The 57,671-nt window shown below is 54.7% G+C and carries 50 protein-coding genes and 1 pseudogene (1 of these 51 running past the window's edge); 15 read left to right on the forward strand and 36 right to left on the reverse strand.

Annotated features, from left to right (window positions below):
- The 7 genes from VV869_RS10075 to trmJ all read right to left on the reverse strand — a co-directional run.
- Positions 1-892, reverse strand: an 892-nt coding sequence (locus tag VV869_RS10075) for an Hsp70 family protein (protein WP_337734823.1), incomplete at its 3' end; no start/stop codon positions are given.
- 35 nt (positions 893-927) lie between these two features.
- Complete coding sequence (gene hscB / locus VV869_RS10080) at positions 928-1,443, reverse strand: co-chaperone HscB (protein WP_337734824.1); 516 nt, start codon at positions 1,441-1,443, stop codon at positions 928-930.
- Positions 1,444-1,520: 77 nt separating this feature from the next.
- Positions 1,521-1,844 carry an iron-sulfur cluster assembly protein IscA gene (gene iscA / locus VV869_RS10085; protein WP_261600767.1) on the reverse strand — a complete coding sequence of 108 codons (324 nt, stop codon included), beginning with the start codon at positions 1,842-1,844 and terminating at the stop codon, positions 1,521-1,523.
- A gap of 15 nt (positions 1,845-1,859) precedes the next feature.
- The gene (iscU, locus tag VV869_RS10090) at positions 1,860-2,246 is read right to left on the reverse strand and encodes a Fe-S cluster assembly scaffold IscU (RefSeq protein WP_261600768.1); all 387 of its coding nucleotides are present in this window, start codon (positions 2,244-2,246) and stop codon (positions 1,860-1,862) included.
- Between the two features lie 34 nt (positions 2,247-2,280).
- Positions 2,281-3,495, reverse strand: coding sequence for an IscS subfamily cysteine desulfurase (locus tag VV869_RS10095; protein WP_337734825.1), 1,215 nt, complete (start codon positions 3,493-3,495; stop codon positions 2,281-2,283).
- A 31-nt stretch (positions 3,496-3,526) separates the two neighbouring features.
- Positions 3,527-4,033, reverse strand: a complete 507-nt coding sequence (gene iscR / locus VV869_RS10100) for a Fe-S cluster assembly transcriptional regulator IscR (protein WP_261600770.1) — start codon at positions 4,031-4,033, stop codon at positions 3,527-3,529.
- Between the two features lie 113 nt (positions 4,034-4,146).
- Positions 4,147-4,878 (reverse strand): tRNA (cytosine(32)/uridine(32)-2'-O)-methyltransferase TrmJ, encoded by a 732-nt coding sequence (gene trmJ, locus VV869_RS10105; protein WP_337734826.1) that lies wholly within the window; start codon positions 4,876-4,878, stop codon positions 4,147-4,149.
- A 202-nt stretch (positions 4,879-5,080) separates the two neighbouring features.
- Between trmJ and suhB the strand changes: the two genes are divergently transcribed.
- Positions 5,081-5,881: an inositol-1-monophosphatase gene (suhB, locus tag VV869_RS10110; protein ID WP_337734827.1), complete on the forward strand. Its 801-nt coding sequence runs from the start codon at positions 5,081-5,083 to the stop codon at positions 5,879-5,881.
- A gap of 207 nt (positions 5,882-6,088) precedes the next feature.
- Positions 6,089-8,479, forward strand: a complete 2,391-nt coding sequence (locus VV869_RS10115; RefSeq protein WP_337734828.1) for a mechanosensitive ion channel domain-containing protein — start codon at positions 6,089-6,091, stop codon at positions 8,477-8,479.
- A gap of 63 nt (positions 8,480-8,542) precedes the next feature.
- Here the strand turns inward: VV869_RS10115 and secF are convergent, their stop codons facing one another.
- The 6 genes from secF to VV869_RS10145 all read right to left on the reverse strand — a co-directional run bounded on the left by secF (position 8,543) and on the right by VV869_RS10145 (position 15,300).
- On the reverse strand, positions 8,543-9,490 hold the full coding sequence (gene secF / locus VV869_RS10120; RefSeq protein WP_337734829.1) for a protein translocase subunit SecF: 948 nt from the start codon (positions 9,488-9,490) through the stop codon (positions 8,543-8,545).
- Between the two features lie 12 nt (positions 9,491-9,502).
- A complete protein-coding gene (gene secD, locus VV869_RS10125; RefSeq protein ID WP_337734830.1) occupies positions 9,503-11,356 on the reverse strand; it encodes a protein translocase subunit SecD in 1,854 nt (617 codons plus the stop codon).
- Between the two features lie 24 nt (positions 11,357-11,380).
- On the reverse strand, positions 11,381-11,716 hold the full coding sequence (gene yajC / locus VV869_RS10130) for a preprotein translocase subunit YajC (RefSeq protein ID WP_337734831.1): 336 nt from the start codon (positions 11,714-11,716) through the stop codon (positions 11,381-11,383).
- Positions 11,717-11,738: 22 nt separating this feature from the next.
- Positions 11,739-12,866 carry a tRNA guanosine(34) transglycosylase Tgt gene (tgt, locus tag VV869_RS10135; protein WP_337734832.1) on the reverse strand — a complete coding sequence of 376 codons (1,128 nt, stop codon included), beginning with the start codon at positions 12,864-12,866 and terminating at the stop codon, positions 11,739-11,741.
- Positions 12,867-13,064: 198 nt separating this feature from the next.
- Positions 13,065-14,117, reverse strand: coding sequence for a tRNA preQ1(34) S-adenosylmethionine ribosyltransferase-isomerase QueA (queA, locus tag VV869_RS10140; RefSeq protein WP_337734833.1), 1,053 nt, complete (start codon positions 14,115-14,117; stop codon positions 13,065-13,067).
- Positions 14,118-14,211: 94 nt separating this feature from the next.
- Positions 14,212-15,300, reverse strand: a complete 1,089-nt coding sequence (locus tag VV869_RS10145; protein ID WP_337734834.1) for a S1 family peptidase — start codon at positions 15,298-15,300, stop codon at positions 14,212-14,214.
- Positions 15,301-15,514: 214 nt separating this feature from the next.
- Between VV869_RS10145 and VV869_RS10150 the strand changes: the two genes are divergently transcribed.
- The gene (locus VV869_RS10150; protein WP_337734835.1) at positions 15,515-15,985 is read left to right on the forward strand and encodes a CBS domain-containing protein; all 471 of its coding nucleotides are present in this window, start codon (positions 15,515-15,517) and stop codon (positions 15,983-15,985) included.
- Between the two features lie 26 nt (positions 15,986-16,011).
- Positions 16,012-16,623: an acyl carrier protein phosphodiesterase gene (locus tag VV869_RS10155; RefSeq protein ID WP_337734836.1), complete on the forward strand. Its 612-nt coding sequence runs from the start codon at positions 16,012-16,014 to the stop codon at positions 16,621-16,623.
- A gap of 260 nt (positions 16,624-16,883) precedes the next feature.
- On the opposite strand, the gene aceA is transcribed toward VV869_RS10155, so the two are convergent.
- From aceA to VV869_RS10170, 3 genes are all read right to left on the reverse strand, one after another.
- Positions 16,884-18,188: an isocitrate lyase gene (aceA, locus tag VV869_RS10160; RefSeq protein ID WP_337734837.1), complete on the reverse strand. Its 1,305-nt coding sequence runs from the start codon at positions 18,186-18,188 to the stop codon at positions 16,884-16,886.
- Between the two features lie 132 nt (positions 18,189-18,320).
- The gene (gene aceB / locus VV869_RS10165; RefSeq protein ID WP_337734838.1) at positions 18,321-19,934 is read right to left on the reverse strand and encodes a malate synthase A; all 1,614 of its coding nucleotides are present in this window, start codon (positions 19,932-19,934) and stop codon (positions 18,321-18,323) included.
- Between the two features lie 603 nt (positions 19,935-20,537).
- Positions 20,538-21,434 (reverse strand): hydrogen peroxide-inducible genes activator, encoded by an 897-nt coding sequence (locus VV869_RS10170; protein ID WP_337734839.1) that lies wholly within the window; start codon positions 21,432-21,434, stop codon positions 20,538-20,540.
- 132 nt (positions 21,435-21,566) lie between these two features.
- Here VV869_RS10170 and VV869_RS10175 point away from each other — a divergent pair, with 132 nt between their 5' ends.
- Both VV869_RS10175 and VV869_RS10180 read left to right on the forward strand, forming a co-directional pair.
- Positions 21,567-22,175, forward strand: coding sequence for a peroxiredoxin (locus VV869_RS10175; RefSeq protein ID WP_261600784.1), 609 nt, complete (start codon positions 21,567-21,569; stop codon positions 22,173-22,175).
- A 251-nt stretch (positions 22,176-22,426) separates the two neighbouring features.
- Positions 22,427-22,528, forward strand: a pseudogene (locus tag VV869_RS10180) (copper homeostasis protein CutC); the annotation flags it as partial.
- Between the two features lie 209 nt (positions 22,529-22,737).
- Here VV869_RS10180 and VV869_RS10185 read toward each other — a convergent pair.
- Positions 22,738-24,288: an alpha/beta hydrolase gene (locus VV869_RS10185; protein WP_337734840.1), complete on the reverse strand. Its 1,551-nt coding sequence runs from the start codon at positions 24,286-24,288 to the stop codon at positions 22,738-22,740.
- Between the two features lie 284 nt (positions 24,289-24,572).
- Here VV869_RS10185 and ppk2 point away from each other — a divergent pair, with 284 nt between their 5' ends.
- Positions 24,573-25,379, forward strand: a complete 807-nt coding sequence (ppk2, locus tag VV869_RS10190) for a polyphosphate kinase 2 (protein ID WP_337734841.1) — start codon at positions 24,573-24,575, stop codon at positions 25,377-25,379.
- Positions 25,380-25,470: 91 nt separating this feature from the next.
- Here the strand turns inward: ppk2 and phoU are convergent, their stop codons facing one another.
- The 4 genes from phoU to VV869_RS10210 are packed head-to-tail and all read right to left on the reverse strand — an operon-like array spanning position 25,471 to position 30,971.
- On the reverse strand, positions 25,471-26,199 hold the full coding sequence (gene phoU, locus VV869_RS10195) for a phosphate signaling complex protein PhoU (RefSeq protein ID WP_337734842.1): 729 nt from the start codon (positions 26,197-26,199) through the stop codon (positions 25,471-25,473).
- Between the two features lie 9 nt (positions 26,200-26,208).
- The gene (pstB, locus tag VV869_RS10200) at positions 26,209-27,027 is read right to left on the reverse strand and encodes a phosphate ABC transporter ATP-binding protein PstB (protein WP_337734843.1); all 819 of its coding nucleotides are present in this window, start codon (positions 27,025-27,027) and stop codon (positions 26,209-26,211) included.
- 18 nt (positions 27,028-27,045) lie between these two features.
- Positions 27,046-28,659 (reverse strand): phosphate ABC transporter permease PstA, encoded by a 1,614-nt coding sequence (gene pstA / locus VV869_RS10205; protein ID WP_337734844.1) that lies wholly within the window; start codon positions 28,657-28,659, stop codon positions 27,046-27,048.
- A gap of 41 nt (positions 28,660-28,700) precedes the next feature.
- Entirely contained in the window at positions 28,701-30,971 is a 2,271-nt protein-coding gene (locus VV869_RS10210; protein ID WP_337734845.1) for an ABC transporter permease subunit, read from the reverse strand.
- Between the two features lie 261 nt (positions 30,972-31,232).
- Here VV869_RS10210 and VV869_RS10215 point away from each other — a divergent pair, with 261 nt between their 5' ends.
- From VV869_RS10215 to ppx, 3 genes are read left to right on the forward strand one after another with little or no spacing between them, the layout of a single operon-like run.
- On the forward strand, positions 31,233-31,736 hold the full coding sequence (locus VV869_RS10215; protein ID WP_337734846.1) for a glycine cleavage system protein R: 504 nt from the start codon (positions 31,233-31,235) through the stop codon (positions 31,734-31,736).
- A gap of 41 nt (positions 31,737-31,777) precedes the next feature.
- Positions 31,778-33,937: a polyphosphate kinase 1 gene (gene ppk1, locus VV869_RS10220; RefSeq protein ID WP_337734847.1), complete on the forward strand. Its 2,160-nt coding sequence runs from the start codon at positions 31,778-31,780 to the stop codon at positions 33,935-33,937.
- The gene (gene ppx, locus VV869_RS10225; protein ID WP_337734848.1) at positions 33,930-35,429 is read left to right on the forward strand and encodes an exopolyphosphatase; all 1,500 of its coding nucleotides are present in this window, start codon (positions 33,930-33,932) and stop codon (positions 35,427-35,429) included. Before ppk1 ends, ppx begins: the two co-directional genes overlap by 8 nt.
- Before the next feature lie 116 nt (positions 35,430-35,545).
- Here the strand turns inward: ppx and VV869_RS10230 are convergent, their stop codons facing one another.
- The 5 genes from VV869_RS10230 to VV869_RS10250 form a co-directional block, all read right to left on the reverse strand.
- Positions 35,546-36,532, reverse strand: coding sequence for a PstS family phosphate ABC transporter substrate-binding protein (locus VV869_RS10230; RefSeq protein WP_337734849.1), 987 nt, complete (start codon positions 36,530-36,532; stop codon positions 35,546-35,548).
- A gap of 128 nt (positions 36,533-36,660) precedes the next feature.
- Positions 36,661-37,965, reverse strand: a complete 1,305-nt coding sequence (gene phoR, locus VV869_RS10235) for a phosphate regulon sensor histidine kinase PhoR (protein ID WP_337734850.1) — start codon at positions 37,963-37,965, stop codon at positions 36,661-36,663.
- Positions 37,966-38,033: 68 nt separating this feature from the next.
- Positions 38,034-38,723 (reverse strand): phosphate regulon transcriptional regulator PhoB, encoded by a 690-nt coding sequence (gene phoB / locus VV869_RS10240; protein WP_261600795.1) that lies wholly within the window; start codon positions 38,721-38,723, stop codon positions 38,034-38,036.
- A gap of 177 nt (positions 38,724-38,900) precedes the next feature.
- Complete coding sequence (locus VV869_RS10245; protein ID WP_337734851.1) at positions 38,901-42,671, reverse strand: AAA family ATPase; 3,771 nt, start codon at positions 42,669-42,671, stop codon at positions 38,901-38,903.
- A 118-nt stretch (positions 42,672-42,789) separates the two neighbouring features.
- Positions 42,790-44,025, reverse strand: coding sequence for an exonuclease SbcCD subunit D C-terminal domain-containing protein (locus VV869_RS10250; RefSeq protein ID WP_337734873.1), 1,236 nt, complete (start codon positions 44,023-44,025; stop codon positions 42,790-42,792).
- A gap of 169 nt (positions 44,026-44,194) precedes the next feature.
- Between VV869_RS10250 and rdgC the strand changes: the two genes are divergently transcribed.
- From rdgC to VV869_RS10265, 3 genes are all read left to right on the forward strand, one after another.
- A complete protein-coding gene (gene rdgC / locus VV869_RS10255; protein ID WP_261602910.1) occupies positions 44,195-45,106 on the forward strand; it encodes a recombination-associated protein RdgC in 912 nt (303 codons plus the stop codon).
- Positions 45,107-45,391: 285 nt separating this feature from the next.
- The gene (gene trhP / locus VV869_RS10260; RefSeq protein WP_337734852.1) at positions 45,392-46,783 is read left to right on the forward strand and encodes a prephenate-dependent tRNA uridine(34) hydroxylase TrhP; all 1,392 of its coding nucleotides are present in this window, start codon (positions 45,392-45,394) and stop codon (positions 46,781-46,783) included.
- Positions 46,784-46,788: 5 nt separating this feature from the next.
- Complete coding sequence (locus tag VV869_RS10265) at positions 46,789-47,043, forward strand: YfhL family 4Fe-4S dicluster ferredoxin (RefSeq protein WP_337734853.1); 255 nt, start codon at positions 46,789-46,791, stop codon at positions 47,041-47,043.
- Positions 47,044-47,113: 70 nt separating this feature from the next.
- On the opposite strand, the gene mepA is transcribed toward VV869_RS10265, so the two are convergent.
- Together mepA and VV869_RS10275 are read right to left on the reverse strand one after the other, a co-directional pair.
- Complete coding sequence (gene mepA, locus VV869_RS10270) at positions 47,114-47,860, reverse strand: penicillin-insensitive murein endopeptidase (RefSeq protein ID WP_337734854.1); 747 nt, start codon at positions 47,858-47,860, stop codon at positions 47,114-47,116.
- Positions 47,861-48,195: 335 nt separating this feature from the next.
- Positions 48,196-49,176, reverse strand: coding sequence for a sugar-binding transcriptional regulator (locus VV869_RS10275; RefSeq protein WP_261600800.1), 981 nt, complete (start codon positions 49,174-49,176; stop codon positions 48,196-48,198).
- 237 nt (positions 49,177-49,413) lie between these two features.
- On the opposite strand from VV869_RS10275, the gene VV869_RS10280 reads away from it, so the two are divergent.
- Positions 49,414-50,232 (forward strand): siderophore-interacting protein, encoded by an 819-nt coding sequence (locus VV869_RS10280; RefSeq protein WP_337734855.1) that lies wholly within the window; start codon positions 49,414-49,416, stop codon positions 50,230-50,232.
- 70 nt (positions 50,233-50,302) lie between these two features.
- Here the strand turns inward: VV869_RS10280 and VV869_RS10285 are convergent, their stop codons facing one another.
- The 6 genes from VV869_RS10285 to VV869_RS10310 form a co-directional block, all read right to left on the reverse strand.
- Complete coding sequence (locus VV869_RS10285) at positions 50,303-51,526, reverse strand: MFS transporter (protein WP_337734856.1); 1,224 nt, start codon at positions 51,524-51,526, stop codon at positions 50,303-50,305.
- A gap of 106 nt (positions 51,527-51,632) precedes the next feature.
- A complete protein-coding gene (locus VV869_RS10290; RefSeq protein WP_337734857.1) occupies positions 51,633-52,334 on the reverse strand; it encodes a 4'-phosphopantetheinyl transferase family protein in 702 nt (233 codons plus the stop codon).
- Between the two features lie 42 nt (positions 52,335-52,376).
- Positions 52,377-52,775 (reverse strand): type IV pilus modification PilV family protein, encoded by a 399-nt coding sequence (locus tag VV869_RS10295; RefSeq protein WP_337734858.1) that lies wholly within the window; start codon positions 52,773-52,775, stop codon positions 52,377-52,379.
- The gene (locus VV869_RS10300; protein ID WP_337734859.1) at positions 52,765-54,186 is read right to left on the reverse strand and encodes a hypothetical protein; all 1,422 of its coding nucleotides are present in this window, start codon (positions 54,184-54,186) and stop codon (positions 52,765-52,767) included. The genes VV869_RS10295 and VV869_RS10300 overlap by 11 nt, the downstream gene beginning before the upstream one ends.
- A 1-nt stretch (position 54,187) precedes the next feature.
- Positions 54,188-54,781 (reverse strand): PilW family protein, encoded by a 594-nt coding sequence (locus VV869_RS10305; RefSeq protein ID WP_337734860.1) that lies wholly within the window; start codon positions 54,779-54,781, stop codon positions 54,188-54,190.
- A complete protein-coding gene (locus VV869_RS10310) occupies positions 54,768-55,292 on the reverse strand; it encodes a GspH/FimT family pseudopilin (protein WP_337734861.1) in 525 nt (174 codons plus the stop codon). The genes VV869_RS10305 and VV869_RS10310 overlap by 14 nt, the downstream gene beginning before the upstream one ends.
- Before the next feature lie 87 nt (positions 55,293-55,379).
- Between VV869_RS10310 and VV869_RS10315 the strand changes: the two genes are divergently transcribed.
- Positions 55,380-55,808 (forward strand): type IV pilin protein, encoded by a 429-nt coding sequence (locus VV869_RS10315; RefSeq protein WP_337734862.1) that lies wholly within the window; start codon positions 55,380-55,382, stop codon positions 55,806-55,808.
- A 147-nt stretch (positions 55,809-55,955) separates the two neighbouring features.
- On the opposite strand, the gene dnaJ is transcribed toward VV869_RS10315, so the two are convergent.
- Both dnaJ and dnaK read right to left on the reverse strand, forming a co-directional pair.
- Complete coding sequence (dnaJ, locus tag VV869_RS10320) at positions 55,956-57,098, reverse strand: molecular chaperone DnaJ (RefSeq protein WP_337734863.1); 1,143 nt, start codon at positions 57,096-57,098, stop codon at positions 55,956-55,958.
- 89 nt (positions 57,099-57,187) lie between these two features.
- Positions 57,188-57,671: the 3' portion of a molecular chaperone DnaK gene (gene dnaK, locus VV869_RS10325; protein WP_337734864.1), read on the reverse strand. It continues 1,436 nt past the right edge of the window; the window shows 484 of its 1,920 coding nt (coding positions 1,437-1,920); the start codon falls outside the window, past its right edge; it ends in the stop codon at positions 57,188-57,190.

Consider the following 57,671-nt stretch of genomic DNA (forward strand, 5'->3'; position numbering starts at 1 on the left):
CGCGGGTAAGCTCCCCTTGCCAGCCCAGCACATCCAGCGTCGTGGTATCGCTATCGGTCAGGGCAATTTTGGCTTCGGTCGCAACATTGTGCAGCGCGCGGGAGTCCTGCGCCGACAGTTTGCCGGACCAACCTGCCTGCTCGGCAATCCAGTCTGCCAGCAAATGGTCGAAGTCGTCCCCGCCAAGAGCGGAATCGCCGCCGGTCGCCAGCACTTCAAACACCCCTTTGGACAGGCGCAGGATCGAGATATCGAAGGTTCCGCCACCCAGATCATAGACAGCAATCACCCCTTCCTGGCCCGAGTCCAGACCATAGGCAATCGCCGCAGCCGTCGGCTCATTGAGCAGTCGCAGGACATTCAGGTTCGCTAGCTTGGCCGCATCTTTGGTTCCGGCGCGCTGGGCGTCGTCAAAGTATGCCGGAACGGTGATCACCACCCCTTCCAGATCGCCACCCAAGGTTTCCTTGGCACGCTCGCTCAGTGATTTCAGGATTTCAGCAGACACTTGCACCGGATTCACCAGCCCCTGACGGGTCACCAGTTGCGGCAGACCGTTGTCGGTCGCTTCGAATTGGTACGGCAACTGCGGATAACGCTGCTGGATATCCGCCAGCGAGCGTCCCATCATGCGCTTCACCGAGTAAATGGTGTTTTCCGGATCCTGTTGGGCCAGCTTCCGGGCAGGTTGCCCAACCCGAAGCGCCGCTTCGCCGTAGTGAACCACTGACGGCAAAATGGACTCACCGTGTTCGTCGTTCAGCGTTTCCGCCACGCCGCTGCGTACTGCAGCCACGAGGGAGTTTGTAGTCCCCAGATCGATGCCGACCGCCAGCTTGTGCTGGTGCGGCGCTGCACTTTGACCTGGTTCAGCAATCTGTAACAGTGCCATTATCGTTCCTGTGAAATTGGTGCTGGGAGCGGGATTCAGTCAAACAAGCTGTCTTCAAGCAGCTCGACTTCGTGGCGCAGCTTATCAATAAACTTCAGCTTACGCACGGCATCCGCAGCCGGCTCCCATTGTTCATCATTCAGTAGCTGCTCAAGTTCCGCCAGTTGGGCTCGGTATAGCCCGGTCGCCTGCTGTTCAAAGTCAGCCAGCGCGCTTTGCGGCTCAGCAGCGTCAGGGATCTCTTCCAGGGCTTCACGCAGCTCCATCTGCTGCATCAAGAACACCGGATCCTGCAAGGTTTGCTGCTCACCGCGAATATCAACCCCACGCTCGGACAACATGTATTCGGCACGTGTCGTCGGTGTTTTCAGCGTTTGGAAGGCATCGTTGATCTGCGCCGCTTTCTGAACCGCCATCAGGCGATCTCGCTCAGAGGCCGTCGCAAAATTGTCAGGATGGAAACGACGTTGCAGTTCCCGGAACCGAGTTGAAAGAAGGCTACCGTCCAACTGAAATTGGAAAGGTAGCCCAAATAATTCGAAATGATTCATATCGCGTCAGTTATCTATAAAGACCGAACCTGACAACCACGCGTATCGGCAGTTGCCAGGCTCAATTGAAACAGCGATTAGACGTTGAAGCTCTCACCGCAACCACATTCGCTCGAAACGTTCGGGTTGTTAAATTTAAAGCCTTCATTCAGCCCTTCTTTGGCGAAATCCAGCTCGGTGCCGTCGAGGTAAACCAGGCTCTTCGGGTCAATGATGATTTTGACGCCGCTTTGTTCAAACACCTGATCTTCTTCGTTCAGTTCATCAACGAATTCAAGGACATAAGCCATTCCCGAGCAGCCTGAAGTCCGCACACCCAAGCGCAGGCCGATGCCTTTACCTCGGTTTTCCAGGAAAGTAGCTACGCGACTTGCCGCCGCTTCAGTGATCGTAATGGCCATACAGCAACCTCGAAATTAGTTTTGTTCGTGTTTCTTCTTATAATCGTTCACGGCAGCTTTGATCGCATCTTCTGCCAGAATCGAGCAGTGAACCTTCACAGGAGGCAGTTCCAGCTCTTCAGCAATCGCAGAGTTTTTGATTGCTGCAGCTTCGTCCAGGCTCTTGCCTTTCACCCACTCGGTGATCAGAGAGCTGGATGCGATAGCAGAACCACAACCGTAGGTTTTGAACTTCGCATCTTCGATGATGCCTTCGTCAGATACTTTGATCTGCAGCTTCATCACGTCGCCACAGGCTGGTGCGCCGACCATACCGCTACCGACGTTCTTGTCGTTTTTGTCAAATGAGCCCACGTTACGCGGATTCTCATAATGATCAATGACCTTTTCACTATATGCCATGATGATTTCCTCAAATATGTGATGACCGCGAGACTTAGTGGTGCGCCCACTCAACCGTGTTCAGGTCAATGCCTTCTTTATACATATCCCACAGTGGAGACATTTCACGCAGTTTCTCTACTGCCCCGCGGATTTGCGAGACGGCGTAATCAACTTCTTCTTCCGTCGTGAAACGACCGAAAGAGAAACGAATCGAGCTGTGCGCCAGTTCGTCATCCAGACCCAGGGCACGCAGAACGTACGATGGCTCCAGGCTTGCAGACGTACAGGCAGAACCGGAAGAGACCGCCAGATCTTTCAGGGCCATCAACAATGACTCACCTTCAACGAAGGCAAAGCTAATATTCAGGTTGTTTGGCAGACGTTGCTCCAGATCACCATTCACGGTCATCGCTTCAATGTCTTTCACGCCTTCCAGCAGTCGGTTACGCAGTGCCAGCGCGTGCTGGTAGTCTTTATCCATCTCTTCTTTGGCAATGCGGCATGCTTCGCCCATACCAACGATCTGGTGCGTCGCCAGCGTGCCCGAGCGGAAACCACGCTCGTGACCACCACCGTGCATCTGCGCTTCCAGACGGATACGCGGTTTACGGCGGACATACAGGGCACCGATACCTTTCGGCCCGTACATCTTATGACCAGACAGGGAAATCAGATCGACTTTCATTGCTTGCACGTCGATTGGCAGCTTGCCGGCAGATTGGGCAGCATCAACGTGGAAAATGATTTTCTTCTCGCGGCACAGCTCACCAATGGCAGCAATGTCCTGAATCACACCGATTTCGTTGTTTACGTGCATGATTGAAACCAGCACGGTATCTTCACGCATCGCATCACGCAGTTTGGCCAGGTCGATCAAACCGTTGGATTCTGGCTCCAGGTACGTCACTTCGTAGCCTTCACGCTCCAGCTGACGGCATGGATCCAAAACTGCCTTGTGTTCTGTTTTACAGGTGATAACGTGCTTGCCTTGCTTACCGTAGAAATGCGCAGCACCTTTGATCGCCAGGTTGTCCGACTCAGTCGCCCCTGAAGTGAATACGATCTCACGCGGATCTGCATTCAGCAGGTCAGCCACTTGCTCACGTGCCGTATCAACTGCTTCCTCTGCCTGCCAGCCGAAGCGGTGAGAACGAGAAGCCGGGTTACCGAAGTTACCGTCCATTGTCAGGCATTGCATCATCTTCTCGGCAACACGGGTGTCGACTGGGCAAGTAGCGGAATAATCAAAATATATTGGCAGTTTCATCTTCATCTCCGAAAATACGGACGTCTAGTCTCTAGGAGCGGACATCGACACCGATTGTGACGCTGTCGTGTGTATTGTTCTTAGCAAATGATGTTTTATGCAGGATTTGATCCTGACGATCAGAGATTTCCTGAACATCATTGTCTTTCATCAGCTCACCAAGCGTGATGTTATTTAAAAAGCCGCTGATACGGGCGCTCAGATCATGCCACAGCGTATGGGTCAGGCAGCGAACACCGCCTTGACAGTCCCCTTTCCCCTGACACTTCGTGGCATCGACCGATTCATCAACAGCCGCAATGACCATGCCGACGGCGATGTCATTGGCGTCTTCGCCCAGGCGGTAACCGCCACCGGGACCACGAACACTGGCCACCAGGCCAGCTTTGCGCAGGCGAGAAAAAAGCTGTTCCAGATAAGACAGCGAAATTCCCTGACGCTCTGAAATATCAGCCAGAGGAACCGGGCCATCTTGAGAATGCAGGGCAACGTCCAGCATGGCCGTTACCGCATATCTTCCTTTTGATGTCAATCTCATAACACACCGCTACCCACTTTCTATGTATGGGTGAAGTGTCGCATACCTGACTAAAACGGTCAAGTATTTACCCGAGCGTTTCAGTCAAGCTTTTAACCATATGGTTTATATGTCTATTTACCTTGATTCTCGAGCGATTTTTCTACCGAGGACAAGATCCCCCGCAGAATATTCAACTCCTGCTGCTCAGGTCGAGCGCGGGTAAACAGGCGGCGCAGCTTGGCCATGACCATGCCCGGGTGGTTTTTATTGATAAACCGGGTCTGGCGGGTCACTTTTTCCAGATGCTCGTAGAACATCTCCAGCTCATCGACTCGCGGATAGTCTTCCACGACCGTGGTGTGACCGTGCTTTTGCTGCTCCAGAAAAGCCATCCGGACTTCATAGCAGACCGTTTGGACCGCCATGGCCAGATTCAACGAACTGTATTCCGGGTTGGCCGGGATATAGACGTGACAGTGGCAGCGTTGCAGTTCTTCATTGGTCAGGCCGGTTCGTTCGCGACCAAACAGAATCGCAACATGATGGCTGCCGGCTTCGGCAATCGACCTGACTCCGCACTCACGCGGATCCAACTGCGGCCATTCGAGAGTCCGTGAGCGGGCACTTGAGCCGACCACCAGGCCACAATCGGCGATGGCTTCATCCAGTGTCGAGACAATGCGGGCATTCTCGACCACATCCGAAGCTCCTGCCGCCAGGGCATAAGTCTTACTGTCGATTTCACAAGCCGGATCCACCAGGACCAGGTTGGTTAATCCCATGACTTTCATCGCCCGGGCTGCCGAGCCGATATTTCCCGGATGCGAGGTCCCGACTAAAACAACACTGATTTTATCTAACATGGTGTCGCACATACCCACTATTTCTTAAAGCGGACGGATTTTACCACAGCCATCCAAAAAATGGAGAAAACATGCAAAAACATTATATCAATTGAAAGCCACCCACCCCGGAGCGGGCAAAAAATAAGCACTTCCTTTTTGTTCCAGCTCTGCTATACTCGCCGCCGCTTTTTAGTTCTTTAACATCCGTTGGGAAGATCCTATGCATCCGATGCTAAACATCGCCATTCGCGCCGTGCGAAAGGCTGGTGACCATGTCATTAAATCTCTAGAAAAACCTCAGTCGATCGAAGTCGCGAACAAGGGCAGTGACATTGTTACCAATATCGATAAAGAAGCTGAAGCTTTCATTATCGACACAATCCTGAAGTCATACCCTGATCACTGCATCATTGGTGCAGAAAGCGGGACTCGGGAAGGCAGAGATAAAGAATGCCAGTGGATCATTGACCCAGTGGATGGCACCAAAAACTTCGTGCGCGGTTACCCGCACTATGCCATTTCAGTTGCGCTGCGTATGCGCGGCCGTACTGAAGTTGCTGCCGTGTACGATCCTTCACGCAACGAACTCTTTACTGCGACCCGTGGCTCCGGCGCTCAACTGAACAGCCAGCGTATCCGCGCTTCTCTGCCACGTGATCTGACCGGCACCACTCTGGCAACCGGCCTGCCGTATGCCGCCAAGCAGCACACTGAAAGCTTCATGAAGATCCAAAACGCCCTGTTCCTCGAGTGTGATGACATGCGTCAGAGCGGTTCTACTGCACTGGATCTGTGTTACCTGGCTGCCGGTCGTGTCGACGGCGTCTTCAAGCTGGGTCAGAAGCCTTGGGAACTGGCCGCAGGTGAACTCATTGCGCGTGAAGCTGGTGCTATCTGTACTGATTTTACCGGCAACACCAACTACCTGACCTCAGGCAACATCGTCGCTGGTAATGCCCGCGTTGTGAAACCAATGCTGGCGAAAATCCGCGAGCACGGCAGCGACGCGCTGACGAAATAAGTTTCAGGTCTCTGAATCTACCAAACGCCCCGGCCACAGCCGGGGCGTTTTTTTACGCGCTTTTTTTCCCCAGTCATCGCCTTCAACATCGCCTGCAACATCGCCAGGCCTGACATATCCTTTCTACAATGTGTTTTCTCTCTGTTCGGGCAAAGTTCGGGAAAATAAATACCGCGCAAGCAGCCCGAGAGCCGCTGGAGTGCCGCCATGCACCATCATGTGATCCCCTCAGGCTTCCCCCGATCAGCAACACCGCGTGTTCTGCTGCTTTCGATCCTATTTTTTGCCCTCTGTTGTCAGGTCGCAAGGGCGCAGCCCATCCCACGCCAGAGTTGGGAAAACACAGCCAAGCAGGCCGAGCAGCTGATCAGCCAGCAAAGCGATGACACCGGCCGACTGGAAAAGGTTCGAAGTCAGCTGGCCAAGCAGCGGGATCAGGCCTACAAGCTGGCCACCTATAAAGATGTCGAAGTCCGGGCGCTGGAAGCCCAGCTGACCGCGCTGGGCACTCCCCCGGCCGAAGGGGGAAGTGAGCCGGAAATGATTGCGTCCCGCCGTGCCAGCCTGGAACAAGCGCTGGCCGTGGCCAATGGTCCCATCTATTATGCAGAAGGTGCCTATGAGCGGGCCAACTTGCTGATCGGCGAAATTGACACCCTGCTCCGGAAGAGCATCATTAAACAACTGATTTCGCAAAGCCCAACGCCGCTGTTGCCTAGCCGCTGGTTGCTGGCTGCGCGTGAATTCCTCGATTACAGCCGCCAGGTCGCCTCTCAATTTGCGGGCTTTCTCGGGGATCGCGATACCAGACGCCCCTGGCTGGCATCCCTGCCGCTGTTTTCCATGCTGATCCTGGCCACGGCAGCCTTTCTGATCAAGCTCCAGCCCCTGGTCTATCAGCGAATTGAAAAAATGGTCGAACAGGCCCAGTCCAAAATCCAGGCGCTGCTCCTCAGTCTGACCAGCTCCCTCCTGAAAATCATCTTTCCGGCCCTCGGAACGTTCGGTTTAATCACGGGTTTTCAGGCCTTCTCCCCCAAACTGGCGTCGATCCAAGCCTTCAACACCGTTCTACCGGCCATTCTGCTGTATATCGTCATTAGTGACTGGCTGGGACTGTTGCTGTTTCGCCCGAACACCCGGACTCAGCGGATCATTGCCGTGCCGGATACCATTGCCAGAAAAGCCAAGCGGACCTGCCTGATGCTCGGGGGCTTTCTTTGCCTGATCTCACTGGTCGGGGCGCTGAAGAAAGACTATTCGTTCAGCACCGAATCCATTGCTGTGTTTACCCTGCTGGCCATCACCTGCGGCAGCCTGCTGCTCTGGCGTCTGGCCACGCTCCTGAGTCAGACCGCTCCCGAAAAAACCGACCGGGAAGCCACCAGCACCGCCAGCCAGGGAGTCGTCACCCCCTTGATCCTGCTGATGAAAATCTCCAGCATTCTGAGTGTTCTCTTTGTCTCCATCGGCTATGACAATCTGGCCCGCCAGGCCATTATTCCGATGGTCATGTCGATGGGTCTGTTGGCTTTCGCCATCCTGGTCTATTATGGCCTGATCAACCTGCTGTCCCACATTTTTGCCGACCGGGAAGAAGCCAAACAGGGGCTGCTCTCGGTGTTTCTGGTGATCATCATCGTGCTGGCGCTCACCCCCCTGCTCGCCCTGACCTGGGGGGCCCGCACCACGGATATCGCTGAAGTCTGGCGCCTGCTCTCGGACGGCATTGCCATCGGGGATGCGCGGTTGTCACTCAATGTGGTGATCACCTTACTCACCGTCCTGTTCGTCGGGATCCTGCTGACCCGCTGGCTACAATATATCCTTCGGCATTCCGTGCTGCCCAAAACCAAAACCGATGCCGGGGCCCGGACTGCCCTGATCACCGGCACCGGCTATGTCGGTTTTACGCTGGCGGTCATTATTGCCGTCTCCGCCGCCGGGCTGAACCTTGCCAGCCTGGCGGTGGTGGCCGGGGCGCTGTCGGTCGGGATCGGTTTCGGCCTGCAAACCATCGTGTCGAACTTTGTCTCCGGGATCATTTTGTTGATTGAGCGGCCCATCAAAGAAGGGGACTGGATTGAGGTCTCGGGCTACTCAGGCTTCGTCAAAAAAATTGCCGTCCGTTCAACTCGGATAGAAACATTCGATCTGCACGACGTCGTGATTCCGAACTCGGATTTGATTGCCGGAACGGTCAAGAACATGACGCTGCGCAGCTTCCACGGCCGCTTAATTGTCAATGTCGGCGTCGCCTACGGCAGCGATCTGAAGCTGGTTAAAACCATTTTGCAACAGGCTGCGGAAGATCATCCGATGGTGCTCTCCTACCCGGAGTCCAGCGTCTTGTTTGTGGAGATGGGTGACAGTGCCCTGCAGTTTGAGCTGCGTTGCTACATTCGCGACGTCCGCCAGATGTTTGCGGTCCGCTCCGATCTGCTCTTTACCCTGTACGATACCCTGACCAACCGGGGGATCACCATTCCGTTCCCGCAACGCGATATCCACATCAAGAGCCTGGCCGAATCGCTGCAACCCGCGCCCCCGCGCGCGCCCCGAGCGGACAACACCAGCGACCCCGATTCATCGGATTAAGCAGATAAAAAAATCCGGGCATCAAGCCCGGATTGCATAGAACAGTGTATCGTTGCCCTTGGTTTAAGGCATGGCGTCGAATTCTTCGCCTTCCTTTTCAACCTGCGGTGGCATCAGGTGCTCACGGGTGATCCCCAGTTTCAGCGCCAGTGCCGAAGCCACATAAATTGAAGAGTAAGTCCCGACGGTAATACCAATCAGCAGCGCTGCGGCAAAGCCGTGGATCATGCTGCCGCCTTTCAGGAACAGCGCAATCACCACAAACAAGGTTGTCGCTGAGGTGATCAGGGTCCGGCTCAGAGTCTGGGTCACCGAGCTGTTCATCACTTCTGCCGACTCACCCTTGCGCATTTTGCGGAAGTTTTCTCGGATCCGGTCGAACACCACGATGGTATCGTTAAGCGAGTAACCAACCACGGTCAGCAGCGCCGCGACAATGGTCAGGTCGATTTCGATCTGAGTGAACGAGAAAATCCCGATCGTGATAATCACATCGTGCGCCAGCGCCAATACCGCACCCGCGGCCAGACGCCACTCAAAGCGCATCGAAACGTACAACAGGATACAGATCAGCGAGACCAGGATCGCCAGGCCACCCGCTTCCGCCAGTTCATCACCCACATTCGGGCCGACAAACTCGATCCGGCGCATTTCGACGTTCATTCCGGTTCCAGCGCGCAACGCATCAATGATCTGGTTACCCAGCTTTTCGCCCTGCGCATCTTCGCGCGGCTGAAGACGTACCATGACATCCCGAGCCGTGCCGAAGTTCTGCACGATGGCATCACCAAAGCCGGCATTTTCCAACGAATCCCGGATCAGCCCCAAATCAGCCGGCTGCTCAAAGCCGACTTCAATCAGGGTACCGCCGGTAAAGTCCAGGCCCCAGTTCAATTTCTGAGTCGTCACGGTACCAATGGCCGCCACGATCATCAGGGCCGATAACAGGAACGCCCCTTTCGACCAGCGCATAAAGTCGATCACTTTATCCGCTTTCATTATTTGAAACATGTCCGCGTCTCCTTAGATCGACAGTTTATCGATGCGCTTACCACCGTACACCAGGTTCACCAGAACACGGGTGCCGATGATGGCCGTAAACATCGAAGTCAAAATACCAATCGACAGGGTCACGGCAAAGCCTTTGACGGCCCCGGTGCCGACCGCAAACAAAATAATCGCGGTGATCAGCGTCGTGATGTTGGCATCGGCAATGGTGCTGAACGCGTTGGCATAGCCTTGGTGGATTGCCTGCTGCGGGCTGCGGCCGTCACGGAGTTCTTCACGGATCCGTTCAAAAATCAGGACGTTCGCATCCACTGCCATCCCGACGGTCAGGACGATCCCGGCAATCCCCGGCAACGTCATGGTCGCGCCCGGGATCATCGACATCACCCCGATAATCATCACCAGGTTCATCAGCAGGGCCAGGTTGGCAAACAGGCCGAAACGGCGGTAGTAAACCAGCGTAAACAGCATGACCGCAACCATGCCCCAGATCATCGCCTGGATGCCCATATCGATGTTCTGCTGACCCATTGACGGGCCAATGGTGCGCTCTTCCACAATCGAGATTGGCGCAATCAGGGCTCCGGCACGCAGCAGCAGCGCCAGGTTATGGGCTTCAGACTGGGTATCAATTCCGGTGATGCGGAAGTTACGGCCCAGTGCGGTCTGGATGGTTGCCTGGTTAATCACTTCTTCGTGTTTTTCCAGGATCACTTTGCCGTTTGGATCACGTTCACCGCTGTCTTTATATTCGGTAAAGACAGTGGCCATCAGCTTGCCGACATTGTTGCGCGAGAATGCAGTCATCTTGCTGCCGCCTTCGCTGTCGAGCGAGATGTTCACCTGCGGGCGACCGTATTCATCGGCACTGGAGCTGGCGTCCGTAATATGGGAGCCTTCCAGGATCACGCGTTTTTTCAGCACCACCGGACGCTGGTCACGGGTGAGCTTCACTTCGCTACCCGGCGGAACCCGGCCAGACGCAGCCGCAGCCAGATCGGCCGTGCTGTCCACTTCGCGGAACTCCAGCGTTGCCGTCGCGCCCAGGATCTCTTTGGCACGCGCGGTGTCCTGCACGCCCGGCAGTTCAACCACGATCCGGTTGGCACCCTGACGCTGAACCAGCGGCTCTGCCACACCCAGCTCATTCACCCGGTTACGCAGGATCGTAATGTTCTGCTCGACCGCATAGTTGCGGATTTCTTTCAGACGCGCCTCGGTAAACTGCGCCGACAGCACAAAGCGGCCATTACGGTCACTGTCGGTAAACAGCATGTCCGGATGCAGTTTCACCAGCGCGGCTTTCGCTTCCGCCAGTTGCGCTGCGTCACGCAGTCGGACTTCAACCGCATCGGCGGTCTTGCTGATGGCACGATAACGAATTTTGGCTTCACGCAGCTCGGTGCGGAACGTTTCTTCCTGCTGACCCAGCAGTTTTTCCATCGCTGCGTCCATATCCACTTCCATCAGGAAGTGCACACCACCGCGCAGGTCAAGGCCCAGTTTCATTGGGGTTGCGCCGATGGATTCAAGCCAGTCCGGCGTAGAAGGGGCAAGGTTGAGCGCAACAACAAAGTTATCGCCGAGCTGTTGATTCAGGATGTCGCGCGCACTAATTTGGGTATCAGTATCATTAAAGCGGACCAGTACAGTACCGTTTTCGAAGGCGACAGATTTATAGGAGATTTGATGTTGTTTTAAATCTTCGGTGACAGCATCCAGCGTGGCCATATCTGCCGAGGCGCCACGCGCCCCGGAGATTTGAATCGCTGGATCTTCACCGTAAACATTGGGAAGTGCATAAAGCAAACCGATGATCAGTGTAAACACCACCATCAGGTTCTTCCACAAGGGATAACGGTTTAACACTGCTAAGATCCTTCAAAGCGAATTTTACAGAGATTTCATTGTACCCTTAGGCAGTACAGCAGAAACGAAATCTTTCTTGATGGTAACTTCAGTGGTGTCGTTCAGCGCAATCACGATGTAGTCATTCTCTTCGGAAACTTTCGTGATTTTACCGACCAGACCGCCGTTGGTCAGCACTTCATCCCCTTTGCCCATGGAGGACATCAGGCTTTTGTGCTCTTTCACACGCTTCGCCTGCGGACGGTAAATCATGAAATAGAAAATAACTGCGAACAGACCCAGCATAATGAAAAGTTGCATGCCGCCACCCTGTGGAGCACCTTCAGCTGCGGCGTGTGCCTGAGAAATGAAAAGACTCATTTAATAACGTCCTCGTTTATTGTTAAGCGTTTTTTAACGGTGGAACTTCACGGTCCCGACGCGCATAGAATTCTTCTACAAAGGCATCGAAACGATCTTCTTCAATCGCCTTGCGGATACTTTCCATCAGTCGCTGGTAGTAACGCAAGTTATGGATTGTGTTCAAGCGCGCACCCAGGATTTCATTACATTTATCCAGGTGATACAGATACGCCTTCGAGTAGTTGTGACAAGTGTAACAGTCACAGTGCGGATCGAGAGGACTTGTATCAGTTTTATGTTTCGCATTGCGGATCTTGATCACACCGCCAGTCACAAACAGGTGACCATTGCGGGCATTTCGGGTCGGCATCACGCAGTCGAACATATCGATCCCACGACGAACACCTTCCACCAGATCTTCCGGCTTGCCCACACCCATCAGGTAACGCGGTTTGTCTTCCGGCAGTTTCGGACAAGTATGCTCCAGCACGCGGTGCATCTCTTCCTTCGGCTCACCCACGGCCAGGCCACCTACAGCGTAGCCGTCAAAGCCGATTTCCGTCAGACCTTTCACGGAAACATCGCGCAAGTCTTCATATACACTACCCTGAACGATACCGAACAGTGCATTTTTGTTACCAAGTTTGTCAAAATGGTTCCGGCTGCGCTGGGCCCAACGCAGGGACATTTCCATCGATTGCTTGGCTTCTTCGTGCGTCGCCGGGTATGGCGTACACTCATCGAAAATCATGACGACGTCAGAACCCAGGTCATACTGGATTTCCATCGACTTCTCAGCATCCATGAAAATCTTGTCGCCGTTGACCGGGTTGCGGAAATGAACACCTTCTTCGGTGATCTTGCGGATATCCCCCAGGCTGAAAACCTGAAAACCGCCTGAGTCGGTCAGGATCGGGCCCTGCCATTGCATGAAGTCGTGCAGATCGCCGTGCAACTTCATCACTTCCTGTCCCGGGCGCAGCCACAGATGGAAGGTGTTGCCCAGCAGAATTTGCGCACCGGTTTCTTTCACTTCTTCCGGTGTCATGCCTTTTACGGTGCCGTACGTGCCCACAGGCATAAATGCCGGTGTTTCGACTGTGCCACGCTCAAACTTCAGGCGTCCGCGACGGGCACGTCCCTGAGTTTTATCCAATTCAAATTTCACAAAACCTCCAAAAGCCAGAGAAACAATCTGACATTTATTCCCTTACGGGATAAAAACACCCCAAGCCATCTGCCTGAGATGAGGTAACCATCCGCTGAGCCTGAAGCCGGCGGATTTCATATTCAGGGCGACAAAGTCGACAAAGGCTGCAATCTTAACAAATGCAGCCTTAAGTGACACTGACTTCCCAGCTTAAGTTCAATCTGTCTGACGGGTGATGAACATTGAATCGCCGTAGCTGAAGAAGCGATATTGATTCGCGACCGCCTGATGATAGGCATTCATGGTGTGTTCATAGCCGGCAAATGCGCTGACCAGCATGATCAGGGTCGACTCCGGCAGGTGGAAGTTGGTGATCAGCACATCCACCAGCTGGAACTGATAGCCCGGGAAGATGAAAATGTCGGTATCGCCGAAAAATGGTTTCAGCCCGGAGCCCTGCTTCAGCGCATCCTGGGCCGCACTTTCCAGCGAACGCACCGAGGTGGTGCCGACCGCGATCACCCGGCCACCATTGGCTTTGGTCGCTTGAATCGTCGCCACCACGTCTTCCGGCACTTCAACGTATTCCGCATGCATGTGGTGATCGTTGATGTTATCCACCCGAACCGGCTGGAAGGTCCCCGCACCAACGTGCAGGGTAACGAATGCAAAGTTGACCCCTTTGGCTTTCAGATCAGCCATCAGCTGGTCATCAAAGTGCAGGCCGGCAGTTGGCGCTGCAACCGCGCCGGGTTTGGCGTTGTAGACTGTCTGATAACGCTCTTTATCTGCGTCTTCATCCGGACGGTCAATGTAAGGCGGCAGCGGCATGTGGCCGACTTCTTCCAGGATCTCCAGCACGGTTTTTTCGCTGTCAAAGCGAATTTCAAACAGTGCGTCATGACGGGCCACCATTTCTGCCCGGTAGTCGTCGTTTTCACCCAACAGTAATTCAGTACCCGGTTTCGGCGATTTCGAGGCGCGCACATGGGCCAAAATGCTTTTGTCATCCAGCATCCGCTCCACCAGCACTTCCAGCTTACCGCCGGAGGCTTTGCGACCAAACAAACGCGCCGGGATCACCCGGGTGTTATTAAAGATCAGCAAATCACCGGGTTGCACCAAATCCAGCACATCTTTGAAGCCTTTATGCTGCAGTTCACCGGAATTACCGTTCAGTTGCAGCAGGCGGCTGGCCGTGCGCTCAGGTTGCGGATAACGAGCGATCAGCTCATCAGGAAGGTCAAAGTGAAAATCTGAAACTTGCATCTATCGGGCCCTAAATTACAGCAGGCAGCTAGTATAGGCTGCCCCACTGCAAGATCAAGCAAAGATGCGCAGATGCCGGTGGCGAAAACACCGGCTACGGATCACGCCGCCAAAGCGCTATCAGGAGCAGCCATCCCAGCAGAGCAGCCCCGAGGCCACCAGCGCTCTCGTCACTGTCCGGCGTCGTCACCGCAATCCCGCTGCCGGCATTCCCGATATCGCCGCTCAGAAGATTGACGGTAAATTCCGGGGTCGGCTGACTGCTCAGGGTTCTGCCTGCCTGGGTATCAATCCAGCTTTGATATTCGGCCACTTCGGTATAGACCCCGGGTACGGTCACCGCACAGCCGTTGCCGAAGCTCACCAGCCCGACCAGACGCAGGCCGAAGTCCGGATCCGCCGCGGCTTGCGGGTCCTGCCACACCAGCGGCCCGCCGGAGTCACCAAAGCAGCTGTCCCGGGCCAGATCCGGTGCCACTGATCCGGCACAGAGAAAAATCGAATAATCGCCGGTATTCACATTCGAACCCCACTGGGCATCGCAGGTCCGATCCGGTACCCCGGACAACAAGGTATAGCGGAGGGTCGAAGAGCCGGAATTCATGTCTTGCGGATCGGTACTGCCCCAGCCGGAGACCAACAGGTTCGGCGGACGGGCACCATTGGCGACCCAACTGTTGGCAAACACAGTATTCGCACGCTCCTGTGTTGCGCGATCGGCCATGCGGATCGGAATCGCCCCATCCGGCAAGGGGGCAGCCAGCTTCAGCAGCGCAATGTCGTTGGCAAAACGGGCCGAATTATAGGACGGGTGGATGGTCAGCTCAGTCACTGCCACAGCATTACGGTTGTTGGCTGAGAACAAGCTAGTGATCCCGCCCCACACCCTAATGTTGTTCACCGTGACGGTCGTCGCCCCATGCTGTAAACAGTGGGCTGCCGTCAGCACCAGATCCTGACTGATCGCAACGCCACCACAAACAAATGTGCTCTGACCGCCGTTGCTGTCGGGAAATGTCAGGTTGAGATAAATTTGCCAGGGAATATCCTGATTTCCGGATTCTACACCGCCCACAATTTTGGCCGTGATCCCATCCGTACCGACTGCTTCTTCCGTGGCAAAAGCCACGGGGGCAGAGGCGAAAAACCAATATAACAATAAGCCAAACAACAACTTATACATCAAGTTATACCTACTTGGCGGGTCGTTTATTGATTATAAGACAGCCTCAGATTTAACCTTTCGGAAAAAAGTATTAAACATGAGAATAACAACCAAATTGTTTGACAGGTGTCATAGGTAAATGCCGCGCGATTCGCTACATTCAAAGGAGGAAAAACAGTTCTATCAGAGCGTTAGCTATAGAAATTGAACCTAAGTTGCTACGGAGGCCCATATGTTTACTGTCGCCGATATGATGACGCCGCACCCACATACCCTCACCCCGTCCGATACGCTGGCCGATGCCAAGCGGCTGATGACGGAAAAAGGGATCCATCACGTTCCCGTCACGGATCAAGACAACCACCTGGTCGGCCTGGTCAGCCAGCGGGATATCCTCTCTGCTCAGGAATCAAGCCTGGAGCAAATCCAGAAAACCAGCTTTATCTCGGCGCTCGATATTCCGCTGAAACAGTGCATGCATACCCAGTTATTCAGCGTCGAGCCCCAAGCCGGGTTGAAGGCGGCCGCGCTCTATATGCAAAAGCACAACATTGGCTGTTTGCCGGTCTTGCACCACAATAAACTGGTCGGCATCATTACCGACAACGACTTTGTGGCCATTGCGATTAACTTGCTGGAGATCCAGGAAGAGAACGATCCCCCGGAAGCTGAGATGTCGGAGGCCGACAATGATCGCTATTAAGCCGGAAGGAGGCACCTCCCGCGTCTATGAATTTTCTTGCCCACCTGCACCTGGCCGATCACTGCCGCAGCCACCTGGCCGGAAACCTGCTGGCTGACTTTGTCCGCGGGGATCCGGACCGGGTGTACAGCCGGGAAGTTGCCAACGGCATCCGGTTACATCGCTTCGTCGACAGCTATATTGATGCCATGCCGGAAGTGCTGCGCTGCCGGGAACTCTTCAGCCCACAAACCCGCAGAGTCAGCGGCATCGCGCTGGACATTACCTGGGATCACTTTCTGGCCAGGCACTGGCAGCGCTACCATGCCCTGCCGCTGGCGGCATTCGTCAACGATGCCCACGCCAAAGTGACGGCCTATCGGGGAGCAGCTCCTGAGGCCTACCACCTGACCATGGCCCGGATGTGGCAGCAGCAGTGGCTGCTGCAATACCAGGATGTCGACACCATTCAAATGGCGCTGGAGCGCATGGCCAACCGACGCCCCAGGCTCTACCAACTTGCCCATTGCCCGGCGGATATCCTCCGGCACTATAACCAGCTTGAGCAGCAATTTTTCAGGATTTACCCCCAACTGATCGAAGCTGCGGGCACTTTTCGGGCACAGCAAGACGACAGCTCATCGCCTTCCCAATCCTGACCCTGCCTCACCGATCCTGACCTCTCCGATACAAATAGCGTTCCAGGCTCACTTCGTCATTCGCGATGTGTACCGATGCGTACTGTTTGAAAGAGACGCACTATATGGATGAACGCGCTGCGTGGCAGACAAAAAAAGGGAGCGCCAGGCGCTCCCAAGAAGACAACAGTAAATGTCACGATTTAACTTCACATTCAACGGTGTCGCATTCGCTCCACCAACCAAGATAACAACATCTTGCTAGGATTTTATGGCTGAAATCAGAACTGATCTTCTTCCGTCGAGCCGGTCAGCGCCGTCACGGAAGAGTTACCGCCCTGAATCACATTGGTCATCTTGTCAAAATAACCGGTGCCCACTTCCTGCTGGTGCGCAACGAAGGTATAACCCTTCTCTGCTGCCTGGAACTCAGGACGCTGGACTTTCTCAACATAGTGACGCATGCCCTCGCCCTGCGCATACGCATGAGCCAGCTCGAACATGTTGAACCACATGTTGTGAATGCCCGCCAGAGTGATGAACTGATACTTATAGCCCATATCCGACAGCTCCTGCTGGAACTTGGCAATGGTTTCCGCATCCAGGTTCTTCTCCCAGTTGAACGATGGCGAGCAGTTATAAGCCAGCAGTTGATCCGGGTATTGCGCATGGATGGCTTCGGCAAACTTACGCGCTTCTTCCAGGCACGGCGTCGCCGTTTCACACCAGATCAAATCAGCATACGGTGCATAGGCCAGACCACGGGCAATCGCCTGGTCGATCCCGGCACGCACGCGGTAGAAACCTTCTGCAGTGCGCTCGCCCTGGATAAAGTCTTTGTCATACGGGTCGCAGTCTGAGGTCAGCAAATCCGCCGCGTTGGCATCGGTGCGCGCAATGACCAGCGTCGTCGTGCCGGCAACGTCGGCCGCCAGACGGGCAGCAACCAGCTTCTGAACTGCTTCCTGAGTCGGAACCAGCACCTTCCCGCCCATGTGACCACATTTTTTCACCGAGGCCAGCTGATCTTCGAAGTGAACACCTGCGGCACCGGCATCAATCATATTACGCATCAGCTCGTAGGCATTCAGTACCCCGCCAAAGCCGGCTTCAGCATCGGCGACAATCGGCAGGAAGTAATCAATCCCTTCTTCCGGAGTAATGCCGTTGGCCCACTGAATCTGATCGGCGCGACGGAACGAATTATTGATGCGTTTCACCACAGCTGGGACAGAGTCTACCGGATACAATGACTGGTCCGGATACATGGTCGAGGCCGTGTTGTTATCGGCAGCAACCTGCCAGCCGGACAGATAAATAGCTTCAATCCCCGCCTTGGCCTGTTGTACAGCCTGACCACCGGTCAGTGCACCCAAACAGTTCACGTAGCCTTTCTTGGCTGAGCCGTTCACCAGCTCCCAGAGTTTGTCGGCGCCGCGCTGGGCAATGGTATTGGCCGGTGCAAAAGAGCCACGCAGGTTAATCACGTCTTCCGCTGTATAGGTCCGTTTTACATGCTTCCAACGTGGATTCTCTGCCCAGTCTTTTTCAATAGCTTCAATTTGTTGTTGGCGAGTCAATGTCATCTTGCTTTCCCTCGTTTCTATTTAGCGATAATCCGTTTAACGTCATCGTTATCGGCTGACTTTCTTTTCTCAGGCTTCTTCGGACATGGCCGACCACACAGCCGGCACTGCCCCTTATTATTCTGTTGAACACTATTTCAGGTAGTCATACCCCGGCAGGGTCAGGAAGTTCACCAAGTCGTCACTGGTGGTCAGTTGCGCCATTAACGTCGCAGCTTCCTGGTAACGACCCCGCTCAAAGCGCGCTGGTCCGACCTCCTCTTGCAGCACCGTCATTTCTTCGGCCAGCATCTGCTCGAACAGTGCTTTCGTCACCACCTGACCATTGCTGAGCGTCTTGCCGTGCTTGATCCACTGCCAGATGGAGGCCCGGGATATTTCGGCGGTTGCCGCATCTTCCATCAGGCCGTAAATCGGCACACAACCATTGCCGGAGATCCAGGCTTCGATATATTGCACCGCAACACGGATGTTATGACGCATCCCATCTTCCGTGCGCTCTCCGTCACACGGCGCCAGCAGTTCACTGGCTGTGATCGGCGCATCCTCTTCGCGGCTGACATCCAGCTGATTGGGGCGATCCCCCAAGGCTTCATCAAAAATCGCCCGCGCCGTATCAGCCAACCCCGGGTGCGCCACCCAGGTACCGTCGTGGCCGTTCTGCGCTTCCAGGGATTTATCGTTACGGATTTTATCCAGCACCCAGGCATTGCGCGCCGGATCCTTGGATGGAATGAAGGCCGCCATCCCGCCCATCGCAAAGGCGCCGCGACGGTGACAAGTCCGAACCAGCAGACGGGAGTAAGCATTGAGGAACGGCTTATCCATCGTCACCACCTGGCGATCCGGCAAAATCCGGTCCGGGTGGTTACGCAGCGTTTTGATGTAGCTGAAAATGTAGTCCCAGCGGCCACAGTTGAGCCCGACAATATGGTCTTTCAGGCTATAGAGGATCTCATCCATCTCAAACACCGCCGGCAGGGTTTCGATCAGTACCGTGGCTTTGATGGTGCCACGCGGTAAACCGAATTCATCCTCGGTAAACGAGAACACATCACTCCACCAAGCCGCTTCCTGATAGGCTTGTAGCTTCGGCAGGTAAAAGTAAGGACCGCTCCCCTTGGCTAACAGCTGTTGGTGGTTATGGTAGAAATACAGGGCAAAGTCGAACAGCGAACCGGGAATGGGCTCCCCCTGCCACAGCAGGTGTTTTTCCGGCAAATGCAGTCCGCGCACCCGGCAGATCAGTACCGCAGGGTCTTCCTTAAGCTGATAAGACTTTCCGGTTTCCGGGTGGGTATAAGAAATCGTGCCGTTGACGGCATCCCGCAAGTTGCGCTGCCCCTCGAGTACTTCATCCCAGGCGGGGGCAAAGGAGTCTTCAAAGTCTGCCATAAACACCTTGACGTTGGCATTCAGGGCATTGATCACCATTTTGCGTTCAACCGGTCCGGTAATTTCGACCCGGCGATCCTGCAAGTCCGCCGGAATATTGCGGATCGTCCAGTTGTCCTCTCGGATATGGGCGGTTTCCGGCAGAAAGTCCGGCAACGCGCCTGCATCGATGGCTTGCTGACGTTGTTCACGGGCCGCTAACAATTCCGGAACGCGTGAAGCAAAGCGTTGTACCAGCCGCTCAACAAACAGAAAGGCGTCATCCGTTAACATCTCTTTCTGTGCATCGGTGAGTAGTGGTTGTAGCGATAGCTTCACTTCGTGATTCATCGAGGTTGTTATATCCGTCATTCTTACGCTCCCTTGCAGCATGTAACTTAATCACCACTTCCATCAGTAGTCGTTACTCTGAGCCACCCGTTACCTGAGTAGCAACCCTGAAAATACGTTGCCGCAATCAGTCATCAAATGCAAGCATCGCCACGCAGAAACGCCGCAGAAAATACCAATCAAAAACCAATTAAAACAATCACTTGCAAAAAATAGAGCAATAACTCAAAACACTAAATTAAAACAATATTCAGCGAAATCCTCGGTATTGACGGGTTCCAGGAAATCGGACAGAAAATGTAACCAGTTACGAAATTAAATTACAGAATGAGCAGGTTCAAACCCTTGTTCAAAAATACGTTTTAAACAGCTGGATTTTGAATGAATCACTTCATTCTGATGAAATAACAGCCAGTTAAGTATAGAGAATAAACCAGATTTATACGCAACCAGCATCACTTGCTAGTCAATTGGTTTCATTTATTCGTGGAGCGAAACAGAATAAATCTACAAAAACAGAACCGGTATCCTCGGACACCGGTCTCTGAAAATATCGAAGTGGGTAAAAAAGACAGCATAACCTGCTGAGAATCGCAAAAAGTCGGAGTGGCGAGCAAAAAAGGGCTAGAGCAGCCCTTTGACAATCTCCGCCAGGCGGGCAAATGTTTGTGTACGGCTAGAGGTCGGACGCCAGACCAGGCCGATTTCACGGTAGGCTTCTTTGCCCGGCGGCTCGACGACCACCAAATTCTGGTTATCCAAAATCCCGTGATTGATCGCCATCTGAGGAATGAAGGTGGTTCCCAACCCGTTCGCAACCATTTGAACCAACGTATGTAAACTGGTTGCGGTAAACGGGTTGATCTTCTCTTTACTGGTCAGCTGGCAGGCAGAAACTGCGTGGTCGGTCAGGCAGTGCTCTTTTTCCAGCAAGAAGACGGATTCATCAGGCAAGTCAGCGTAACGCAAAGGGTTCGAGACCTGCGCCGCTTGTTTCTGGCTAATCACCATTTTAAAAGCATCCCGCCCCACAACTTCACTGTACATCCCGTTGATTTCCACCGGCAGCGCCAGGATCAGGACGTCCATTTCACCGTTGCGCAGCGCGGTCAACAAATTCGCGGTGGTATCTTCACGCAGCAGTAAATGCAGGTTGGGATGGAGCTGGTTGACCGCCTGCACCAAGTCACAGAGCAGGAACGGCGCGATCGTCGGAATACAGCCAATTCGCAACTGGCCATCCATACAATCGCCCTGATGATTCGACAGCTCCATCAAATCCTGGGTCCGGGCCAGCAGCTCCCGGCTCCGCTCTACGACATCTTCGCCCGTGGAGGTAAACACCAGGGATTTATTGTCACGCTCAATCAACTGGCACCCCAGTAACTCTTCGAGGTTCTGGACCCCGGAGCTCAAGGTTGACTGGCTGACAAAACAGCGCTTGGCGGCCTCGCCAAAATGCCGGGTTTCAAACAACGTCACCAGATAGTGAAGCTGCTTGAGGGAAGGAAACTTATTCATCGTAATTTCCGATTACATCAATCTATTTATTCCGCTTTTTTCAATGTATCAGTTCCGTTATAGTTTGTCCCGTTCAAACAGGAGCCTACCGCAAAGGTCGGCGACAAACCCAATCTATAGGAGCACCAATTTATGGTACTAGTAGGTCGTCAAGCACCAGATTTTACTGCTGCAGCTGTTCTAGGTAACGGCGAAATCGTTGATAGCTTCAACTTTGCAGAATTCACAAAAGGTAAAAAAGCGGTAGTTTTCTTCTACCCACTAGACTTCACTTTCGTATGTCCTTCTGAGCTGATCGCTTTCGACAAGCGTTTCGAAGACTTCAAAGAGAAAGGCGTAGAAGTAATCGGTGTTTCTATCGACTCTCAGTTCTCTCACAACGCATGGCGTAACACTGCTGTTGAAGACGGCGGTATCGGTCAGGTTCGTTACCCACTGATTGCAGACGTGAAGCACGAAATCTGCAAAGCATACGACGTTGAGCACCCAGAAGCTGGTGTTGCGTTCCGTGGTTCTTTCCTGATCGACGAAGAAGGTGTTGTTCGTCACCAAGTTGTGAACGACCTGCCACTGGGCCGTAACATCGACGAAATGCTGCGTATGGTTGATGCTCTGAACTTCCACCAGAAGAACGGTGAAGTTTGCCCAGCACAGTGGGAAGAAGGCAAGAAAGGTATGGACGCTTCTCCACAAGGCGTTGCTGCTTACCTGTCTGAGTTCACTGCAGACCTGGACAAGTAAGACCCATTTGGTCTTACCTCACACCTGCTCAACGGTGTGAGCGCTAAACGCGAAAGCGTAAAGCCGAAAAAGTCAGCCTAAATGGCAAAAAATGATGAGGCCCGGACACACCGGGCCCTTTTTGTATCTGCCCTCTTTCAGAGATTCCCCCACAGCGATTCCCCTCCAAACGCACTGCACCACGTGTTGTCATCTCATCCCCATCAGATTTAAACTGCCTGTCCTCGCCCCCTGAACCTGATCGGATTGCGATGTCATACCAACGCGAAGTCTGTATCGATAACATCGAATCCTTGTCGCTCGCCCAGCAAGGCGGTGCCACCCGCATCGAACTTTGCGCCGCGCTGGCTTTGGTGACCTGATCCCCAGCGGGATGCTCCATTATGCCGGGCAGGCCCATATGGGCAGCAGCGCCGAGGATGACTTTGCGATTCCTGTCACCGGAGCCGATAACATTGCCGCGGTAGCACAGATCCTCAAAACCTGTTGTGCTTGAATTAAAGCCCTTCAAACGAGCAGAGCCTGCAAATGCAGGCTCTTGGTTTACTCAACAGTGAACGAATTACCAACCAATGATATTGTCGGTTGGGTGCGGAGCTCGGCTGCCTCTGTCAAACCCTTTAGTGTAGAAATCTGGGATCCATTCACATGCAGCACCGGTAACTTTCTGAGTTGGGTCAATCAGATATTGCGTTGTCGGCTGATCGATACAGCTGACATCATTATAACTAAAGCCATGATCAACCCGGTTATTCACAGTGATCAACGATGCTGAATCACCGAGCTCAGTGACCATTTCTTCCGTCCAGGCGTATGGGGTCGCCGGATCATACTGACCGCCGATGACTAGGATCTGCTTGCCGCCCAGCTTAGACGCCAAATTCTGAACTGGCTCAATCGGATCACGCTGCGCCGCCCAACCCTGACACATATCCGCAGTTTGCCAATAGGTCAATGGACCATATAAGGTTGAAGCGTTGTAATAGTCATGGGCAGACTGAGTGATTTCAGCGTCCGTCAACGGCAACCGCTCATCGGTACAAACCACGGCTTTAAAGTGGGCGTTTCCGCGCAGGTCATCTTCCTGGCTGGCGTACACAGTTTTCGACTGAGTAGACTTATACCCGGTTGAGAATGTCTGAGCCAATGTCGCACCCTTGTCCTCATCCAGTAACGCCTTCAGCCCTGGATTAACCTTCTGCCAAAGTTCCTTTCTATCCGATTCGCGTGCTGTTGTCATGTACATCAGCGCAGATAAGTCATCAAAGCCCAGCGTATAACCATCATTGGTTCTGTAAGAGAAAGCGCCATTTTTGGATTGCCCATACACATCATAAAACAAGTCACGAGCTAAAGTTTCATAGGTGGTTTTACGATCAGGTGTTGGACGCCCCTCACTATTGGCATAGTCCAGACGATACGCTGCGATTTTTTCGTACCCAGCGGTATTACCAATTCGGATGGCCACATTGTTGGCATCGGTCGGGGACATCGGTGAATCCAGCACAATAGCTCTAACCCGCTCCGGGAACATGTTGGCATACAGTGAGCCCAACCGGGTGCCGTAAGAGTAGCCCAAGAAGGTCAACTGAGCATCACCCAGCTTTTCGCGCAGGCGGTCGAGGTCTTTGACAATGGTGTTACTGCCGATGTAAGGCGCGACCTGCTGGAAAGTGGCATCACAATTACCTTGACCTTTATCTTCAGCCACTGCACAGGTGGTCAGTTCATCGGCAAAGGCGCTCCAACCCGCACCACGTGGATCCATCCCGACAATATCAAACCGATCCAGGATCTCAGACGGAAAAGCATACTCCGCCATCCCCGCTGCGCCACCAACCGCAGGGGCACTCGGCCCACCAAAGTTCAGAATTAAAGAACCAATCCGATTGGCCGGATCCCGGGCTTTATGCACCCCATAGAACACCTCGACCATTTCGCCGCTTGGCGCATTATAATCTTTCGGCACCTGCATAAAATCACAGGTCAAATTTGCCGGACAGTTCTGGATGGCCAGTGCCCGGCGATCAGCAAACTGGTTACCGCCACCATCACCGCCGCCACAACCGGCCAAGATCAGGCAGGTCAGCGCCCCTGACATCAACTTATACATTTGTCACCTTTCTTTATTGTTTTTTTCATGCCGTTGTTTGTTGTGAGTTGCAACCGAGCACTCTTCCGACGAGCCCCATCAACCCGGTAGCATATGAGCATAAAATGAAACAACGTGCAATTATCACCCTTGTAAACACCGACCCAGTTAACCAAATGCTCGCTCTGCCCGGCCGGAGTCGGACAAAGATAACACTCCCACGCTCCCGTACTCGCGATTAGGGCGCTGGCACATTATCATAAACATCATGATGAATAAGGTCACACAGGGACAGGGAGAACGGAATGACCAGTGGTAAACCAGGCAAAAAGCTCAAAAAGAAAGATTACCAGAAAGAGCTGGAACGCCTCCAGATCGAACTGGTAAAGCTGCAGGAGTGGATCAAACACAGCGGCATGAAAGTCGTTGTGATCTTTGAAGGCCGGGACGCCTCCGGCAAAGGCGGCACAATCAAGCGGATCACCGAAAAGCTCAATCCCCGGGTTTGCCGGGTCGTGGCCTTACCGGCCCCCACCGAGAAAGAGAAAACCCAGTGGTACTTCCAACGCTATGTGGCGCACCTGCCTGCCGCCGGTGAGATGGTGCTGTTCGATCGCAGCTGGTACAACCGGGCCGGGGTCGAAAAAGTGATGGGGTTCTGTAACGATGAGGAATACGAGGAATTTCTCCGTGCCTGCCCGGAGTTTGAGCGCATGCTGCAGCGCTCCGGCATTATTTTGCTGAAATACTGGTTCTCGGTTTCTGACGAAGAGCAGGAAGCACGCTTTCTTGAACGGATCCATACCCCGATTAAACGCTGGAAATTCAGTCCGATGGATCTGGAATCCCGCGCCCGCTGGGCGGCTTATTCGGAAGCCAAAGACAAAATGTTTGCCTACACCGATACCAAACAATGCCCATGGTGGACCATTGAAGGGGATAACAAGAAAAAAGCCCGGATCAACTGCATCTCTCATTTGCTCTCTCATATTCACTATGAAGAGATCCAGTATCCGCATATCGAGCTGCCGCCAATTGACAAAACGGGTTATGTACGGGCGCCGGTTGACAGCCAGACCTTCGTCCCGGATCGGTTCGAAAGCAACGATTAACCCTGCTCCCACCAAGCAATATGATGATGCAAAAAAAGTCCCGGCCTCAGGGCCGGGACGCTTTTAAACACAATAAAAGTACTCAGGCAGATTAGCCGGACGACCCCGCCTGCTCTAAAATACTCTTCAGATCTTCCTGGCTGGTATGGCGAATGTCTTTGCCTTTGACGAAGTAAATGATGTATTCGCAAATATTCTGGCACCGATCCCCCACCCGCTCAATTGAGCGCGCGGACCACATCACCTGAAGCACATTCGGGATCGAACGCGGATCTTCCATCATGTAAGTCATCAACTGACGGATAATCGCTTCATATTCCCGGTCAATCCGATCATCTTCCTGATACACCTTCACCGCAGCTTTCACATCCATCCGGGCAAAAGCATCAAGTACTTCATGGAGCATTCGCACCGCATGCTGCCCCAGCGCCTCCAGAGACACCAGCAGGTTGTACTGCTTGTTCGTGAAGTTTTCCAGCGCCACTTTGGCAATACTTTCGGCCACATCCCCGATCCGCTCCAGATCGGTGATGGTTTTAATAATCGCGATCACCAGGCGTAAATCACTGGCTGTAGGCTGGCGCTTGGCGATGATCCGGGTACAGGCTTCATCAATCGCCACTTCCATCGCATTCACTTTGTGATCGTCTTTAATCACCCGCTTGACCAACTCGGCATCCTGCTTGTGCATTGCCTTGAGCGAGTCGGCCAGTTGCTGCTCCACCAGACCGCCCATCGCCAGCACATGGGTGCGGATGCTTTCCAGCTCCGCATTAAACTGACCTGAAATATGACGGCCAAGACTGAAGTTATCTACCATATCGACTCCTTAGCCGTAGCGGCCCGTAATATAATCTTCTGTTCGCTTTTCTTTTGGGGTGGTAAATATATCATTGGTATTGGCATATTCCACCAGCTCCCCCATATGCATAAACGCGGTATTGTCCGACACCCGGGCCGCCTGCTGCATGTTATGGGTGACGATAATCACCGTGTATTTGGTTTTCAGCTCGTTGATCAGCTCTTCAATGGTCAAGGTCGAGATCGGATCCAGAGCCGAGGTCGGCTCATCGAGCAGCAGCACTTCCGGCTCAATGGCAATCGCCCGGGCAATGACCAGACGTTGCTGCTGACCGCCGGACAGACCGAAAGCACTCTCATGGAGACGGTCTTTCACCTCATCCCATAACGCCGCCCCGCGCAGCGAATTTTCAACGGCATCATCCAGCACCCGGCTGTTTTTGATCCCCTGCAACCGCAAACCATAAACCACGTTCTCATAGATTGATTTCGGAAACGGATTCGGACGCTGGAACACCATACCGACCCGGCGCCGTAACGCGGCCACATCCACTTGATTGTCGTAGATATTCTGTCCGTGCAACATGATCCGGCCGTCTACCCGACAGCCTTCCACCAGCTCATTCATCCGGTTGATACAACGCAGCAGGGTCGACTTGCCGCATCCCGACGGGCCGATAAACGAGGTCACTTTTCCCTTGGCAATCCGCATATTAATATCAAACAGCGCCTGGTGCTGACCGTAATGCAGATCCAGTCCCTCGATCGACATCGCCGTTTTTGCTTCGGATAACGAGGCTAAATCTTCCGGCTGAAATAAGCCGATAGTCGAATTAATAGAAAACATTTACTGTCCTGAGTCCCGTTACTGTTCCAGAGCGCGGAATTTTTCGCGTAAGTGATTGCGGATCCCGATCGCCGTCAGGTTCAACCCGACGATCACCGTCACCAAGAGAAATGATGTGGCGTACACCAGGGGTCGGGCGGCTTCAACATTCGGACTTTGAAAGCCGACATCATAAATATGATAGCCAAGGTGCATGAACTTGCGCTCCAGGTGCAGGTATGGAAAGTGCTCATCCACCGGCAACGCTGGCGCCATTTTCACCACCCCGACCAGCATTAGCGGCGCTACTTCCCCGGCAGCACGGGCCACCGCCAGGATCAACCCGGTCATGATTGCCGGGCTCGCCATCGGCAGCACAATCCGCCACAAGGTTTCGGCCTGGGTCGCCCCCAGCGCCAGCGAGCCGTGGCGCACCGAACTCGGGATCCGGGCCAGGCCCTCTTCCGTCGACACGATCACCACCGGCAATGTCAGAATCGCCAGCGTCAGTGCCGACCACAGAATCCCGGGGGTGCCGAAAGTGGGGGTCGGCAGCTTCTCGGAGAAGAAAAGCTCATCAATACTGCCCCCGACCATATAAACGAAAAAACCAAGGCCAAACACCCCGTAAACAATCGACGGCACCCCGGCCAGGTTAATCACCGCAATGCGGATCAGCTTGGTAAAACTGTTCTTGCCGGCATATTCGTGCAGGTAAATCGCAGCCATGACGCCCAGCGGCGTCACAATCACACTCATCAGCAACACCATCAGCACGGTGCCGAATATCGCCGGAAACACACCGCCTTCGGTATTGGCTTCACGCGGCGCTTCGCTGACAAATTGCGCGACCTGATACCCCCAGTGCGCGATCTTATCCATCAGCGACATATTGTTGGGATACCAGATATTGAGCACCTGATCCAACGGCAGACGAACGGTCTCCCCGGTCATCTCCCGCACCAGCAAGGCACGATCATCGAGTTGCTGGCGCAGGGCAATCAATTCCATTTCCAGCTGGCGGAATTGTCGCTCCAGACGCTCACGCTGCTGGGTGAAGGTCGCCTGTGTCCCCTGGCGACGTTCCTGCCGGTGCAACTGATCCAACTGCTGGCTGACCTGCACGATCGCCGTGTCCTGCAGCATCTTGATTTGCGAGCGGATCTGATCGGCGCGGGCCAGCGCAAACGGAAACTCACTGAGCGGCAGGCGTTTTCCGTCTTCCACAAACGCAATCGGATAGCCGTAGAACTTGCCGTTCTTCAGCCGATCGATCACCGCCACATCCATCGCCAGCGTACGGCTTTTGATGTCCGGCTCCAGCAGGGTAATAAAGTCCAGCGACACCCGCTCGCGGTTGCCAATCTTAACCAGGTAACGGTTGACCCGATCGCCAGAAAGTGCGGACACATCGCGCCCGGCTTCAGCCAACTGGCGCACCGGCACCGACCGGACCTCGTAAATTTCGCCAATCAGCACCTGCGGGTGCGCCGGGCCATCCACTTCAAACTGATACACCGGTGCCGGCCAGAAATAACTCAGCCCTTTCCAACCAATCAATAGCAATAAGCCCAGTACGGCGACCAGGCTCAGGCTAACCGTGCCGGCCGTCATCCAAATCCATGGCGCGCCGGATTGAAACCAGTTTTTCATGTGTTCAAACAATTCATTATCGTCACCTGTGAATGCTTGTCCTACAACGAACTATATCGCTCTCGCAGTCGCTGGCGCACCAGCTCTGCAATGGTGTTAAACAGGAATGTAAATACAAACAAAACAAACGCCGCCAGAAACAGCACCCGATAGTGCGAGCTGCCGACTTCGGACTCCGGCATTTCAATCGCAATGGTTGCCGACAGCGTGCGTAATCCTTCGAGGATATTCCAGTCCATCAACGGCGTATTGCCGGTCGCCATCAGCACAATCATGGTTTCGCCGACAGCGCGCCCCAGCCCCATCATAATGGCGGAAAAGATCCCCGGACTGGCCGTCAGCAGTACCACCCGGGTCAGGGTCTGCCAATGGGTCGCCCCCAATGCCAGCGAGCCGCTGGTCAAATGGCCCGGCACCGAGAAAATCGCATCTTCTGCAATCGTAAAGACCGTCGGGATCACCGCAAACCCCATTGCTATCCCCACCACCAGGGTATTGCGCTGGTCATACCCAATGCCCCACTCACTGGCCAGATAGACCCGCAAATCGCCGCCAAACAACACCTGCTCCAGCCACGGTCCCAAACTCAGACAGCCATAAGCGAGCAGGATAATCACCGGAACCAGCACGATCAGGTGCAATCCGCCCGGTAAACGGACCCGCCAGGCCGCCGGCAACAGCAACGACCAGATCAGGCCGACCACCAGCATCGCCAGCGGAAACGTCAGAATCATCAGCAGCACCCCGGGCAGGTACGTTTCAATCACCGGTGCCAGCCAGATCCCGGCGAGAAAGCCCAGGATCACCGTCGGCAGCGCTTCCATGATCTCCACCGTCGGCTTGATCACCTGACGCATCGCGGAAGACATAAAGTAAGCGGTGTAAATGGCCCCGGCCAAAGCCAGCGGGATGGCAAACACCATGGCATACAACGCAGCTTTCAGGGTCCCGAAGACCACGGGCACCAGGCTGAGTTTGGGTTCAAATTCATCGCTGGCCGAGGTCGACTGCCAGACATACGCCGGCTCAGGATAGCCTTCATACCAAATTTGCTGCCACAGCGAGGCAAAACCGATTTCCGGGTGGCGATTATTAACCCGGTAGATCTGCCACTGATCGCCATTGACCGTCAGCAAGCGATCGGCCCGGGGCGAAATCGCCATCCACTCCGGGATCTGCTCAAATCGTGTTTCCTGATAAATCGGCCCTTTGACCGTGGTGTAGAAGGCCGATAACGTCCCGTCCTGCTGCACCGCGAAAAATCCTTTGCGCGAATACTCCGGCACCAGATGTGCCGCAGGGCTGCCCGGTGCCAACTTAAATTCACGTGCCTTTACCATCTGCCGCTGCCCGTCGCGCAGCACTTCAAACCACTGGGCAATCCCCTGCGCTCCGGTGCGGATCAACAACGAGTTGGCCCCGGAGAGCAAGGTCAGCTGCGACGCGCTGCCCGGCTCGGTCCCGATGTCCACCACCTCGCGCACATAAGACTGTTCACCGCGCAGTGCGACCACATAGAGCCACTGGCCCCCCAGCGCATACAGGGTCCGGGCATCCGGCGTCACCGCCAGTGCTTCGATCTGCCCCGGCACACCTTCTACCGCAAACAATCGCGACTGCCATGTGCCCTGCTGGTTTTGCAGCCGGACTGACTTTTCGAAGGTCGCCACCCGAAGCCGCTGATCAGCCGTGATACCGGCAATCACGCCCCGATCGTCACGCAACGACGCCGCCAACCGGATCACCGGCTGTTGCTGCGGATCCAATTGAATAGGTTCATGCCCCAGGGGATAAACGATATCAGGGTGACTTTGCCGCATCGCCTGCGGTTTGGACGACGGTTGCGCCGGGTGCGAAGCCGGCTCAGAAAACGTGGCACCGGAAACCGGCTTAAATAACACCACCTGACCCGCGCCGTTGCCGTAGGCGAAGACCTCTTCCCGCGGCAACGTGCGTGCCACACTGGTGGGCTGTGCCATCACCTGGAACTGACGGATCACCTGGCCGGCCTGCGCGCCGTCAATCGACAGAAAACTCAGGGTTCCCTGCGTCGACAACCGGTAGGCCAGATCGTTTTGTTCACTGACTCGGATCACGGCCGGCTGATCAGGAAAAGCCGCCGTGAACGTCTGCTGGGATGTCACTCTGACCGAGGCAAAAATCGGCATCATGACATAGAGCAAGTAGAAAAAAATCAGAACTAAAGTAACAAGGACGAAAATGCCGCCGGCCGTCACCCCATATCGCGCCAGTTTATCTTTTACCCGGCGTCCAGGGCTGTCTCCTCTTAAAAAATCACCGGCGTCAGCCATTATTACCTCAAAAAATTTATACGTTTACAGATAATATGTCTTTTAGATGACAATTATATGACAGCTTCCGGACCGCTGACCACTTCCCTTTTTCACCCCGCTGCGAACCCATTAGATTGACATAAATTTGCAATAAAATGTCATTAGTCTTAATGATTTATGACCCCAGACTGATTTCAATGGCCGCTCCATGAATGCATCTAGACAGATCATGCTCATGCTCACATAATGAACTAGCCTATTACGAAAAAGGAAGTCGTTATGAAGCATCTCGTGATTACAGTGATCGGTAAAGATCGCCCGGGTCTGGTGGAGACCCTGTCTGAAACGGTTTACCAAAATCATGGCAACTGGCTCGCCAGCAGTCTGAGCAAACTCGCCGGACAGTTTGCCGGGATTGTCCAGGTTGAAGTCGCCACTCAGTACGTATCGCTCCTCAGCCGGGCTCTGGCTGACATTGCCGACCTGCAGATCCACATTGTCGAAGACGACAGCAAAGCCATCCCGATCACCACCCTGCACCACCTCACGGTCACCGGGAACGATCGCCTCGGCATTGTCAAAGAAGTCACCGGCAAGCTGAAAGAGCTGGGGATCAACATCAATAAACTCAAAACCGACACCCAGAGTGCGCCGAACTGGGGCTACCCGATTTTTATCGCTGACTTTCAGCTTGAGCTGCCGGCTGAGCTTCAGTTAGACATCGTCCAGGATGAGCTGGAAAAACTGGCAGATGATCTCAACATCGATATTGATGACAACTGATCGCCTTTCATTTCGCCCTTAAGCTTATTAGCAGGAACACAATGAGCACGGAACCTCTCTATCAAGAAAAAGAATTAAGTTGGCTTTCCTTTAACGAACGCGTCCTTCAGGAGGCGGCAGACAAGTCGGTGCCGCTGATTGAACGGGTGCGTTTCCTGGGGATCTTTTCCAGCAATACCGATGAGTTTTACCAGGTCCGCTTTGCTGACGTGAAACGCCGGCTCCTCATTAACGAAGAGCAGGGCGGCGATCAGGGCGCCAAACAACTGCTCAGCAAAATTCAGAGCCGGGTCCTGAAACTCAACCAGGACTTTGACAGCCTGTACAACGAAATCCTGCTGGAAATGGCCCGGCGCCATATTTTTCTGGTGAATGAACAACAACTGGATGACAACCAGCAGGTGTGGCTGCGCAAGTACTTCCGCAATGCCATCTTGCCCCATGTCACCCCGATCCTGCTGACCGCCGACATTGACCTGCTGGAATTCCTCAAGGATGAATACTCTTATCTGGCTATCGAAATGCAACAAAACCAGAAGAAGCGTTACGCCCTGATCGAAATCCCGACCGACCAGTTGCCGCGTTTCATTCAGTTGCCGGAAGCCAAAGGCAAACGACGCAAGACCTTAATTTTGCTCGATAACATTCTGCGTTTCTGCCTCGATGATATCTTCAGCGGCTTTTTTGAGTATGACAGTCTGGCAGCGTACTCGATGAAGATGACCCGGGATGCCGAGTACGATCTCAGCCTGGAAGTCGAACACAGCCTGATGGAGCAGATGTCGGAGGGCCTGAACCAGCGCCTGACGGCGATGCCTGTGCGGTTTGTCTATCAACGAGACATGCCGGCCGATATGGTCGACGTGCTGTGCCGGATGCTGAAAGTTTCCAGCTACGACAGTATCATTCCGGGCGGCCGCTACCACAACTTCAAAGATTTTATCGGCTTCCCGAATGTCGGGCGCAACTACCTGGAAAACAAACCACTGCCGCCACTGGACAGCTTCCACTTCACCAATGCCCGCAATGCGTTTGAAGCCATCAAAGCCCAGGATATCCTGCTGTATTATCCGTACCACACCTTCAACCATATGACCGAACTGGTGCGCCAGGCCGCTTATGATCCGAAAGTGCTGGGGATCAAAATCAACATTTACCGGGTGGCCAAAAACTCCCGTATCATCGAATCGATGATCGATGCTGCCAACAACGGCAAGCTCGTCACCGTGGTGGTGGAGTTGCAGGCACGTTTCGATGAGGAAGCCAACATCCTCTGGGCCCGCCGCCTGACCGAAGCCGGTGTGCATGTGGTGTTCGGAGTGCCCGGTTTGAAAATCCACTCCAAACTGTGCCTGATCACCCGCCGCGAAGACGACCGTCTGGTGCGCTATGCCCACATCGGGACCGGGAACTTCCATGAAAAAACGGCGCGGATCTACACCGACTTTACCCTGATGACCTGTGATGATGAGATCACCGCGGAAGTACGCCAGGTGTTCGGCTATATCGAAAACCCGTACCGCCCGGTGAAATTCAGGCACCTGATTGTCTCGCCGCGCAATTCCCGCAGCCGGTTATATGATCTGATTGATCGCGAAATTGCCCATGCCAAGCAAGGTTTGAAGGCCGGGATTATACTGAAAGTCAACAATCTGGTAGACAAGGGCCTGATCAACATGCTGTACCAGGCCAGTGGCGCCGGTGTGGAGATCAAACTGATTGTCCGTGGCATGTGTGCCCTGATCCCGGGACTGAAAGGGATCAGCGAGAATATCTCGGCCATCAGTATCGTCGATCGCTTCTTAGAGCACCCGCGGGTGATGGTGTTTGAAAACAGCGGAGATCCGGAAGTGATTATCTCCTCCGCCGACTGGATGACCCGCAACATCGACAACCGGATTGAAGTCGGCTGCCCAATCAGGGACCCGGCCCTCAAGCAGCGAATTATTGATATCCTCAATATTCAGCTCAGTGATACCGTGAAGGCCCGGATTATCGACAAAGAGATGAGCAATCAGTACGTGCCGCGCGGGAACCGCCGCAAGATCCGCTCGCAAATTGAGATCTATGATTATCTGAAGCAGACTGAGAAACAGCTGCGCAAGAAGGCAAAAGAAGCCGAGAAGGCGGAGAAATCAGAGAAAGCGGAGCAGCCTGCACCAACCGAAAAAGTAGAAAAAGCGATGATGAACAATGATTGATAATGAACGCCCCCGTGAAATTGCTGCGATCGATATTGGCTCCAATAGCTTTCATATGGTCGTGGCCAGGGTCGTCGGTCAAAGCCTGCAGATCATCAGCCGGCACAAGCAGCGTGTCCATATGGCCAGCGGCCTGGATGACTATCAAAACCTGGATCAGGCTGCCATTCAGCGCGGCCTGGACTGCCTGGCGATGTTTGCCGAGCGCCTGCAGGGATTTGACCCGGACAATGTGCGGATCGCAGCCACCTACACGCTGCGCCAGGCCCGCAATGCCCATGTTTTTATCAAGCGGGCTGAGCGGGTGATCCCCTACCCGATTGAGATTATCCCCGGTACCGAAGAAGCCCGCCTGATTTACCTCGGCGTGGCCCACACCCAACCGGAGAAGAACCGCAAACTGGTGGTGGATATCGGCGGCGGCAGCACCGAGCTGGTGATCGGCGAAGATTTCCATGCCCATCTGCTGACCAGCAAGCATATGGGCTGTGTCAGCTACCACAAGAATCACTTTGCCAAAGGCAAAATCAGCAACAAGAACATGGCGGCGGCCACCCTGGCGGCAGAGCAGAAACTGGAAAGTATAGCCGGGAAATACCGCCTCAGCGGCTGGGACAGTGCCCTCGGCTCGTCCGGCACCATTAAGGCGATCCGCGAAGTGCTGGTCGAATCCGGCCATAACGACGGCATCATCACCCCGACGCGGCTCCAAGAGCTGACGGAGAAGATTCTCCAGTTCAAACATACCGACGATTTGACGCTGCCCGGCCTGACCGATGATCGCAAATCGGTCTTTCCGGCTGGGGTTGCGATCCTCAATGCGATTTTTAAGGCCCTGAAAATCGAAGAAATGACCTTTTCAGACGGTGCGCTGCGCGAAGGCTTGCTGTATGAAATGGAAGACCGGTTCCGCCACAGTGATATTCGGACCCGCACGGCCAGCGCCATGGCTGAACAATACAATGTCGATCTCGAGCAGGCCACCCGGGTCAAGGCCACGGCGGAAATGCTCTATGATCAGGTGGAATCCCAACCCGGCCTCGCCAAAAGCGAGCTGGCAACCCTGCTGAGCTGGGGAGCCCTGCTGCACGAAGTCGGCCTGAGTATCAGCTATCCGGGGTTTCACCGTCACTCAGCCTACCTGCTGCGCCACAGCACCATGCCGGGCTTCAACTTTGAGCAACAATCGGTACTGGCGACCTTGGTCCGATTCCAGCGCAAGAGCCTGAAGCTCAATGAGATGCCGGAGCTGACCATTTACAAGCGCAAGCACCTCTATCCGCTGATCCGGACCCTTCGCCTGGCCGTGGCACTGAACGGACAACGCTCCGATGAGCCGCTACCGCGGATCCAGGTCAAAGCCAACAAGGAAATGTGGGAGATCTCCTTGCCTCAGGGCTGGGAGGAGAACAACAAGCTGCTGGCCGCCGATTTGAAAGTAGAGCAGGACTACTGGAGCCGTGCCGGCTGGAAACTGGCGATTACTTCCTGAGCTGTAACCAACTCTCTCTGATCGCTGCCGAGAATCATTGCCGGGCCCATGCCCGGCTTTTTCCACGCTGTGCTGCAATCTCGCCTTTCCGGTCAAACTAGTCTTTCAGGTCAAACTTAGTCCGTCAGCCCCAACCGCTGCAGATCGGCCTGGACCATGGTCGCCGACAGCGGCACATAACCATCTTTTTCAACAATATCCTGGCCTTCACTGGACAGTACGTAGCGAATGAACTCCGCCTGCAGGGGCTGCATGGGCTGGTTCGGATGCTTGTTGACATAAATATAGAGATAACGGGCCAGCGGGTAGCGGCCACTCAGCGAATTTTCGATCGTCGCTTCTACGTAATCGTCGCCTTCCCGAGCCACCGGGATCGCCCGGATACCCGTGGTTTTGTAACCAATCCCGGAATAACCGATCGAGTTCAGCGAGCTCGAAACCGACTGCACCACTGACGCCGAGCCGGGTTGCTCATTGACGTTATTGCGAAAATCGCCCTGACACAACGCGCGCTGTTTAAAGAAACCATAAGTACCGGACACCGAATTACGACCAAACAGCTGGATCCGCCGCGCGGCCCAACTGCCGCTTAACCCGAGCTGACCCCAACGGGTGATCGGCTCGGTGCCGCCACAGCGCAAGGTCCGGGAATAAATGGCATCGAGCTGGGTAAAATTAATGCCCTGCAGCGGGTTGTCCTCATGAACAAACACCGCCAGCGCATCAATCGCCACCCGCACGGCCACCGGCTCATAGCCATACGCCTGCTCAAAGGCTTCAATTTCTTTGGCTTTCATCTGGCGGCTCATCGGCCCCAGCTGCGCCGTCCCTTCAATCAGTGCCGTCGGGGCCGTCGAGGATCCCGCCGCCTGAACCTGAACATTCACCCCGGGGTACAAGCGCTTGAATTCTTCCGACCAGTAAGTCATCAGGTTAGCAAAGGTATCGGACCCCACCGAGGACAGATTCCCCGAAACCCCACCGACTTTTTGGTACGGTTGCAAACTGGCTTCAGTATCCGGCTCAACAGCCTGAACGGCCGTCACCCAACTGCCAAGCAGCACCCAAGCCGCAAGACGCAGACAGACATGACTGAACTTCATAACACGAATATCGGCTCTCCTGTTCGGACTCAAATAAAAACGACAAAAGCGGCATGAGATCGCCCGAAGGGATCTCTGCCGCTATCCAAACCGCGTACCATCGGCGCCATGACCGCGAAGGCGCTGGATCAGGCCGCCGCAGCCACCAGCCGCTGAGGCAGGGTAAAGGCGAAGGTACTGCCCTCACCCACCACACTTTCGATTTCCAGATGCGAGTCATGGTGACTCAGCGCATGCTTCACGATAGCGAGGCCCAAACCGCTCCCGCCGGTTTCCCGCGAGCGGGCTTTATCCACCCGGTAGAATCGCTCCGTTAAGCGGTGAATATGTTGCGGTTCAATCCCCTCGCCTTTATCAGTCACTTCCAGTCGCGGACCGGCAGGCGAACGATACCAGCGAACCAGCACCTGGGCATTTTCCGGCGTATGCTTGACCGCATTGTAAACCAGGTTGGAAATCGCACTACGCAGTTGATCTTCATCACCCAATACCTTGAGTGACGGATCGACATCGAAAGTAAACAATTGCTCATTACCGCCGTTCAGCGAGATCGCCTCTTTTTCCAGAATATCCAGCATGGCCGGAACATCAATGATCTCTTCCAGCTCGATATTCGGCGCGGCTTCAATCTTCGACAGCGTCAGCAGCTGCTCGACCAGCGAATTCATCCGCAGTAGCTGCTCGGTCATCACCCCGTGTGCCTTGTCCCACATCGGGCCAACCAACATTTCGGGATCTTTGGACATTTCCAGATAGCCCTGCAACACCGTCATCGGCGTGCGCAGCTCATGGGAAACGTTGGCAAAGAAGTTACGGCGCATACCTTCAAGCTGCTTCACCTTGGACACATCCCGCACCACCATCAGGTATTCCCCTTCGGTGTAGTGCATGATCCGCAGCTCAAGCGTCCGGTCATAATTGAGCGGCGAGGTAATTTCCAGCGGCGTGTCAAAAGACTGCTTAGCCAGATAGCGGACAAAGTCCGGGCTGCGCAGCAGATTACTGATCGGCTGTCCGGCATCGTCGGGCCAACGGAACCCTAACAAGTGTTGCGCCAGCTTATTGCACCAGACGATATTGCCTTCACTGCGAAAGACCACCACGGCATCTGGCAGGGATTCCGCACCATTGCGGAAACGGCGGATCAGGGTCGCCAGCTCTTTACGACGGCGACGGTTGCGTTGCTGCAAGCGGTAAATTCCGTTAAACAGCGGCTCCCAGCTCCCAGAGCCGGAAGGCGGGGTCAGGCTGCGCTCTTTCCACAGCCAGTTCGACATTTTCAACTGATTATGAAAATGCCAGATCAACTGGATCCAGGTCGCCACCAGCAAAAACCAGGGCATATAACCAAAGATCCAACCGAGGGCAATCCAGGGCAGGTAGAAGAAAGCCAGTTCCCAGACCAGCTTTTTCCACGACAGCCGTTCAACCATTGAGGACTCCATTGACGCAGCAGCCCCGGGGCGCTGCTGCGTTCAAACGATAACGATAGTTTATGGGGCTAGGTACGAGTAGAGAAGCGGTAGCCTGCGCCGCGCACCGTCTGAACCATTTTGTCATGACCGGTGCTTTCCAGGGCTTTGCGCAGACGACGAATGTGCACATCCACCGTTCGATCTTCAACGTACACATTGGTGCCCCAGACATTGTTCAGCAGTTGCTCACGGCTGTAGACACGCTCCTGGTGCGTCATGAAAAAGTGCAGCATTTTGAACTCGGTCGGTCCCATGTCCAGTTGCTCTTCATTCGACGTCACCCGGTGAGAAACCGGATCCAACTTCAGTCCCTGTACGTCAATGACGTCATCCAGGGAGGTCGGGGAAACCCGACGCATCACCGCTTTCAGGCGTGCCATCAGCTCTTTCGGCGAGAATGGCTTGGTGATGTAATCATCGGCGCCGGCTTCCAGGCCACGCACCTTGTCTTCTTCTTCGCCACGTGCCGTCAGCATCACAATCGGGATCTGGCGGGTCATTTCGTCACGTTTCAAATGCTTGATCAGATTGATCCCTGAGCCGCCCGGCAACATCCAGTCCAAAACAACCAGTTCCGGATAGGGTTCGCATAGCTTGTCCAGTGCCGCGTCATAATCTTCGGCTTCAATGGCCTCGTAGCCCTTCTGTTCAAGCACGAAACACAGCATCTCGCGGATCGGCGCTTCATCCTCTACAACAAGAATCCGTCTAACCATAATGATGAATACCTAGTAGTTGTTGTCTGTCGAGCGACATTATGTGTTCTTATTATGACACTTTTGTGACTTTTTACGATAAAAAGCGCATCTCGCCAGCTGGCAGTACCAGTGGGGATGCGCTTCAGTTTTGATGAAATGTTTTATGATTTATCAATCAGTTATAAAAACAGACCTTTAACCTTTGACGGCAATCCGGCTGCGGCCGCCACCCTGCGCTTCCACCGCGACCTGTACCCCGATCCGCTCCACCAGTGTGCCGACATGCGAGATCACGCCAATCTGACGGCCATCAGCCTGCAAGGCATCCAGACAGGCCAGTGCCATTTCCAGACTGTCCGGATCCAGCGTGCCGAAGCCCTCATCAATAAACAATGATCCCAATTGACGGGTATCGGCTGCCAGAGACGCCAGCGCCAGCGCGAGGGCCAGCGAGACCAAGAAACTCTCCCCACCGGAGAGCGACTCCACGCTGCGAACTTCATCGCCCATATCATGGTCGACCACCTGCAGCGCCAGCGGGCTGCCCGGCACGGGTTGCAGGGCGTAGCGCGGTGCCAGATCCTGCAAGTGTTCATTGGCCAGCAGCACCAGTTGCTGCAAGGTCAGCCCCTGCGCCAGAGTCCGGAACTTGTTGCCGGTCGCCGAGCCAATCAACTCACTCATTTTCAGCCACAGCTCGGTTTGCGCCTGCTGGCGGCTCAGTGCTTCGGTCAGTGCCCCGGCCTGTTGCTCGGCCTGCTCGCCCTGAGCCAGCCGCTGGCGGTGCTGGAACAACTGCTCTTCCTGCGCCTGCTTTTGCTGCTGCCACGCTTCCAGCTGCCGGGTTTGTTCAGTGGCTTCCTCACTGATTTCATGACGGGCAAACCATTGACGGGCCAGCTCAGCCTGAGCCTGATGCTCTGCCACGGCCTGCTCGCGCTCAGCCAGCAGGGTCTGCGCCGCTGAGACTGCCTGCTCAATCGCTTTCAGCGCCTGACGCTCCTGCGCCAGCCAGGTGTCTTCTTTGCTCAGCAACTGCATCAGTTGATGCTCGTTGAGTCCCAGTTTCTGTTGCCAATCCAGCCAGCGCCGCACGACTTCACGGTGCTGGGCCTGAGTCTCCAGAAGTTGTTGCTGACTGCTGATGCGGGTCGACTCGGCGGCCGCCAATGCTTCCCCGGCCTGACGTTGGGTCGCTTCGGCCTCTCCCAGCGCCTGCTGCGCCGAATCAATCGCCGCTTTATGGCGGTGCTCAAGGGGTTCGAGATCCGCCTCTCCCACCAGTGCCTGTCGCTGTTGCCACAGTTCAGCCGCCTGCTGGCGCAGTTGGCTCGCCTTGTGCTGGCCATCACTGAGCTGATGTTGCAAGCCCGTCAGCGCGGTATGGCACTCGGCCAGCTTGGGTGCCAGCTCGGTCAGCTGTTTCTCCACGTCCCGCAGCGCCTGTTGGCTGTCCAGGAACTGCTCAACCTGATATTTCAGCTGCTGGATATATTGCTCTGCACCCTGCTGGCGCAGCATGTCCAGCCACTGATCATCGCCGTATTGTTCGTTCAGCGCCCGGGCGCGGGAATCCAGAATTTCATGCTGGGTCTGGCTCTGCTCATCGAGCGATGCGAGACGTCCCTGCCACTGGGTCGCCTGTTGCTCAAGCTGGTGCTGAATTTCCTTCAGTTCGGCTTCGGCACGCTGCACCTGCTGGAGCTGCTGTTGCCACTGGCGGACCTGACGGATCTGAACCTGGCGCTGCTCCAGACCGGCCTGCAACTGTCGCAGCTCCTGATGTGTCTGCTCAACAGCCTGCTGCCAATGCCCCATCTGTTGCTCCAGCTGATCGCGATCGCTGCCCTGTTGGAGTGTCTCCAGTCCTTCCAGCTGGCTGAAGTGGGCTGTCAGCTGGTCAAACAGTTGCGCAATAAACTGCTTGAGCTGCTGAAGATCCTGATTGATCCCCACCAGCCGCTGTTGGCACTGTGGCAGTTGCTGCAACAAATGCTGACGCTCTCCTTCCCCGGCCTGGCGCTGCTCGGCCAGCGCCTGCAACCGCTGGCGCAGCGAGTGCAACATCCCCTCCACAGCCGGATGCTGCTCGGCATAAGGGTGATCCAGCGCGCCGCACAACGGGCAGGGCTCATCGTCTTTGAGCTGGCTGCGGTACTCGCTCAGGTTCACCACCGCCATGCTTTGCTGGTAGGCATACTCAGCTTCCTGGTATTGCGTCGCCAGGGTCGCCAATTCAGGCTCCAGAACCGCCAGCCGCTGCTCGGCCTGGCGCTGATAGTCCAGCCACTCCTGCTGCTCAGCCACCAGCTTGTTTTTTTGCTGCAACACAGCGCCCCACTCTTTGAGGCCGGACATCGCTTGGTGCAAGGTGTCACGCTGTTGCTGCAACTCACTGAACCGCTGCTGGGCTTCGTATTGGGCCTGCTCCAGCACGGCAGCATCCTGCCCGGACAACAGAGCATCGAGTTCCGCTTGTTGTTGCGACAATGCCTGCATCTGCTGGGTCAGCACCGCCGAGTCCTGCTGATAGCGCAGCTGCTCCTGCTGGATCTGCTGCTTTTCCTGGCTCAGCCGTACCAGGCTGCGGTGAGCGCTGAGGTATTGATCCAGGTTGTCCAGCACCGGCTGATACTGCTCGGCGACCCCGGCCAGCGCCTGATGTCGCTCCAGCATCAACGCCAGATGCTGCTGACGTTGGTGCAGGTCTCGTTGCTGCTGTTGGTATTGCTGCTGGCGCTGCTGATGCTCAGCCAGCGTCTGCGTCTGTTGCCGAGCCTGCTGCTCAATTTCGTCCAGCTGTTGCTGCAAACCACTGTGCTGCAAATCCATCGCCGAAGCCTGTTTCAGCTTCGGCTCCAGTGCCTGCCACGCCTGCTGGGCCGCATTCAATTTCTGTTTTGCCGCCTGCACAGCCCCATCACTGTCGAGCAAAACCTGCTGGTTATGCTGTTTGGTCTGCTCGGCCTGCGCCAATGCTTTTTCCAGTCGCGAAAGCTGGAGCTGAGTGTGCTGCAACTGAGCAAAATCAGCCGCCGCCGGCTGGGCTTTTTCAATCAGGGTCAGCTGCTCATACCGTGGCGCGGCCTCAGTCTGTGATTGCTGCGCCGATGCCAGCGCCTCCCGGGTGTCTTCAACCCGGCTCGCCAGCACCGCGTCATTGCGCAGCACCTGACGGTGACCCGCCAACGCGTTGATCTGCTCATCCAATTGGCTGATCGCCTGCTTCAGGGCGTCCACCTGCTCACCGAGCTGCTGTTTCTCTTCTTCACTCAGCAAGGCAATATCGCCCAGCTTGGCCTGCAACTGATCGAGTTGTTGTTTTTCTTCCCGGGCCCGCTCATAAGCGGCCACAGACAAGCGGCCATAAATTTCGCCGCCGGTCATGCGCTCCAGTAATGCCGCCCGCTCATCGGCGCCGGCTTTCAGAAAAGCTGCAAACTCCCCCTGCGGCAACATCACCGCACGACGGAACTGATCAAACGACAGGCCGATCAGACGTTCAATCTCGATCTGCAATTCCTGTTTTTTGCCGGCAAAACGCTGCCCGGTCTCGATGTTTTCCAGCCATTGCTCCGAAGCCTGAATCCGACCATCCGCCCGGCCACGGGCCCGCCGCACCGCCCAGTGCGCCCGCCAGTGGGTGCCGTCATTGGCGACAAAATCAACTTCAGCAAACCCTTCCGCTTTGCCGCGCGAGAGAATACTGCGCACATCATTGGCTTTGATCCGTCCGGCATCGTCATCGCGGCCGATTTCGGCATCATTTTTTTTATTCGACTGCAGGCGGGGAATGCGGTCATACAAGGCCAGACAAATGGCATCGAGCAAAGTCGATTTTCCGGCCCCGGTTTTGCCGGTGATGGCAAACAGACCCGCATCGCCGAGCCGGCCGTTGGCAAAATCAATCTCGAATTTATGTTGTAAACTGGCGAGGTTCTCGCCACGTAGCGCTAAAATTTTCATGGTGATACTCATCCACGACTGTTGGTGACAGCGTCTGATTTACCGCTTGTTCGTTGTTTTTATTTAAATTTTCGGATGCAGCGTTTAGTTGTTTTGGTTGTATTCTGGCCGCTGCGCCTCAGGTGTCTTGCTCTTCCAGCTGGATCAGCAGATGCTCGAACGCCGACGCCATGGCCTGATCCGGCTTACCCTCGTATTTTTGATTCCAGCTCAGGGCAAACACCTGCTGGGGCGAGACATCGGACAGTCGGCGATGGGCCAGCGTCTCCTGCTGTGCCTGCTGGCGATAATGCGGGGTAATCTTAGCCAACCGGACGGCTTTGCCTTCCAGCGCCGTCAGCACTTTCTCGCGCAGCAGCGCCTGCGGTTTATCCAGCAGCACATGCACTTCGAGAAACGGCTGCTGCTCGCGCGGGGCCTCATCGACCTGCAACGCCGACAGCTCATCGAGCACCTGTTCAAGCGGTGCCGGAGAAGCCGGGACTTTGAGCATGTCGACTACCCGTGGCACGGCAATCGGGGTGATCTCGTTGACTTGCGCGCCGTCAAGTTCCACCAGCACCACCTGATGGTTATAACCACGCTCGGACATCGACAGCGGCAATGGCGAGCCGCTGTAGCGAATATGCTCCTGTTTAGCGACTCGCTGGGCCAGGTGGAGGTGACCCAGGGCGACATAGCTGATATCGTCAGCAAAAATCGACGCCGGTAGCGCATGCTGATTACCGCCGAGCACCCGACGCTCGGACATTTCAGACAGCTTGCCGGAGGCCATGTAGGCGTGCCCCATACCAATCAGCGCCTGATGATCCGATTGTTGCGTCCGCGCCGCGTCAGTCATCTCCCGGTAGAGGATTTCCACCCCTTTGATCAGGCGATCGTCATCCGCATCTAAATCTTCTGTACGCAAGTCGGCACTGCGCAGGAATGGCACCGCCAGCACCCAGGCCGCCTGCTCGCCGTGCTTGTCCGTCAGCGGCACCAGCATGCGCTGGTGATCCAGGTTGCCGTCGGCATCGCGGTGGATCCCGCCCACCATGTGCAAATCAAAGGCTTTGAGCAGTTCGTGCGGCGCATCGAGCTTACTCGGCGAGTCATGGTTACCGCCGATCATCACCACATCCAGCGCCGGCATCGATTTCGCCAGCCGGGCCATAAAGCGGTAAAGCATCCGCCAGGCACTGGCCGGCGGGTTCGCGGTATCAAAAATATCACCAGCCACCAGCAGGGCATCCACCTGATGTTGCTCCAGGGTGTCAGCCAGCCAGTCAAGAAATGCCTGGTGTTCGTAATCGCGTGGATAGCCATGCAGCTGATGGCCGAGGTGCCAGTCGGAAGTATGGAGAATTTTCATCGTCGGAAACGGGTTGCTCATCAGAAAAACTGCCTCCGATTGTACCTGACTCCACAGTTTTCCCAACCCCGAAACCCGCCGGTTTGATGTCAGAAAGTCTGCGACAAATCGCACCTGATGCAATAAGATTGACAGCCCAATGCTCAACCTAGGATGTGTAACCTCCATGATGTGGTTTAAAAACGTACTGACCTATCGCTTTAGCCGTGAGATCGAACTCAACCCGGATCAGCTGGAAAAGCAGCTGGAAGAATTTCGCTTTACCCCGTGCGGCAGCCAGGATATGCAGAAATTCGGCTGGGTCCATGCGCTGGGGAAGCACGGTGATCTATTCACCCATGTCGTTGGTGACAGCATTCTGATCTGCGCTCGCAAAGAAGAAAAAATGCTGCCGTCTTCCGTGATTAAAGAATCGCTGAGCGAGAAAGTCGAAGCGATGGAAGTCGAGCAGGGGCGCAAGCTGAAGAAAAGCGAAAAAGATACCCTGAAAGATGAGATCGTGATGGATCTGCTGCCGCGTGCATTCAGCCGTCGCCAGCAAACCTATGCGCTGATCATGCCAAAACAAGGCTTTATCCTGGTCGATGCCGGCAGCTTCAAGAAAGCCGAAGATCTGCTGGCGCTGCTGCGCAAATCAATCGGCAGCCTGCCGGTGGTGCCGGTCACCGCTGAGAAACCGGCCGAGCTGACCATGACCGAGTGGGTGCGCTCCGGCACCTCCCCGAACGGCTTCACCATTGGTGAAGAAGCCGAGCTGAAAGCCCTTCTGGAAGAAGGCGGCGTGATCCGCTGTAAACAGCAGGATCTGAGCTGCGACGAAATCCTGGCCCATATCGAAGCCGACAAGATGGTCACCAAACTGGCGATCAACTGGCAGGATCGGATTGATTTCATCCTCGGTGACGATCTGTCGCTCAAGCGCCTGAAGTTTGCCGATGAGCTCAAAGATCAGAATGAAGACATCGACCGTGACGATATCGCGCAGCGCATTGACGCCGATCTGTCACTGATGGCCGGTGAATTCTCGGCCTTCCTGCCGAACCTGTTCGACGAACTGGGCGGTCTGGAAGCCAAAGCTTAAGGCTGAAACCTTAACGCTCAAAACTTAGCCCTAAAATTCATGAGCGGCGCACGCATGGTGTCGCCGCTCTGCTTCAAACCCGCAGCAGCGATTCTCCCCGCCCCTGCTTTTACACCGCTCACCGCTAAACCGTCCCGACCACTTGCCAGTCCCGGCAGCCCGAGACCGCCACTTTATCCCTGTATCCATTGCCTTTGTGGGTGGGATCACAGTAAAATCCCGCCTCAACTCCGTATCCCAAGAGATGCGGCCTGATTTGCAATCAGACACTGGATAATAAGAGCTATGTTTAAACCTGAATTGTTATCGCCTGCGGGCAGCCTGAAAAACATGCGTTACGCATTTGCCTACGGTGCAGATGCCGTGTACGCCGGCCAACCACGTTACAGCCTTCGTGTTCGTAACAACGAGTTCAACCACGACAACCTGAAAATCGGGATCGACGAAGCACACGCACAGGGCAAAAAACTGTACGTGGTTTGTAACATTCAGCCGCATAACTCGAAACTGAAAACCTTCATCCGCGATTTGAAACCAATCGTCGAGATGGGTCCGGACGCCCTGATCATGTCTGACCCGGGCCTGATCATGATGGTGCGCGAAAACTTCCCGGAAATGCCGATCCACCTGTCGGTTCAGGCGAACGCCGTCAACTGGGCCACGGTTAAATTCTGGGCCTCTCAAGGCGTTGAGCGTGTCATCGTGTCGCGTGAGCTGTCGCTGGAAGAGATCGAAGAGATCCGTGAGCACTGCCCGGAAACCGAGCTGGAAGTATTCGTTCACGGTGCGCTGTGCATGGCTTACTCTGGCCGCTGCCTGCTGTCTGGCTACATGAACAAGCGTGACCCGAACCAGGGCACCTGCACCAACGCCTGCCGCTGGGAATACAAAGCTGAAAAAGCCACCGAAGATGATTCCGGCCAGATCGTGGAAGTTCAGGAAGCCTCTGCGGTGCAAATGCAAGAGCCTGAGCGTCCGGAAGTGGCGATCGGAAAAGGCAAGCCGACCGACGAAGTGATGCTGCTGAGCGAAGCGCACCGCCCGGATGAGAAAATGGCGGCGTTTGAAGACGAGCACGGCACTTACATCATGAACTCCAAAGATCTGCGTGCCGTCCAGCACGTGGAGCGTCTGACCCAAATGGGCGTGCACTCGCTGAAAATCGAAGGCCGGACCAAGTCGTTCTACTACTGTGCCCGTACCGCGCAGGTTTACCGTAAAGCGATCGACGATGCCGTCGCCGGCAAGCCGTTTGATGAGACCCTGATGGGGACGCTGGAGAGCCTGGCGCACCGTGGTTACACCGAAGGCTTCCTGCGTCGTCATACCCACGATGCGTACCAGAACTACGAGTACGGTTACTCGATTTCTGATTCCCAGCAGTTTGTCGGTGAGTTCACCGGCAAGCGCCGTGGCGATCTGGCAGAAGTCGAAGTGAAGAACAAATTCATGGTTGGCGACAGCATGGAGCTGATGACGCCGAACGGCAACGTGATCTTCACGCTGGAAGCGATGGAAAACCGCAAAGAAGAAACGATCACCGATGCCAAAGGCAACGGCCACTTTGTGTTCATTCCGGTTCCGGCCGACATGGATCTGGCCTACGGCCTGCTGATGCGTAACCTAAACTCAGGTGAGAACACCCGTAACCCGCACGGACCGAAAGACGGTAAGTAATCGCCATGGCACTGCTTATTACAGAAAAGTGCATTAACTGCGACATGTGTGATCCCGAGTGTCCGAACGAGGCGATCACCATGGGGCCGGAGATCTATGAGATTGATCCGGACCGATGCACCGAGTGTAAAGGGCACTATGAGAAACCGACCTGCCAGTCGGTGTGTCCGATCACCAACTGCATCATCCTCGACCCCGAGCATGTTGAAAGCGAAGACGAACTGCTGGAAAAGTTCGTCACGCTGCAAGGGCTGGCCTGAGCCGGTTCACTAAACAAAAAAAAAGCGCCTGCGGGCGCTTTTTGTTTTTCCGGCACCGCAGATAGAACGGTTATTTCAGCAAGGCCAGACATTGCTCCGGCGGCGCCGGTTTGGCTTTCTTGCGGGCCGTTTTTTTCTTCGGTTGCTTTTCGGTCATCAGCGGTTTCCAGGAAGCCAGCTCACCCCCGCAGCCATCGCCCGGCGGCGGCGCCTTCTGCGGGGTGCAACTCGTATCGCCTGCCGGACAGTTTAACCGGACATGGAAGTGGTAATAATGCCCCCACCAGGGCCGCACCTTGCGCAGCCAGTCCCGGTGGGTCCACTGCCGTTGACACAATTGCTCTTTAATCACCGGATGGACAAAAATCCGTGCCACCCGTTCATCCGCGGCTGCCAGTTGCACCAGCAACGCCTGCTGCTCTCCCCAGTTTTCCCGGTTGATCCGATAGTCTTTGAGATGAACCATCGGCAACGGCTGCACATCCACCAGCTCAGCGTCGCTCAAGGGCCGGTCGGCCATCTTGAGCCAGATATCGGCATCAAGCCCGGTCTGATGGCTGGCATGGCCGGATGTAAAACGTCCGCCACGCGGCATGGCAATGTCCCCGACCAGCAGTTGCCCCAGCTTTAGCTGCTGCACACCGTGCGACAAGTCATGGAGAAAGCGGATCATCTCCCGGTGGCCGTAATAGCGCCCCCGGTAGGAACGCATCACCTGATAGCCCTCCCCCTCCAGCGGCAGACTGGCCGCCCCGGCCAGACAGCCATTGTTGTAAGTGCCGATCGACTCCGACTGTCCCGGACTCGGCTGAGTCATTTTCTCCCACGGACTAGCGGCCGCACATGACGACACGCCCCAAACACACATCCAACCCACGACTATCAACCACTGCTTCACGACCCCTCCGCCCCCAAAGTTGGCTAGCTCAACTACAGCCACAGCCACAGCCACAGCCACAGCCACAGCCACAGCAGCATTCTAGAAGCATAGCAAGTTCAGCCGATGGCTCGAGCTTACAAACAAAACTGCCCGCGGTTTTTGGGACTCAGTCGTCACGCAAAAACAACGGGCAGTTCTTTTAATTAGGCGCATTCGACGCCATCTATTTGGCCATCTCGACACCATCTCGACGCAAAAAAGGCGAAGGCGGATTACTTCATCTGCTGATCCAGGTTGAGAATGGTCAGGGCGTTGCTGACACTGGTCGCCAGCACATCCACCACCCCGGAGCGCAATGCCCCCAGCAACGCCAGCGCCTTGCTGTTTTCCGCCGCCGTGACCACCACGGTCGGGATGTGGCGCAGCTCTTCCATGCTCAGGCCAATTACCCGATCACTCATCATGGTATCGGCCCGCTTGCCCTGACTGTCGAAAAAATCATATCCGGCAATATCGCCGACCACGCCCCGGCGGATCCGTGCCTCGACAATTTCCTGCGGGGTAAACCAGCCCATTTTCACCATGTGGCTGTTTTCGTTCATATCGCCGACCCCGACCAGCGCGACATCAGCGCGCCGGGCCCGGTCCAGTGTCTCTTTCACCGTGCCGTTCAGCATGATGGACTCTTTGACTTTGATGTCTTCGACATAAGCCGGTGCGTACAGGGTTTCACTGATCCCGTCATATTTTTTCGCCAGTTGGCGGCAGATATGGTCGGCATTGATGGCATTCCCGGAGCGGTGCGTGCCGCCGATACCACAGACAAAGCGGCACTTGCGGTGCGGGACCACCCCGATATGGTTGGCAATCGAGGCGATGTTCCGGCCCTGTCCGACGGTGACCACCATGTCATCATTGAGTATCGAGGCGAGGTAGCTCGACACCAGACTGGCCACCTGCTGGCGCTGGCTTTCGTCATCGGGCTGATCCAGCGCGATCAGCGCCCGCTTCAGGCCAAAGCGCTCTATCAGCTGCTGCTCCAGTTTTTCACTGAACACCGGGTGATATTTCACGGTGATTTCCACCACCCCTTCATCACGGGCGCGGCGCAGCAAGCGACCGACTTTGGCCCGGGACATACCGAACTTTTTGGAAATCTCTTCCTGGGTGGCGCCGTCCTGATAATACGCGATCGCAATTTCAGTCAGCAGATCACTGTCTACGTGCGTGGTGTCATTGGTGGCTGATGTCATCGCCTGTCCTTTCATGCCCTGCCTGTTAAACCGGGCAACATCTTACCGCGAAGCGACGCCTGGTGCGAGCCAGAGCCGACTGTCACCGTCCGCTGAGCACAGTTCATTCGGAACTATTTGATTTTACTGACATCAGTGGCTGGAAACAGGATCAAGATTTAGCACTGTTCAGACGCCATGCTTTCTGTATAATCCACATGAGAATAGATATCATTATAGTTTAAAGGAATGACCAACATGTCAGCTAACGACAAACCGACTGCCAGTGGCCCCGTGTTGCTCACGGTCAAACATATTCAGGATATTACCCCGAACTATCGCCGAATCTGCTGTACCAGCCCGGCACTGGCCCACTACCCGACGTGCAGCCAAGGTGCCCACATCAAGCTGATGTTGCCGCAACCGGGGCAGCAGGAACCGGTAATGCCGGAGATGACAGACAAAGGACCGAAATGGGCCGACCCGACGCAAAAGCCGATTCTCCGAACGTTCAGCATCCGCGACCTGCGTCGCGAGCAGCACGAGATCGATATTGATGTCGCCATGCACGGTGACCTCGGTCCGGCTTCCCGGTTCGCCCAGCACGCCAAGCCGGGTGATAAAGTCGCGATTTCCTTACCGGGCGGCCCGCACCCGATGCTCAAGCCCGCCACCCATTACTATATGGCCGGCGATTTGACCGCGGTTCCGGCGCTGAGCGCCATGCTGGAAGAGATGCCGGCAGACAGCCAGGGCTATGTCGCGATCCAGGTGGGGGATGCGCAGGATATCCAGGATCTGCCGCACCCGGCAGGGGTTGAGGTTCGATGGTTTGTCGGCGGCTCGGATAACCACCAGACGCTCATTGACAGTGTCATTGCCCAGTCACCGACATCCGACAACAGCTATTTCTGGTTTGCCGGCGAAGAGCAAATCGTCGTTGGTCTGCGCAAGCATGTTCGCCGTCATCTGGACGTGGATCGTAAGCTCGTTTACGCCGTGCCGTACTGGCGTTACGGAAAAGATGAAGAAGCCTACCACCAGCAGCGCCATGCCGTGATGGATGATGAGTCCTGAGCCACGCCCGCTTCTTCCCAAACGAAAAACCCGCATCGCTGCGGGTTTTTTCATGCTCCGGTTGCCGAGACTACGCTGAGACGGAAACCTGTGACGCCTGTTGTTTATTCAGGCTTCTCAGCAGCAACAACATACACACCGGGATCGCCAGCGTACACAGAATGGTGACCATCCCCATCTCGGGGATCCCCTGTAGCTGAGATGCTTCTCCGGTGGTCAGGTAAAGCGACGCCACTACGCTCGCCACACCGGCCGCGACATTGGTCATCGTCCCCTGATAGGACATAAACGCCGCCCGATGCTCTGGCCTCGGTACCCGCGAGGTGATCGCCGATACCGACGACGTTCGCGCTGAGCTGGCCGCCATAAAGACCATAAAGATCAGGTAAACCGGCCAGTGACCCGGCGATACAAAACCAACATAAACCACCACCGCCACCAGCAAGCTGGCCACGCAAATGGTCTGCGTCACCCAGCCACGATCCAGCAACCGGCCGCACAGCTGCATCGCGACAATACTGGCCACGCCGCCAATGAAATAAAGCACGCCGATTTGCTCACGCGGAAATGACAGGTTGAACTGAAAATAGGCAGCCAGATTCGGCACCAACAGGAAATGACCAAACATGCTGACCGCGACCAGCAACATCGCCAACACAAATGGTGCCGAGCGGAGCATTGTGGTCAACGGCGTTGCTTTCGGGGCATCTGCCGCCTTGATATGAGCCCGCATCGTCGGCATCAGCAGCCAGCAAGCCAGCGCAAGCACAAAACCCAGCAGAGAAAAGAAGAAAAAGGCCAGTTGCCAGGAGAGCCATTGCGAGATCTGCAACGACAGCGGCACAATCAGAATCGCTGCCAGCGAAAACCCGCTGGCGACAAACGCCATGGCTTTGCCACGCTCCTGGATAGCGGTGACATCAATCACCGCCGCCATCATCAGGCCAACCATCGGGCCGGAAAAACACCCGGTCAGGATAAACCACAGAAGGAGTTCATTTTGGGTCGTGGCCAGCCCGCAAACAAAGATAAACGCAGAGCGGAGGACCAGAAAAGTAATGATGGCCGTTTTCCGATCATACCGATCAAGATAAGGTGCCAGGAAGAAGCCAACCAGGGCCGAAGCAAACATGGCCCCGCCGCTGATATAGCCGATACTTTCGGTTTTCATGCCCAAATCAGCAACGAAGTCGACACCCAACGGCATCACCATCATCAAGGTGCCAATCGACACCATACTGATCAACAAAGCTAAACACAGTACAGCGCGCTTGGCGCGGGTGTAATCTTCCATTTATCCACGACCGGTTCATTCAACGAACCCGGATTGTAGCACTCCCATTCGAAACATCAATAATGAGAATTATTATCAAGTAATAATCATGCCGTATTCTCTCCGGTTACGGATGCCTGGCATGAAGAAAGGTTAAGACTTCGGATGCCGTGATCTGATAACTGACCCGGAACTGGCTTCCGGCCCGAAGGTTTGGGGTAAGATCGCTGAGCAACCGAAACGTTAAACAACCTGAGTCGATTGCAACCACTTCAGCATCCATGAAGTCAAAATAGCGCCCCACCCAGCCATACAGCGCCTTGAACAAGCTTTCTTTGGCAGAAAAAACTAAGGTCAATCTCATCGCGGGATCCCAAGGGAGCGCTGCAAGCCGCTGCCACTCCGCAACATTCACAATCCCCGGCCAGATGCTCTCAACCTGTTCTTCTTGAATCCGCTGCTCGATATCTATCCCGATCCCTTCTTGAGTGCAATCGCCCAGCCGAATGGCGCAAATCGCCTTGCCTCGGTGGTGACTAATTGACCCAATCACGCCATCTGGCCACACCGGGGCACGGTGCTGACCAATGGCAACTTCATGTTGTGAGAGCGGCAACTGAGAGAGAACATGTTTTGCCACATATCGACCGGCAAGGAACTCCGCCTTACGTTTATAGACCGCGCCATGCAGCGCTTCCGGCATGGCAATGCCCAGACGGGAAAAATACAGATCCTCATATAAAGCAGCATTGAAGGTACATTGGACGCAGTGACCATCAAAACCAGGCAACACCACCACATCCGGTGTCGAGATAAAAGCGCTTAACATCAGCAGTATCCGTCATCAATTCCAGGGCTTTAGCAGAACAGATCAATATTTGGTATGCAAGGTAACCAGAGAAATATTCTGGGACTGATCCCAGCGATCTTTCCAGCTGACCTTCACTTCAACTTGCTTCGCATCATTGGCACTGCCGAGCGTCTTGGTGCTGACCACCTGCTGCCAGTCGTACGAGATTCCAGCACGGTTTTCCGTATTCGATTCATTCCTAATGTCATCAAAAGGCTTGGCCTTCACGATTTCCATCTGACTTTCAGCAATCTGCAGTGCAATCAAACCTTTCGCAGCGACTTCACTTTTATGTTCAAAATAAACCTGCATTTTCATCATCCCCAGGATCCCAATCGAAATCACGGAGAAGGAGATCAAAACCTCCAGCAGGCTGAATCCGCTGGCTCGCTGGCTCGCATATGGCCGATTAAAAGTCACGCCAGGTTCCTTCTTTCCAATTCACATTCCCGCCCCCCGCACCAGTCGGGGTCGGCAGCAAGCCATCCCATTTATCTTTATCATAGGTCGCAACCATTGAACCATTTAGGTTGAACTCCATCCCCTCCATATCAACTGCAATCCCGCCATAGGTATACAGGGCACCGTTAATGAAGAATGCACGATTCTTATAGGGTTCTGCATGATGATCCGAGGTACATAAGCCTCCCAGCATACATGCGATCGGCATATTTGCCAGTATTGGCGGAGCTTTCTTCTTGTCGGTGATGAACTGATAAAGTAGGCCGGAAAAACCTAAATTGGCAGGAGAAAATACGATGCCATCCTGAATCACAACCAGAGCTTGAGCCCCCTTCCCTGTCATTGGTAACTCAGGGTTACTAAAATTAAACGGCAGTTGCGGCTCACCCGCCGGTGGTGTTTTCAGGTAACAGCTCCCTTCGACCCAGATTTTTTTATTGCCGTCTGCAAATGCTTTTGCAATCTGCTGGGCACAATCTTCAATAATTCCGTTTTCCGTAGAGGCTTGAATAATTTTATCTATACGTTGTTTATCGTCCCGCACACTTTTCCATTGCTCTTTCGGTACCCCGAAAAAGTCATAGAACATGTCCATATTTGGATCTTCCAGAACATCTTTTGCCAGTGCAAGGTTCGCCTTGCCGACTTCCTGAAACGTTTGATAACCCGCTTTACAGAAGAAGTCCAAATGATCATTTCGCGCTTCGGTATTGATGGCCTCAGCTGAGATACCATCAGGTAGCTGATTTTGCTGATAGCCATCTTTGTCTCTTACAATCAGTTGTATGCCCGTAACACTATCGGTATGTAAAAAATCAGCCTTGTTTTTCACCACAATAGAAATACATTCATTTTCGCCTTTGTTATTTTCATTTTTATTCGGAGTCAAAGCGAAATCCCCTGTTAGCCGGAGCTTGGACGACGTTTTAAATATACCCGGCATTGGCGAGCCGCCGCCCCCTGTCAGAGCAATATCCCGCATCACCACACGTTTGCCCCGGCCAAGAACTTCCTTGGCTTCACTACTGAGGGTATAGAGCGCGCCCGGGGTAATTTCAATAGGCGTCACGGCAACTTGCAACCGACTGGCATCAGCACTGCCATCAAAGATCAAACCGTTACAAAGAGAATAATCCCGGCTCATCGGTGTCCCTGCCGTCGTCTTGTTGACACCATAAGCGCAGGCCAGCCCCCCTTCCGCCGCCCAGTGATTTTTCTTCGCCGACAAAGTGTTCTGATAACGCATCACGGTATATTGCGCGCTATCAACTGATTGAAAGAACAGGTAACTGCCTGCTAGAGTGAGCATCAACGTCACTGTTAATGTGACAAAACCGGAAGCCCGACTAACTTTGATCATCTTCTTCATCCTAGTTCACCGCGATTACGTTAAACGTGGAAGACGTCTGATAGACGCCATCCCGAGACTGGATCCCAAGCGTGGCTGTAATTGAAGGATAACCGGATACATCAAACTGCAACTCAGTCACCGTGATAAGGTGGCTGTCTATGACCGTCTCTCCGCCCTGACACGGTGCTGCGCCTGCCGGCAAAGGGGCACCGATGCTGAGCTGTTTGGTGTAATAGTTAATGACTCCTGGTGATTCCGTATCTCTGTAGATTGTGGTGTATCGTCTCTGTGGTCCTGAGTCTTCAAACTCGTAGGCATAAGCGATGCAATCTTTTGCTGAATTTACAGACACCGGATCCGCCACGCCCGGCCATTTCACATCCCCGGCTCGCTGCCCCTCCAGACTATATCCGGCGCGGCGCAAGTCCCCGGTGATTAACTGACTCAACTCGTGAAACTCCGTATACACGTAAAGCTCTTCATTGATGCGAGAGGCGGACTTGGAACCCGACGCAAATGCAGTCGTCAGCATCAACAACACCGGTACGCCCAGCGCCGTCGCTACAACCAGCTCAATCAGCGTCATCCCTCGTGCTCGTTTAACAGGCGTCATACCCTTCAACTCCTCCTATTGCACAACGGCGCACCCGAGATTTCTTACTTAACATCACTTTAATCGCCTGCCTGGCACCCATGTCCGTGGCGGTGATCAAGTAAGTCATGGCATCACTGGCCATCCCCCTCGCCGGATCAAACCAACGCTTTTTCTCAGCATTCTGAAGCTGAAGGACAGAATACGACTCTCCGGATACCGTCAACAGTGACTGGCTATCCTGACAAGACGCCGGAGCCGCAGACACTAACGTGACCACGATACACCAACTCTGCCGGGCGGGTTGGTCCATCCCTAAGTTGTGCACATACACTTTTTCATTAACACGAATGGCTTCTGTCTTAGCCTGCTCAAGAACCATGACCAACTTGGCCGCCAGCCGATCTGACTGACTGTTCGACAACAACTGACTGAAAGACGGAACTGCCACCCCAAGCAAGATCAGCATCACGGACAACGTGATCAACAACTCAAGTACAGTGAAGCCATGAAGTGCGCTCCATTTTTTCATGCAACCTCCCGCTCACATATAAATCAGATTGCATAAAGATTACCACTTCGTAACAATCTCCATATGGAATAACAATGGGTTATCGGGATGAGTCGATTTTTTCAAATCAAGCAATACCGCCATATACAAGCGGGTGTGACATTCATCGAATTACTGGTGGTCCTGGCGGTCATCGGGATTCTGGCTGCAATCGCCTATCCATCTTATGCAGAGCACCTGCAACGCAGTTACCGTGAAGATGCCAAAACCGGATTAGTCAAGTTACAGCTATGGATGGAAGAGCAATACAACACCAGCGGCAGCTACCCGACGAGCGTCAATAACAGTAGTTGCCCGGGCTGCAGCTTAAATACCAATCGATACAATTTCGACGCAACGTTCGGGACTGGCGCGGATACTTATGTCTTAAACGCAACGCCTAAAACCAGTGGGGATCGCTGTGGAACGCTATCGCTCAATGCCGCCGGACGCGGTAGCGCTAAACTGGGGGGAAGCGCGGTAACTGACTGCTGGTAAATGAATCGACGGCTAGGCATACGCCTTCCGTGAACCGCTAACCGCTAACCGCTAACCGCTAACCGCTAACCGCTAACCGTGAAAATTAAACAACAAAAAAGCCAGCTCTCGCTGGCTTTTTTCATCTAAACGATAGGCTGACGCGAATTAACCGGTCAGGTCATCAAAGAATTTCTTCACGCCGTCGAAGAAGCCTTCTGACTTTGGCTTGTGCTTCTTGGCTGCAGTGCCGCCCAGGGTTTCTTCCAGCTCCTGCAGCAGCTCCTTCTGGCGAGCGCTCAGGTTTACCGGGGTTTCCACCACCAGCTTACAGATCAAATCACCCACGGCGCCGCCGCGAACCGATTTCACCCCTTTGCCGCGCATCCGGAACATGCGGCCGGTTTGAGTTTCCGACGGCACTTTCAGGCTCACGCGGCCATCTAAGGTCGGGACTTCCACTTCGCCGCCCAGGGCTGCCATCGTGAAGCTCACTGGTACTTCGCAGTACAAGTTGTTGCCGTCGCGCTCAAAGATATGGTGCTGGGCGACATGAACCTGAACATACAGATCGCCGGCCGGTGCACCGAATTCTCCGGCTTCGCCTTCACCCGACAGACGGATCCGATCGCCGGTATCCACGCCCGCAGGGATCTTGACCGACAGCGTCTTGGTCTCTTCTTTGCGGCCCTGGCCATGACAAGTGCCACAAGGCTCTTTGATGATCTTCCCGCGACCATGACAGTGCGGACAGGTTTGCTGCACCGCGAAGAAACCCTGACGCATTTGAACTTGGCCGGCACCGTGACAGGTCCCACAAGTGGTCGCAGACGTGCCCTTCTTCGCGCCTGAGCCGTCACAAGTATCACAGCCAACCAGCGTCGGGACACGGATTTCTTTCGAACAACCGCGAACCGCTTCTTCCAGTGTCAGCTCCATGTTGTAGCGCAGATCAGCGCCACGCTGAGCGCGCTGCTGGCCGCCACGACGACCGCCACCACCGAAGATATCGCCAAAGACATCTCCGAAAATATCACTGAAGTCTGCGCCGCCGCCGAAGCCGCCGCCACCGCCCATGCCACCTTGTTCAAAGGCTGCATGGCCGTACTGATCGTACGCCGCTTTTTTCTGCGGATCGGTCAGAATTTCATAGGCCGTTTTCACTTCCTTGAATTTTTCCGCAGATTCCGCATCACCCTGATTACGGTCCGGGTGAAACTTCATTGCAAGGCGCTTATAAGCCTTCTTAATATCGCGTTCTGATGCGTCACGGCCAACGCCAAGAACTTCATAAAAGTCACGTTTTGACATACTGATCTGTCACCTGCCTTAATACAGCTACGGGCGCAAGAGTTTCCCTCCAACGCCCGCGCCTCAAATAAGATTATGAATCAACTATCTTATTTTTTATCGTCTTTAACTTCTTCGAATTCAGCGTCGACAACGTCGTCATCTTGCTTGCTTTGCTGCTGGCCTTGACCTGCATCTGCAGCTTGCGCCTGCGCTTGCTGCTGAGCAATTTCCATCAGCTTCTGAGAAGCAGCAATCAGTGCCTGAACTTTGGCATCAATCGCTTCTTTGTCTTCGCCTTTACGGGCTTCTTCAAGCTCGTTGATCGCGGCTTCGATCTTCTCTTTCTCGTCTGCTGGCAGCGCTTCACCGGCTTCTTCGATTTGCTTACGCGTACCGTGAACCAGTTGGTCCGCTTGGTTACGGGCAGCCACTAGATCTTCGAACTTCTTGTCCGCTTCTTTGTTGGCTTCCGCTTCCTGAACCATTTTTTCGATTTCGTCGTCGCTCAGACCACCAGATGCCTGGATTGTGATCTTCTGCTCTTTGCCTGTTGACTTGTCTTTCGCAGACACGTGCAGGATACCGTCCGCA

Origin of the sequence: Photobacterium sp. MCCC 1A19761 (assembly GCF_037389125.1) — a bacterium.
In the GTDB taxonomy this organism is placed as follows: domain Bacteria; phylum Pseudomonadota; class Gammaproteobacteria; order Enterobacterales; family Vibrionaceae; genus Photobacterium.

Excerpts from the sequence above, each read along its gene's own strand:
- VV869_RS10250 (WP_337734873.1), bottom strand. The coding sequence starts at position 44,025 with ATGAAAATTCTCCATACTTCCGACTGGCACCTCGGCCATCAGCTGCAT.
- VV869_RS10155 (WP_337734836.1), top strand. The coding sequence starts at position 16,012 with ATGAATTTTCTTGCCCACCTGCACCTGGCCGATCACTGCCGCAGCCAC.
- VV869_RS10150 (WP_337734835.1), top strand. The coding sequence starts at position 15,515 with ATGTTTACTGTCGCCGATATGATGACGCCGCACCCACATACCCTCACC.
- VV869_RS10280 (WP_337734855.1), top strand. The coding sequence starts at position 49,414 with ATGTCAGCTAACGACAAACCGACTGCCAGTGGCCCCGTGTTGCTCACG.
- VV869_RS10185 (WP_337734840.1), bottom strand. The coding sequence starts at position 24,288 with ATGTATAAGTTGATGTCAGGGGCGCTGACCTGCCTGATCTTGGCCGGT.
- rdgC (WP_261602910.1), top strand. The coding sequence starts at position 44,195 with ATGTGGTTTAAAAACGTACTGACCTATCGCTTTAGCCGTGAGATCGAA.
- mepA (WP_337734854.1), bottom strand. The coding sequence starts at position 47,860 with ATGACTCAGCCGAGTCCGGGACAGTCGGAGTCGATCGGCACTTACAAC.
- secF (WP_337734829.1), bottom strand. The coding sequence starts at position 9,490 with ATGTTTCAAATAATGAAAGCGGATAAAGTGATCGACTTTATGCGCTGG.
- hscB (WP_337734824.1), bottom strand. The coding sequence starts at position 1,443 with ATGAATCATTTCGAATTATTTGGGCTACCTTTCCAATTTCAGTTGGAC.
- VV869_RS10265 (WP_337734853.1), top strand. The coding sequence starts at position 46,789 with ATGGCACTGCTTATTACAGAAAAGTGCATTAACTGCGACATGTGTGAT.
- ppk1 (WP_337734847.1), top strand. The coding sequence starts at position 31,778 with ATGAGCACGGAACCTCTCTATCAAGAAAAAGAATTAAGTTGGCTTTCC.
- ppx (WP_337734848.1), top strand. The coding sequence starts at position 33,930 with ATGATTGATAATGAACGCCCCCGTGAAATTGCTGCGATCGATATTGGC.
- VV869_RS10115 (WP_337734828.1), top strand. The coding sequence starts at position 6,089 with ATGCACCATCATGTGATCCCCTCAGGCTTCCCCCGATCAGCAACACCG.
- VV869_RS10290 (WP_337734857.1), bottom strand. The coding sequence starts at position 52,334 with ATGTTAAGCGCTTTTATCTCGACACCGGATGTGGTGGTGTTGCCTGGT.
- aceB (WP_337734838.1), bottom strand. The coding sequence starts at position 19,934 with ATGACGGATATAACAACCTCGATGAATCACGAAGTGAAGCTATCGCTA.
- phoB (WP_261600795.1), bottom strand. The coding sequence starts at position 38,723 with ATGGTTAGACGGATTCTTGTTGTAGAGGATGAAGCGCCGATCCGCGAG.
- ppk2 (WP_337734841.1), top strand. The coding sequence starts at position 24,573 with ATGACCAGTGGTAAACCAGGCAAAAAGCTCAAAAAGAAAGATTACCAG.
- suhB (WP_337734827.1), top strand. The coding sequence starts at position 5,081 with ATGCATCCGATGCTAAACATCGCCATTCGCGCCGTGCGAAAGGCTGGT.
- queA (WP_337734833.1), bottom strand. The coding sequence starts at position 14,117 with ATGCAAGTTTCAGATTTTCACTTTGACCTTCCTGATGAGCTGATCGCT.
- VV869_RS10230 (WP_337734849.1), bottom strand. The coding sequence starts at position 36,532 with ATGAAGTTCAGTCATGTCTGTCTGCGTCTTGCGGCTTGGGTGCTGCTT.
- VV869_RS10095 (WP_337734825.1), bottom strand. The coding sequence starts at position 3,495 with ATGAAACTGCCAATATATTTTGATTATTCCGCTACTTGCCCAGTCGAC.
- VV869_RS10170 (WP_337734839.1), bottom strand. The coding sequence starts at position 21,434 with ATGAATAAGTTTCCTTCCCTCAAGCAGCTTCACTATCTGGTGACGTTG.
- VV869_RS10245 (WP_337734851.1), bottom strand. The coding sequence starts at position 42,671 with ATGAAAATTTTAGCGCTACGTGGCGAGAACCTCGCCAGTTTACAACAT.
- trmJ (WP_337734826.1), bottom strand. The coding sequence starts at position 4,878 with ATGTTAGATAAAATCAGTGTTGTTTTAGTCGGGACCTCGCATCCGGGA.
- VV869_RS10285 (WP_337734856.1), bottom strand. The coding sequence starts at position 51,526 with ATGGAAGATTACACCCGCGCCAAGCGCGCTGTACTGTGTTTAGCTTTG.
- iscU (WP_261600768.1), bottom strand. The coding sequence starts at position 2,246 with ATGGCATATAGTGAAAAGGTCATTGATCATTATGAGAATCCGCGTAAC.
- VV869_RS10300 (WP_337734859.1), bottom strand. The coding sequence starts at position 54,186 with ATGAAGAAGATGATCAAAGTTAGTCGGGCTTCCGGTTTTGTCACATTA.
- iscR (WP_261600770.1), bottom strand. The coding sequence starts at position 4,033 with ATGAGATTGACATCAAAAGGAAGATATGCGGTAACGGCCATGCTGGAC.
- phoR (WP_337734850.1), bottom strand. The coding sequence starts at position 37,965 with ATGGTTGAACGGCTGTCGTGGAAAAAGCTGGTCTGGGAACTGGCTTTC.
- trhP (WP_337734852.1), top strand. The coding sequence starts at position 45,392 with ATGTTTAAACCTGAATTGTTATCGCCTGCGGGCAGCCTGAAAAACATG.
- VV869_RS10315 (WP_337734862.1), top strand. The coding sequence starts at position 55,380 with ATGAGTCGATTTTTTCAAATCAAGCAATACCGCCATATACAAGCGGGT.
- phoU (WP_337734842.1), bottom strand. The coding sequence starts at position 26,199 with ATGGTAGATAACTTCAGTCTTGGCCGTCATATTTCAGGTCAGTTTAAT.
- dnaJ (WP_337734863.1), bottom strand. The coding sequence starts at position 57,098 with ATGTCAAAACGTGACTTTTATGAAGTTCTTGGCGTTGGCCGTGACGCA.
- iscA (WP_261600767.1), bottom strand. The coding sequence starts at position 1,844 with ATGGCCATTACGATCACTGAAGCGGCGGCAAGTCGCGTAGCTACTTTC.
- VV869_RS10310 (WP_337734861.1), bottom strand. The coding sequence starts at position 55,292 with ATGAAAAAATGGAGCGCACTTCATGGCTTCACTGTACTTGAGTTGTTG.
- VV869_RS10210 (WP_337734845.1), bottom strand. The coding sequence starts at position 30,971 with ATGGCTGACGCCGGTGATTTTTTAAGAGGAGACAGCCCTGGACGCCGG.
- pstA (WP_337734844.1), bottom strand. The coding sequence starts at position 28,659 with ATGAAAAACTGGTTTCAATCCGGCGCGCCATGGATTTGGATGACGGCC.
- VV869_RS10305 (WP_337734860.1), bottom strand. The coding sequence starts at position 54,781 with ATGACGCCTGTTAAACGAGCACGAGGGATGACGCTGATTGAGCTGGTT.
- pstB (WP_337734843.1), bottom strand. The coding sequence starts at position 27,027 with ATGTTTTCTATTAATTCGACTATCGGCTTATTTCAGCCGGAAGATTTA.
- VV869_RS10145 (WP_337734834.1), bottom strand. The coding sequence starts at position 15,300 with ATGTATAAGTTGTTGTTTGGCTTATTGTTATATTGGTTTTTCGCCTCT.
- yajC (WP_337734831.1), bottom strand. The coding sequence starts at position 11,716 with ATGAGTCTTTTCATTTCTCAGGCACACGCCGCAGCTGAAGGTGCTCCA.
- VV869_RS10175 (WP_261600784.1), top strand. The coding sequence starts at position 21,567 with ATGGTACTAGTAGGTCGTCAAGCACCAGATTTTACTGCTGCAGCTGTT.
- VV869_RS10275 (WP_261600800.1), bottom strand. The coding sequence starts at position 49,176 with ATGACATCAGCCACCAATGACACCACGCACGTAGACAGTGATCTGCTG.
- VV869_RS10215 (WP_337734846.1), top strand. The coding sequence starts at position 31,233 with ATGAAGCATCTCGTGATTACAGTGATCGGTAAAGATCGCCCGGGTCTG.
- aceA (WP_337734837.1), bottom strand. The coding sequence starts at position 18,188 with ATGACATTGACTCGCCAACAACAAATTGAAGCTATTGAAAAAGACTGG.